The sequence below is a fragment of the Kutzneria kofuensis genome (assembly GCF_014203355.1).
GTDB classification, from domain to species: Bacteria; Actinomycetota; Actinomycetes; order Mycobacteriales; family Pseudonocardiaceae; genus Kutzneria; species Kutzneria kofuensis.
Window position 1 is genome coordinate 2,574,642 of the sequence record NZ_JACHIR010000001.1, and the last position, 56,566, is coordinate 2,631,207.

Here is a 56,566-nt window from a genome sequence, read left to right on the forward strand (position 1 = left end):
TGATCTCGTCGAAGTCCGCCACCCGGGCAGCCTAGGCCCGTGACCGCCGGATGTGCAGGTAGCTCCACTGCCGGCCTACGGCCGGATGGGCGACACTCGTGCCATGGCACGGCTACGGGGGTTGGGGCTGGTTGCGCTGGCGGCGCTCGGCCCGGTCCTGGCCGTGCTCGACCTCGTGGCCCTGCTGTTCGGCGTGACTCCGCTGGTGCTGCGGATCCGGCGGATGCCGGTGATGGCCCGCAGGCTGGCCGGCGAGTGGTGTGGCGTGCCGATCGCGGAGCCGTATCAGCCGGCACCGCCGCCGCCTCGGCCGCGGCCCGACGGCATGTACGAGGTGCGGAGGCGGCTGTACCGCCATCCGCACATGCCCGCGTACCGGCAGCGTGCCCACTGGCTGGCCTCGGACGGGGCGACCTGGCTGGATCTGTTGTGGCTGGTGGCCAACCCGGTCGCCGGCACGGTGCTGGGGCTGGCGGCGGTGGTCGTCGGGCAACGGGGGCTGCGCTGGCACGGGCGGTGGACGCGAGCACTGCTCGGGGCGCGCCGGCCGTGGCCGAACTGGGTGAAGGACCGGGTCGTCCTGGTCCTGGACGGCGCGCAACTGGCCGTGCAGTCGCTGGCCGGCCTGCTGCTGGCGGCGTTGCAACTGGTCACGGCGGCGCTGGCGCTGGCCGGTGTCACCTGGCCGTTGATCGTGCTGATCGAGAACTCCCGCGGCTTCACCAACTACTACCGGCGGCGGGTCGGTGGCATCGACGAGCCGTACCGACCGGCCCCGCCCGTGCCGCGGCCGGAGCCGGACGGGCGGTACCGGGTCGGCCGGCGGATGTTCCGGTCGCCGACGGTCCCGGTGCGGCTGGCGCGGCTGTACTGGCTTACCGGGGATCCGGCCTCCGGCCGGGACTTCCTGTGGATGCTGCTGAACCCACTGGTCGCCGTGACTCTGTTGGCGGCGCCGTGCGCCGCCCTGTTGGTGGGCTTCGCCCAAGTGACCACGGTGGTCACGTACCTGTGGCGCCACAACCAACCGTGGTGGCAGCTGCCGGCCGGCGCGGCGGCGGTGGCGGTGGCGCTGGTCCTGGCCCCGACGTTGCGTCGATGGCACGACCGCTGGACGCCGGTGCTGCTCGCCCCGACCAAGGCCGCCCGGCTGGCGCAGCGGGTGGAGCGGCTGACCGAGACCCGGGCCGACGCCGTCGACACCCAGGCCGCCGAGCTGCGCCGGATCGAGCGGGACCTGCACGACGGCGCGCAGGGCCGGCTGGTCGCGATGGGCATGGCGCTGCGCACCGTGGAGCGGCTGCTGGACGTGGATCCGAAGACGGCCCGCCGGCTGATCGTGGAGGTGCGGGAGAACACGGCGACCGCGCTGAACGAGATCCGCGAGCTGGTGCACGGCATCCACCCGCCGGTGCTGGCCGAACGCGGCCTCGCGGACGCGATCCGGGTGGTGGCGCTGGACTGCCCGCTGGACGTGGAGGTGGCCGCCGACCTGCCCGGACGGCTCGACCCACCGGTCGAGTCGGCCGCCTACTTCGCCGTGCGGGAGCTGCTGACCAACGCCGCCAAGCACTCCGGTGCGTCGAATGTCCGGGTCGACGTGCACCACGCCGACGAGTTGCTGCGCATCCACGTGCACGACGACGGTCACGGCGGCGCGGACCCGGCCGGCGGCACCGGGCTGCTGGGCATCCGGCGCCGGCTCGGTACCTTCGACGGCGTCCTGGACGTGCACAGCCCCGTCGGCGGCCCAACCACACTGACGCTGGAGATCCCGTGCGTGTTGTCATCGCGGAGGACGTCTACCTCCTCCGAGCCGGGCTGACCCGGCTGCTGGAGGCGTACGACTTCGAGGTGGTCGCCGCCGTCGAATCCGGGCCGGAGCTGCTGGCGGCGCTGATCGAGCACAATCCGGACGTGGCCGTGGTCGACGTGCGGCTGCCGCCGACGTTCACCGACGAGGGGCTCCGCGCCGCCATCGCGGCCCGTCGGACCCATCCCGGGTTGCCGGTCGTCGTCCTGTCCCAGCACGTCCAGCAGCTCTACGCCCGTGAACTGCTGGCTGACGGCGGCGCCGGCGTCGGCTACCTGCTCAAGGACCGCGTGTTCAACGACGAGCAGTTCGTGGACGCCCTGCGGCGGGTCGCCGCCGGTGGCACCGCGATGGACCCCGACGTGGTGGCGAAGCTGATCAGCGGCACGCCGCCGCTGGCCACGCTCAGCCCGCGGGAACGCGAGGTGCTGGAGCTGATGGCGCAGGGGCGGTCCAACGCCGCCATCGGGCAGCGGCTGCACCTGTCCGACAGCGCCGTGAGCAAGCACATCGCCTCGATCTTCGGCAAGCTCGGGCTGGCCGCGTCCGACGACGACAACCGGCGGGTACTAGCCGTTCTCGCACACATCACGGGCAATTCGTCACACAACCACCCCTGACCCCCTAGATTGCCTACGATCGACGGGTGAAGTTGCTCGCGGTCAGCGACCTGCACGTCGCGTACGAGGAGAACCGGACGATCACCGAGGGGCTGCGCCCCGAGTCGGACGACGACTGGCTGATCGTCGCCGGCGACGTGGGCGAGATGTCCTCGGACATCGAGTGGGCGCTGGGCCTGCTGCGGGAGCGCTTCGCCAAGGTGATCTGGGTGCCCGGCAACCACGAGCTGTGGACGCCGAAGGACGACCCGGTGCAGCTGCGGGGCGTCGAGCGCTACGACTACCTCGTGGAGATGTGCCGGCGGCTCGACGTCGTGACGCCCGAGGACGACTACCCGATCTGGGACGGCGAGGGCGGTCCGGCGGTGATCGCGCCGCTGTTCCTGCTCTACGACTACACGTTCCGTCCCGAGGGCACCCATAACAAGGAAGAGGCGCTGGCCAAGGCGCACGAGGCCGGCGTCGTCTGCACCGACGAGTACTTCCTGTTCCCCGACCCGTATCCCAGCCGCGAGGCCTGGTGCGAGGCGCGGGTCGAGCTGACCGAGAAGCGGCTGTCGGCGCTGCCGCCGGACCTGCCGACCGTGCTGATCAACCACTGGCCGATGGTGCGGGAGCCCACGCGGGTCATGTACTACCCCGAGTTCGCGCAGTGGTGCGGCACCGTGCTCACCGCCGACTGGCACACCCGGTTCCGCTCCGCCTGTTCGGTGTACGGGCATCTGCACATTCCCCGCACCACTCACTACGACGACGTGCGGTTCGAGGAGGTTTCCGTGGGCTATCCGCGGGAGTGGAAGAAGTGGGGGCGCTCCGAGGGGTGGCTGCGCCAGATCCTGCCGGTGAAGCCGTGATCGAGGAGCTGCTGCCTTCTTCGGTGGCCTACGCCGAGGCGTTCGACGACCACTCCGCCGTGGAGCTCTTCCCCGAGGAGGAGGCCGTCATCGCCCGCGCCGTCGACAAGCGGCGCCGGGAGTTCTCCACCGTCCGGTACTGCGCCCGCCAGGCCATGAAGTCCCTCGGCCTGCCCGAAAGCCCTGTGCTGCCGGGGGAACGGGGCGCTCCACAGTGGCCGGACGGGGTCGTCGGCAGCATGACCCACTGTCTTGGCTACCGCGCGGCCGCTTTGGCGTGGGGCAGGGACATCGTCACCATCGGCATCGACGCCGAGCCCGACGAGCCCCTGCCCGAGGGAGTCCTCGACGCCATCGCGCTGCCGTCCGAGCGGTCGGTTCACGGCCGGCTTCTGTTCAGCGCCAAGGAAAGCGTGTACAAGGCCTGGTTCCCGCTCGCCCGGACATTCCTCGACTTCTCCGAGGCCGAACTGTCCTTCGGCGACGGCGTGTTCTCCGCCCGGATCCTCGTTCCCGGCCCCGTCAGCGGCTTCTCCGGCCGCTGGCTCATCCGCGACGGCTTCGTGCTGACCTCCATCGTGGTCCCCGTTGCCTGACATCGCTTGGCGCGCGGCGGTTTCCGCCCTCGGCGGCACGCCCGTCGACACCGACATCGTCGCGCGCTACAGCGAGCCCCACCGCCGCTACCACGACCTCCGCCACGTCCGCTCCGTCGTCCGCGACGCCGTCACGCTGGTTCCCTTGTCCTCGCCGGAAAAGGCCGTGTTGATCCTCGCCGCCTGCGCCCACGACGTCGTCTACGACGCCGTCCCCGGCACCGACGAGCACCGCAGCGCCGACTGGGCCCGTACCTGGCTCACCCGCTCCGGCTTGGAGTCCGCCGCCTCCCGCGTCTCCGACCTCGTGCTCATGACCATCAAGCACGCCGCCGACCCTACGGATCACGTCGCCTGCGCCCTGCTGGACGCCGACCTCGCCATCCTCGGCTCCCCCGCTGCCGACTACGACGCCTACGCCTCGGCCGTGCGCCAGGAGTACTCCGCCGTCCCCGACGACTCCTGGCGCACCGGCCGCTCCCGCGTCCTGCACTCCCTACTCGATCGGGACCGCCTGTTCCTCACCCCCGCCGGCCGCGACCGCTGGGAGGCCGCGGCGCGGCGGAACCTCGCCCGTGAGCTGGAGTCGCTGCGTCAGTAGAGGTTGTTGGCGTAGGTGGGGCCGTAGTAGCGCTCCAGCTCGGCCAAGGGGTCCTCGGGGCGTTCGAGGGCCTTGGCGATGGCGGGGCGGGAGGCTACGGAGTCGGGGTCCCAGGTCTCCGGTCGCCAGAGGGCGGAGCGGAGGAAGGCCTTGGCGCAGTGGTGGAAGACCTCGTCGATGTCGACGAGCATGACGATCTTGGGGCGGTGGCCCTTGACGACCATCTGGTCGAAGAAGGGGGCATCGGAGAGGAGGCGGGCGCGGCCGTTGATGCGGAGGGTGTCGCCGCGGCCGGGGAGGAGGTAGAGCAGGCCGACATGGGGGTTGGAGAGGATGTTGCGCCAACCGTCGACGCGGCGGTTTCCGGGGCGGTCGGGAACGGCGATGGTGCGGTCGTCGAGGACGAGGGTGAAGCCGGGGGGATCACCCTTCGGTGAGACGTCGCAGCTGCCGTCGGCGGCGCTGGTGGCGATGAGGCAGAAAGGCGAGGCGGCAAGCCACTGCCGGTCCAGCTCGTGCAGCGCAGGCCGCACCTTCTCGGCGACCCGTTTGACGGGCTCACCGACAAGCTCGCTGAGCTCGTCAACCGATGTGATCTCGCGCAAGGTCTCCCCCCTCGTCGACGGACGATCCGCGGTCGACATTACGCGTCCTGGCGTACGGAAGGCTGCCCGCACAACGGGATCGCATCGACCACGGAGATGGCACGATCGGTCACTCTGCGAGCACGTCGCCGAAAAGGGCGCGGTTTGCGGGATTCGGCGTACCCGGTACGCGAAACTTGACCGCGCGGCCGACCGCAACCATCTACCCTTGCGGACCGGAACAGGCATAGTTGAGCCGGTCAGCACCCACCCCAGGGGGACGTCAGCACCGTGAACCGCACGTTCCAGGTCGACCTGCGCGGCGTCGTGGACCTGCTCAGCCATCACCTGTACGCGAGTCCCCGGGTCTACCTGCGCGAGCTGCTGCAGAACGCGGTGGACGCGGTGACGGCGCGGCAAGCGGGTGTCCCGGACGCGCCGGCGGAGATCCGCGTGGTCACCGGGCCGGCGGCGGTCACCGTGACGGACACCGGGATCGGGTTGACCGAGGCGCAGGTGCACGAGCTGCTGGCGACCATCGGCCGCAGTTCCAAGCGGGACGAGCTGGGCTTCGCGCGCCACGAGTTCCTCGGCCAGTTCGGCATCGGCCTGCTGTCGGCGTTCCTCGGCGCGGACGAAGTCAAGGTGACGACGCGGGCCGAGGGCGCGCCGGCGGTGCTGTGGACGGGGCGGGCCGACGGCACGTACGACATCAAGCCGGCGCAGCGCGACGAGGTCGGCACGACGGTGGAGCTGACCGCCCGCCCCGGCGCGGAGCAGTGGTTCGAGCCGCCGACGGTCGTCGAGCTGGCCCGCCTGTACGGATCGATGCTGCCGGTGCCGGTCACGGTGGACGGCGCGCCGGTCAGCGGCGCCGGCACGCCGTGGCGGGACGACGACCGCGAGCCGGGCCAGCGACGGGCGGACCTGGTCGGCTACGCGCAGGAGACACTGGGCTTCACCCCGTTCGACGTGATCGACCTGGCGGTGCCGGAGGCAGGCCTGACCGGCGTCGCCTACGTGTTGCCGTTCCCGGCGAACCCGGCCGAGCACGCCGGCCACCGCGTCTACCTGAAGGGCATGCTGCTCACCGAGAGCGCGCAGGGGCTGCTGCCGGACTGGGCGTTCTTCGCCCGCTGCGTGGTCGACGCGGGCGAGCTGCGGCCGACCGCGAGCCGCGAGGCGCTGTACGCGGACAACCTGCTCGACACGACCAGGCAGGCGCTGGGCGACCAGCTGCGCGGCTGGCTGGTCGGGCTGGCCCGCGCCGACCAGGCCCGGCTGCACAAGTTCCTCGGCGTGCACCACCTGGGCGTGAAGGCCCTGGCCCTGCACGACGACGACATGCTGCGGCTGGTCGAGCAGTGGTGGCCGATGGAGACCAACGTCGGCCGGATGACGCTGGCGGACTTCCGCGCCCAGCACGGCGAGATCCGCTACTGCGCCACCGCCGACGACTTCCGGCAGCTGGCCGGCGTGGCCGCGGCCCAGGACATCGCGCTGGTCAACGGCGGTTACACGTACGACGCGGAGATCATCGAACGGCTGCCGGCGATCGAGCCGGGGCTGACCGTCTCCCGGCTGGACCCGACCGACCTGGCGACCCGGTTCGACGCAGTGCCACCGGCGACCGAGCTGGCACTGCGGCCGTTCCTGGCCGCGGCGCAGCGGGCGATGGACCGGCTGGGCTGCGAGGTGGTGCTGCGCTCCTACGAGCCGGCGTCGCTGCCGGTGCTGTTCCTGGTCGACCGGTCCGCGGCGTTCCAGGCCGAGCTGCGGGCCACCAAGCAGCGGGTGGACGAGCTGTGGGCGGGCGTGCTGTCGGCGTTCGACAAGCCCGCCGACGACCGGCCGCAGCTGGTGCTCAACCACCGCAACCCGCTGGTCCGGCGGGTGTGCGGGCTGACCGACCCGAACCTGGTGGGGCTGTCGGTGGAGGCGCTGTACGGGCAGGCGCTGCTGCTGGGCTACCACCCGATCCGGCCGGCCGACGCGGCGCTGCTCAACCGGTCCTTCCTCGGCCTGCTGGACCAGGCCGTGCCGACCGAGGGGAACCTGTGAGCGAGCTTGCGAGCGAACCACCGAGCACTGCGCCCTTGGCCGCAGACCCTCCGAGCGCTAGCGAGGAGGGTCTGTGAGCCAATCCGAGGAGGAGCTGGCCGACAGACTCGACCAGGTCGCCCGCATGCCGTACGGGCGGGGCCAGGTGGCGGCGATCGAGGAGCTGCTGCGGCACGTGGACGCCAGCGGCAGCGACAACCTCAAGTACGTCACCCGGCTGCTGGCCACCACCGCGTACCAGTACGGCGGCGAGCCGGCGAAGGCGTTCGTCACCTTCTCCTGGTGCCTGGCCGCCTACGACCGCGGCGAGGGCGACCCGGCGCAGGACCACCATCTGTTCTGGTACTTCAAGTGGATGGTCAGCTCGCTGACCATGTTCCCGGAGGTGCCGCTGGACCGGACGTACGGCGTGCTCGACGACATGGAGCGCCGCTACCGGCTGGCCGGGCACACGCTGAACCCCGTGCACCAGCACCGCCGCCTGGTCGCGCAGCACATCGGCGACCGGGAGACCGCGGCCGAGCAGTACCGGCTGTGGTGCGCCACGCCGCGCGGCGCGATGGCCGACTGCATCGGCTGCGAGCCGACCGCGAAGGTGGCGTACCTGGCCTGGGAGGGCCGGCACGAGGACGCGGTCGCGCTGGCGCTGCCGGTGCTGGACGGCCAGATGACGTGCATCGAGCAGCCGCACAGCATCCTCACCGAGCTGCTGGTGCCGTACCTGCGCACGGGTCGGCTGACTGAGGCCGCCGACGCGCACCGCACCGCGTACCGGGCGATCCAGAGCAACCGGGCCGAGCTGTCCTCGGTCGCCGACCACGTGGGCTTCTGCACCCGCACCGGCAACCACGCGCGGGCGCTGGAGCTGGTGGAGCGGCACTTGGGCTGGCTGGAGGAGCCGCCGACCCCGTTCGCGGACATGCGGTTCAGTGCCATGGCTGCCGGGGCGTTGGACCGCATCGTCGCCGCAGGCCACTCAGGTTTGACCGTACGGCGAGGGTCTGACGAAGTCGGCGTGGCGGCGCTGCGTGACGAGCTGACCGAGCGGGCGCTGGCGCTGGCGGCCCGGTTCGACGCCCGCAACGGCACCGACGAGGTGGGCCGGCTGACCGCCGAGGCGATCGCCGCCGAGCCGCTGGTCGACCACCTGCCGCTGTCCGGTCCGGCCCGCAAGGCGGCCGCCCGGCCCGCGCCGGAGCCACCTGAGGTGGAGCTGCCGGAGTCGCCCGGGGAGCTGGCCGAGCTGGCCGAGGCGCAGTGGGCGCGGGCGGACATCGCCGAGGCGCTGGCCACCTGGGAGCGGTTCGACCAGGTGTGTGCCGAGCCCGAGGGCGTGCTGCTGGCCCGGCGGTTGAACGCGCTGGGCGCGGTGCAGGCCGGGCAGGACCCCGAGCTGGCCGAGCAGACCTGGCGGCGGGCGGCCGAGCTGTGCGCCGAGGCCGGCGACGAGGCGCGCCGGCAGTCGCTGCTGGGCCGGGTGGCGATGCTGTACTGCCTCACCGAACGCGGCGAGCAGGGCTATCCGCTGCTGGTCGAGACGTGCGCGGAGATCGGCCGGGTCGGCGACGCGGACCGCCGGCTCGCGGCCCAGCTGCGGCTGGTCGCCGGGCTGCAGGCGCTGCACCGGCACGACGAGGCCGACGAGGTGCTGGCCGGGTTGGACCCGCTGGTCGCCGAGTCGGGCAAGCCGGACCTCGCCGCCCAGGTCGCGTTCGAACGGGCCCAGCGCAGCGGGTCCGTCGAGGACGCGGAGCGGGCGGTGGAGTTGTGGCGCGCGGTCGGGCCGTGCAACGCGCTGAGCCGGGCCGTCGTGGTCGCGGGCAATGCCTACGCCCGGACCGGCGACCTCGCGCGGGCGTACCAGGTGATGGCGGACGCCGTCACCGCGACCGATCCGCACCTGCGGGGCCGAGCCGCGCACCAGCGCGGGCGCATGGCCCTCGACCTGGACCGGGCGAAGGACGCCTACGAGTCGCTGGTCGACGCCATCGCCGCCCTGACCGCGGGCGAGGAGCGGGTCGGCGTCGCGTACGCGCAGGTCGACCTGGCCGCCGCCTGCCTGGGCCTGGACCGGCCCGGCGAGCTGGCCGACTGCGTCGAGGACGCGCTGCCGGTGCTGCTACGGGTCGGCGACGCCGACGAGACCGCCCGGGCCCGCTTCCTGCTGTCCAAGGCGTACCGGGCGCTCGGCCGCGGCGTGCAGGCCCTTGAGCTGCTGGACCAGGTCGCCGACCACTGCCGCGAGGGCGGCAACCCCGCCGGCACCGGACAGATGCTGTCGGCGTCCGCCGAGATCCTGGACTCGCTGGACCGCGACGCCGAGGCCGCGCAGCGGTTCGCCGAGGCCGCCGAGGCGTATCACGAGGCCGAGCTGCCGATCGACGAGCTGTCCTGCCGGCGGCAGTGCGCCACGTCGTGGCTGTGGGGTGGTGAGCACGAGTTGGCCGTCGAGGCCCTGGGGGCAGCCGACGTGCTGGCCGCCGAGCTCGGCGAGGCCGAGCCGGCGCTGGTGTGGGAGCAGGCGATGCTCGGCTACGACGGGGCCCGGGTGCTGGCCAACACCGAGCGGTTCGGGGAGGCGCTGGTCCGGGTCGCGCCGTGCGCCGAACGGTTCCGGCGGCTGCAGGCGTACACCGAGGCCGCGATGGCGGAGGCGCTGCGCGGACGGCTGCTGGTCGATCTGGACCGGCTGCCCGAGGCGGAGCAGGTTCTCACGGGAGCGTTGGCGGCCCTGCCGGCGGAGTTGCACGGGCCGAGGCAGCAGCTGGCGGCTTTGTTGGAACGGATCAGGAGTTAGGGAGGCCACGGGTCCGATCAGGGGGAGGGGACCCGTGGCGAGACTGTGATGGGGTGCGCGACACGCGCGGTGTGATTGCGACGCGGCGGATCCGTCCTGGTGCGGACGACCAGGGCGGACCCGCCGCGCCGCGGGTCCGTCGGCGCGCCGTAGCGGGGCCGGCGGCCGACAAGCCCTCCGGACCCACCGGCTCGTACCGGCTGCGCGGCCGGTGGGTCGTCGTCTCCCCCCAGTGCGGGCGCCAGTCCGGAGACTTCCCACCACTGAGGAGACCCCTCTGCCCCTCAGTGACGAACGGGGGTCGTCACCGCTGGAACCTCATCCCCGAAACGCCCCGCCTTCCCCAACGAGGACCTTTCGGAAACGCACCCGGACGAGCATGTCAGCCGGCGGCGGGGGGCGAACCCCTGTGCGTGGTTCCGGTCCGTAAAATGCCTGCTCAGATGGGGAAGATGGTTTTCCGGTCCGGACGGGGCGGCCGGCAGAGACGACTACGGACGGGCCGCGACACATGAGCAGTTCGGGACCGGTGCTGGGGCCTCGCGGGCAGTTCGCGGAGCGGTTCGCGCTGCTGTACGCGGAGGCCGGCGAGCCGCCGCTGAAGCGGGTCACCGAGTCGGTGGCGCGCGCCCGGAAGGTGGACGAGCGGGGCCGCCCGGTCCGGGTGCCGGCGCAGCGGGTGAGCGACTGGCGGCGCGGCCGGAACGTGCCGGCGCGGTTCTCGGCGCTGGCGGCCGTGCTGGAGGTGTTGGTCGGCGAGGCGCGCAAGCTGCGGGCGACGCCGGTCGTGGAGGGCCTGTACGACCTGACGGACTGGCGCCGGCTGTGGGAGCAGGCGCTGGCGAGCCCGGTGACCTCGGACGCCGAGGACCAGCCGGAGCAGCAACAGCCGTCCGAGGATGTCGGCGCCTGCCCGTACCGGGGTCTGGCGGTGTTCCGGCAGGAGGACGCGGGCTGGTTCTACGGCCGGGAGCGGAGCACGGCGTCGCTGGTGTCCCGGCTGGCGTCGGCGGTGCGGACCGGCGGCATCGTGATGCTGGTCGGCGCGTCGGGCGCGGGCAAGTCGTCGCTGATGCGGGCCGGGCTGGGGCCGGCGGTGCAGGAGGGCGCGCTCGGCCCCGGCGCGTGGCCGACGGTGGTGCTGACCCCGACCGTGGATCCGCTGAAGGAGCTGGTCCGGCTGGTGCCGGAGCTGGCCGAGGCGGTGGACGACGGGCTGGCCGAGTTCGACGAGGACAAGTTCACGGCCCAGGTCCGCGAGGCGATGGCGTCCTACGGCGAGCGGGTCGCCGGCCCGGGCGCGCGCCCGGTGCTGATGGTCGACCAGTTCGAGGAGACGTTCACCCTCTCGGACGACGAGGCGCGGCGCGGGCTGTTCGTGGCGGCGCTGCACGCCGCGTGCACGGGCGAGGGCCAGGCGCTGGTGGTGCTGGGCGTGCGGGCCGACTTCTACGGCCGCTGCCTGGACTACCGGGAGCTGGCCGAGGCGCTGCAGGACCGGCAGATGGTGCTGGGCGCGATGACGGTCGCCGAGCTGCGGGAGGCGGTGGCGCGGCCGGCCCGTGCGGTGGGCCTGCAGCTGGAGTCGGGCCTGGTCGACCTGATGCTGTCGGACCTGGGCGTGAACACGTCCCGCAACGGCCAGGGCAGCTACGACGCGGGGGCGCTGCCGCTGTTGTCGCACGCGCTGCTGGCCACCTGGCAGCGCCGGCAGGCCGGCCGGATGACCGTGGCCGGCTACCGCGCGGCCGGCGGCATCCAGGGGGCGGTCGCCGCGACGGCCGAGCGGGCCTGGGCCGACCTGGACGCGGCCGGTCAGGCGGCGGCCCGGCCGGTGCTGCTGCGGCTGGTCCGCGTGGGCGAGGACACCCAGGACACGCGCCGCCGGTCCAGCCGGCAGGAGCTGCTGGAGCAGGCGGTCAACCCGGCGGCCGCGGCCGAGGCCCTGGAGGTGCTGGCCCGGGCGCGGCTGATCACACTGGACGCCGGCATCGTGGAGATCACCCACGAGGCGCTGCTGCAGGCGTGGCCGCGGCTGCGCGGCTGGATCGACCGGGACCGCGCCGGCAACCTGCTGCGGCAGCGGCTGGAGGAGGACGCCGAGAGCTGGGAGGCCGAGCACCGGGACTCCTCTCTGCTGTACCGGGGCGGCCGGTTGGAGGCGGCCCAGCAGTGGGCCCGATCGGCCGACCCGGGTGCGCTGACCACCGTGGCCAAGGCGTTCCTCGACGACGCGATCCGGCACCGCCGCCGGGCGACCTGGCTGCGCCGGTCCGGGGTGGCGGCGGCCGCGGTGCTGGTGACGATCGCCGTGGTCGCCGCGACGCTGGCCTTCAACCAGCGGGACGACGCGCTGTACACGGGCGTGCTCGCGGCGGCGGACAACGCCATGACCACCGACCCGTCCCTGGCCGCGCAGCTGGCGCTGGTGGCGCACCGGATGCGGCCGGACGACCCGGCCGCGTCCTCGCGGGTGCTGTCCTCGGCCTCGGCGCCGCTGGCCACCGTGCTCGACGGGCACACCGGCGCCGTGTACCTGACCACGTTCAGCCCGAACGGCACGCTGCTGGCCACCGCCAGCTACGACAACACGGTCCGGCTGTGGGACGTGCGCGACCGGCAGCGGCCGGTGCCGATCGGCAAGCCGATCACCGGCTTCGGCAGCTGGGTCAGCTCGGCGGTGTTCAGCCCCGACGGCAGGACGCTGGCCGCGGCCGGCGACGACCATCTGGTGCGGCTGTACGACATCGCCGACCCCGCGCACCCCCGGCTCATCGGCGCGCCGCTCAACCAGGACACCGGCACCATCTACCTGATCGCCTTCAGCCCGGACGGCAAGACCCTGGCCGCCGCGTGCGAGCACCAGAAGGCTCAGCTGTGGGACGTCCACGACATCGAACACCCGACGCCGCTGGCCGCGCTGACCGGGCACACCAACCCGGTGCGGTCGATCGCGTTCAGCCCGAACGGCCGCTACCTGGCCGCCGGCGGCGACGACCGGACCGTGCTGTTGTACGACGTGTCGAACCCGCGGGTGCCGGTCCAGGTCGGGGTCCCGCTGGGCGGCTACAAGGACACCGTGCACTCGGTGGCGTTCAGCCCGGACGGCTCGATGCTGGCCAGCGGCAGCGGGGACGGCTCGGTCCGGTTGTGGGACGTGCGCGACCCCGCGTCGGCCCCGGAGATCGGGCTGCCGCTGAGCGGGCTGAGCCCGCAGTGGTCGGTGGCGTTCACGCCGGACGGCCGGATCCTCGGCTCGGCCGGCCAGGACGGCTCGGTCCGGTTGTGGAACCTGGCCAACCCGGCGCAGCCGGGCCTGATCGGGCAGCCGCTGACCGGCAACGACCTGTACGCGCTCGGTTTCAGCCCGGACGGCCGGACCCTGGCCACCGGTGGCGGCGACACCGAGGTGCGGCTGTGGACCATGCCGTCCCCGCTGGGCATCGGGCAGGCCGGCTCGATGGAGCCGCCCACCCCGCGACCGGACGGCAAGGTGGTGGCGACCGGGGCCGCCGACGGCTCGGTGCGGCTGTGGGACACCTCCGACCCGACGCAGCTGCGCCAGGTCGGCTCGATCACCGGGTTGGAGGGCGTCAGCCAGGTGGAGTTCACGCCGAACGGCCGGGTGCTGGTCGTCACCGGCGGCAACAAGGGGATCCGGCTCTACGACGTGTCCGACCCGGCGCACCCTCGGCAGCTGGGGCCGCCGATCCCGCTGGAGACCCGCTACTCGTCGATGCTGGCGATCAGCCCGGACGGCCGGTTCATGGCCACCGACCGGGACGACCACAGCGCCCAGCTCTACGACATCGCCGATCCCGCGCACCCGAAGCCGCTGGGCCGGCCGGTGATCAAGCACGGGGACCGGCCCAGCGACTACATCTACGACGCCGTGTTCACGCCGGACGGCAAGACGTTGATCACCGCCAGCGCCACCAACACCGTGCGGCTGTGGGACATCTCCGACCCGGCCGACCCCAAGCCGCTCGGCGAGCCGCTGACCGGGCACGACGACGCCGTCAAGGTGCTGGCGCTCTCAGGCGACGGGCGAACCCTGGCCACCGCCGGCGACGACGACTTCGTGCTGCTGTGGGACATCAGTGACCCCGCGCGACCGCGCCAGCTCGGCCGGCTCACCGGCTACGCCAAGGGCATTCAGACGGTGGAGTTCAGCGCCGACGGCAAGGCCGTGATCACCGGCAACCCGGACCAGGGCGTGCGGATGTGGGACGTGTCCGACCCGGCCAAGCCGGTGGCCATGGGTTTGTCGGTGGTGCAGCGCAACCTGGCCAGCGACGCCGCCGCGTACCTGCCCGGCACCGACTACATCGTCTACACCACCAACTCGGACTCGGCGGTGCGGACCATGGACCTGGACGTGGACCACGCCGTCGACCGGATCTGCTCGGCCACCCGCAACGTGCTCACCCAGTCCGTCTGGAACCTGCACCTCCCCCAGCTCCCCTACGACCCACCCTGCAAGTGAACCCCCGCGAGTCACGCTCTCAGGCACACCGAATGTAAGTCTGCGGCACCCCCGATCGGGTGTGCGCGAAACCTACATTCGGTGTGCTCCAGAGCGTGACTCGCCGGGGGTTCGGTAGTGGAGGGCGGCGTGGCGCTGGGCGGTGATGCGTTGGGCGATCAGCACGTCGGCGTCGGCGAACAGGGCCTGCCAGTTCGGCAGCCGGGTGGTCTGGCCGGCGTGCTGGCGGGCCAGCCAGGTGGCGGCCGGCGTGAGGTAGCCGGGGGCCAGGTCGGCGACGGCGACGAGGAGGGCGACGTCCTCCGACCGCGGGGACGCGGCCCAGCCGCCGAGCGCCCGCACGGCGACGGTCCGCAGGGTCAGACCGGCGGGGTGGATGGGCACGCCGCCGTGGTCGACGAAGTACTGGGTCAGCGCCCCACGCTCGACCCGGCCGGCGGCGAGGTCCAGTTGCACGGACCGCCGGCTGCCGTCGGACAGCAGGTCGTCGCCCTGGCCGGCGACCCAATGGATGTCGGGGTGTTGGGCGAAGGCATCGATGGCGACGGCGAGTCCGTGCGGCAGCAGTAGGTCGTCGGAGTCGAGCACGTGCACCAGCTCGCCGCCGGCCCGGGCCAGCGCCAGGTTCCTCGTCACGGCGACACCGAGCGGCTCGCCGTTGGCCCCGTAGCGCGCGAACGGGAAGCCGTCGACGAGGTCGCGCAGCGCCGGTGAGGGGCCGTCCTCCTGGACGATCCACTCCAGCTCCCAGCCGGCCGGAAGCTCCTGCGCGGCAACGGATTTCCCCGCCTCGACCAGCAGCTCCGCCCGGTCGGCCAGCACCGGCGTGAGCACGGACACCAGCGGCATCAGGCGCCCAACTCCAGGCCGAGCTCGCGCAGCGCCGCCAGGCGCTGGCGGACCATGGTCATCGACTCCTCGCGCAGCGTCCGCCAGCCGTGCTCGCCGGTGGTCTGCGAGGCGTGCCACCGGTGTAGCCACGTCACTTCCGGCGTGATGTAGCCGGGCGTCAACTCGGCCAGCGCGACGAACAGGGCGCTGTCCTCGGATCGCGGATTCGCGCCCCAGCCGCCGAGCGCGCGGACGGTCCGGGTGCGCATGGTCAGCCCGGCGCAGTGGATCGGCGGCTCGCCGCGCTCGGCGGTGAACTCGTTGATCTTGCCGGCCTCGACGTAGCCGGCCGGGTACTCCAGCGCGAACGACTTGCGGGTGTCGTCGGGCAGCAGGTCGTCGGCCTGCGCGGCGACCCAGTGCACTGCGGGATGCGCCCGGAACGCTTCCAGCGCAACAGAAAGAGCGTCGGGCAGCAGCTCGTCGTCGGAGTCGAGCACGTGCACCAGCTCACCGTCGACCCGGGTCAGCGCGAGGTTGCGGGTGGTGGCGATGCCGAGCTGCTCGCCGTGCGCGGCGTGCCGGGCGAACGGGAACCGCTCCACCACACCGGCCAGCGACGGCTCGGGGCCGTCCTCCTGGACCACCCACTCCAGCCGCCACCCGTCGGGAAGCCGTTGCGCGGCAACGCTTTCCCCGGCCCGGGCGAGCAGGTCGGCCCGGCCGGCGTGGGCCGCGGTCAGCACGGACAGCAGTGGCATCAGTTCGTCCCCATCCGCAGCCCCAGTGCCCTGGCGGCGGCAAGTCGTTGGTGGATCATCAGGTACGACTCGGCGTGCAGCGTGCCCCAGCCGGGTTGCCGCACCGTCTGCCCGTCGTGGCAGCGGTAGACCCAACTCGGTGTGGCATCGACATATCCGGGCGTCAGCTCGGAGATCGCCGCCACGAGTTCGATGTCCTCGGCCCGCGGGTTGGCACACCAGCCGCCGACGGCCCGCACGGTCGCGGTCCGCGCGGTCAGGCCGGCGCAGTGGATCGGCGAGCGCCGGTGCTCCCGCACGTACGCGCCGATCGCGCCGGGGCCGTGCAACCCCTCGGGCAGCAACTGGAAGTACACCGCGTCGGCCATCCGGGGGCGGCCGGCCACCCAGTGGATCTCCGGATACGCGGCGAACCTCGCCAGAGCGCCGGCCAGGGCACCGGGCAGGAGCAGGTCATCGGAGTCGAGCACGCGGACGAGTTCGCCGCGAACCCTTGCCAGCGCCAGGTTTCTCGTCACCGCAACGCCCAACTGCTCGCCGTTGGCCTGGTATTCGGCGGCCGGCACGGCGTCGGCGAGGCCGGGGTTCGAACCGTCCTCCTGGACGACCCACTCCAGCTCCCAGCCGGGCGGAAGCTCCTGCGCCGCAACGGATGCGCCGGCGGCGGCCAGCACCTCGGCGCGGTCGCCGTGCACGGCCGTGAGCACGGACAGCAGCGGCATCAGACCCACGCCTTGAGTCGGCGCATCGACTCGATGCGCTGCCGGATCACCGTCCAGCAGGCGGGATCCAGGTCCGGCCAGTCGTCGGCGCGGGTCATCTGCCCGGGATGCTGCCGGTACAGCCAGGTGACCTCGGGCGTGTGGAAGCCGGCGGCGATCTCGGCGACGGCCACCACCAGCGCCATGTCCTCGGCCCGTGGCAGCGCCGCCCAGCCGCCGACCGCGCGGGCGAGGTCGGTGCGCAGCGTCAGGCCGGCCGGGTGGAACGGGCCGCGGCCGTGTTCGAGCAGGTAGTCGTTGACCGCGCCGGCCTCGACCCGGCCGGTCGGCGAGATCGGCTCGAAGCTCACCCGGCGGCCGTCCGGCATCAGGTTGTCGGCCTGGCCCGCGACCCAGCCGATGTCGGGGTGCCGATCGAACGCGTCGATCACCGTGGCCAGACCGCCGGGCGCCAGCAGGTCGTCCGAGTCAAGGACGTGAACCAGGTCGCCGCGGGCCCGGGACAGCGCCAGGTTCCGGGTGTCGGCCACCCCCATCCGGACCCCGAGCGCCCGGTGGGACGCCGCCGGAAAACCGGCCGCGACCTGCGCCAACACCGGCTCCGGGCCGTCCTCCTCGATGATCCACTCCAGCTCCCAGCCGGCCGGCAGGACCTGCGCGGCCAGGCTCTCGCCGGTGGCCGGCAGCAGCGCGGCGCGGTCGGCGTGCGCGGCGGTCAGCACCGAGACCAGAGGCATGACCGTGAACGTACTGGAGAGTCCCGTCGAATCATGCCCAGGGTGACCAACAGCCCACGTAGAGTCCCCGCCATGCGTCTTCTCTCGAGACTGGGCGGCCTACCGGTGGTCGTCGGGGTGCTCACCGCTATCAGCGCGCTGCAGCTCGCGCTGATCACGATCGGCAACATCACGGACTACGACACGAACTACGCGTTCGTGCAGCACGTGTTCGCGATGGACACCACGTTCAAGTCGCCCCACCTGATGTGGCGGGCCATCACCAGCCCCGGCCTGGTGACCGCGGCCTACGTGCTGATCATCATCTGGGAGGGGCTGGCCGCGATCGCGCTGATCGCCGCCGTCGTCGCCTGGATCCGGGGCAGCGCGCTGGCCGCGCGGCTGTCCTCGCTGGGCTGGCTGATGGAGGCGATGCTGTTCGGCGGCGGCTTCATCGCCATCGGCGGCGAGTACTTCCAGATGTGGCAGTCCTCGAAGTGGAACGGCCTCACCGCCGCGCTGCAGAACGTGATCATCGCCTCCGTCGGCCTGATCCTCACCCACCTCGCCGCGTCACGCCGAGAGCGCGCACGGGACCTCGAGGTAGACCACGGTCGGGCCGCCTAGCGGGCTCGTCACCAACACCGTTCCGTCGAACGCGGCCAGCCGGCGCTCCAGCCCGTGCAGGCCGCCACCCGGCTCGACGCTGGCGCCGCCACGCCCGTCGTCGCCGACGACGGCGACAAGTTTCCCGTCCGAATAGGACAGCCGCAGCCAGACGTGGTCCGCCGCCCCGTGCTTGGCCGAGTTGGTCAGCGCCTCGGCGATCGCGAAGTACACCGCCGACTCCACCGGCTCCGGCGGCCGGCCCGGCAGGTCGATGGCGACCTGCACCGGCACCACCTGGGCCAGCGCCAGCGCCTGCAACGCCCCCTCCAGACCCCGGTCGGCCAGCACCGGCGGCAGAATCCCCCGCACCAGCCCGCGCAGCTCGGCCAGCGCGCTGTTGGTGGACTCCCGGGCCTCGGCCAGCAACTGCTTGGCCGCCTCCGGGTTGTCGTCCACCGTCTCCTCGGCCATGCCCAGGCTCATGCCCAACGCCACCAGCCGCGCCTGCGCCCCGTCGTGCAGGTCCCGCTCGATCCGCCGCAGCTCGGCGGCGTGCGAGTCGACGGACACCGCCCGCGACTCCGACAGCTGCGCCACCCGCGTGGTCAGCTGCGTGTTGGCCACCGCCGTCTCGGTCGGCCCGAGCAGGCCGGCGATCACCGTGGCGTTCAGCCACATCAGCCGGGGCGACACCCACACCCAGAAGATCAGCTCGGCCACGCCGAACGGGACCATCCACAGGCTCTCGGCCTCGCTGCGCACCTCCAGCGCGCCGATCGAGGTGATGCTGACCCCGGGCGGCACGAACAGGCCGTACCAGAGCGGCATCGTCACCCAGAACAGGCCGCCGAGCAGCAGCGCCACCACCAGGATGTTGGTGAGCAGGCCGACGAGCACGTTGGCCAGCAGCCAGGACAGGTCCCGCCAGGTGGCCGGGTCGCCGGCCGCGATGCGGAACCGCGCCACCCAGTTGTCCTCGGGCCGGATCGGCCGGTACGGGCGCGGCACCTCGCGGCCGAGCAGGCTGCCCGCGATCGACCGGTGCAGGTCGGCGAACCGGCGGCACAGCGCCACGGCGGCGATCACCGCCGGCACGCCGACCCAGATCGGGATCAGCGCCGTGGCGACGATCACGAAGACCAGCACCGGGATGCCCAGCAGGCTGGCCACGGCCAGGCCGAGGGCCACCGGCACGAGCCGCAGTCGCGTGGTCATACGGGAGACCAGGGTGATCTGTGGGGCCACAACAGCCATTCTCCCTACGCTCGACCGGTGGAAAGCCGCTTTGCGGCAAGTCGGGCCGGGTCCGGCCAGCGCACGTCGTGGGCCCAGCCGAGCTTCTCGAAGATCCAGATGACCCGGGCGCTGGGGTCGACCTGGCCGGGCAGCGCGCCGTGGCGGGCGCAGGTGGGGTCACTGTGGTGCAGGTTGTGCCAGGACTCCCCCATGCTCAGCACGGCCAGCCAGCCCACGTTGCGGGACTTGTCCCGGACCTCGAACTCCTCGTCGCCGAAGGTGTGGCAGATCGAGTTGATCGACCACGTGACGTGGTGCAGCAGCGCGATGCGGACCAGGGAGCCCCAGAAGAACGCCGTCACCGCGCCCTGCCACGACATGCTCCACAACCCGCCGACCAGCGCCGGCGCCAGCAGCGACACCGCGACCAGCGATTCGAAGCGCCGATGCACCGTCCGGATCGCCGGATCGGCCAGCAGGTCGGGGCAGAACCGCTCGGCCGAGGTTCGCTCACGGTCGAACAGCCAGCCGACGTGCGCGTAGGCCAGGCCCTTGGCCAGCGCCTTCCAGTCCGAGCCGAACCGCCACGGCGAGTGCGGGTCGCCGGCCCGGTCGGCGTACTTGTGGTGCCGGCGGTGCGTGGCGACCCAGTCGATCACGCCCATCTCCAGCGCCAGGCTGCCGGCCACGGCCAGGGCCACCCGCAGCGCGGGCCCGGCGCGGAACGAGCCGTGCGTGAACAGCCGGTGGAATCCGACCGTCACGCCGAATCCGGACACGAAGTAGAACACCAACATGATCACCACGTCGTGCCAGCCGAGGCCCCAGCCCCAGGCCAGCGGCACGGCGGCGAGCAGGGCGAGGAACGGCACCACGACGAACACGGCCAGCAGCACCTGTTCCAGGGCGCCCTTCGGCTCGGGATCGATGTCGGGCCTGGCCAGCGTGGTGGACACGCACACCTCCGGGGGGTTCGAACGTGTCCCAAACACTGCCGGGTGGGGAAGCGCAGGTCAGGATGCCTGGACTCCGAAGTGATGGTGGGCTTAGACCTACTGTCGAATCCCGCACCGACCAACCCGCCACGGGTGATTGGACTGCTCGCACATGACCGCTGAAACCTCGCTGCCCGTCCAGGTCGTCGACACCATGGAGCACCTCGACGGCCGCCACGCCGGCTACCGGCGCGCGCACGCCCGCGGCGCGTGCTTCACGGCCACGTTCACGCCGACCGGCGACGCCGCGAAGTACACGACCGCCGCTCACCTGTCCGGCGAGCCCGTGTCGGCCACGGTGCGCTTCTCCAACGGCAGCGGCAATCCGGCCATGCCGGACAACCAGCCGGGCGGGCGGGGCATGGCCGTCAAGTTCCAGCTGCCCGACGGCACGGCGACCGACCTGATCGGGGTGAACCTTCCTCGGTTCCTGGTCGCGACCCCGGAGCAGTTCCTGGACCTGGTGCGCGCGCTGGCCGCCGACAAGGACGCCGGCAAGGGCGACCAGGCGCACCTGCAGGCCTTCCTGGCGCAGAACCCCGGCTCGGTGCCGGCGTTCCAGGCGCTGGGCGCGATGGGCGTGCCGGCCAGCTTCGGCACCACCGGCTACCAGGCGCTGCACGCGTTCATCTGGGTCAACGCCGACGGCGACCGGCAGGCCGTGCGCTACCGCTGGGCGCCGGACCTGGGCGAGCAGAACCTGGACGCCGACCAGATCGCCGACCAGGAGGAGCAGTTCCTCATCGGCGAGTTCGTGGAGCGCCTCAAGGGCGGCCCCGTGACCTTCACCCTGCACGTCACGCTGGCCGACCCGAGCGACCCCACCGACGACGCCACCCGGGTGTGGCCGGCCGACCGGCCGGAGATCGTGGTCGGGCAGCTGGCCATCACCGGTGAGGTCGACGACCAGGACCACTGGGCGGCCCAGATCTTCGACCCCACCAACGTGACGCCGGGTGTCGAGCTGTCCGACGACCCGCTGCCCCGGCTGCGCAACGCCGCGTACTCGGTGTCGTACGACCGCCGCAGCCACGGCCGGTGAGTTCCAGCCGTTGACTGTGCTCATGCCGCGCGTTCCGGGCGGCAACGATGTCATCGACGTGGTTGCTGCCCGGGCCGGCCCAAGCGGATTCGTCCCGCCGACACTGCGCTGTCCGCGTATGCGACACCGAACATCGCCGTGTTGGCGACTCCCCAGTCCAGCGCTCCCACCGCCAGGCGGTGCATCTGCCCTCCCGCATCGGACATCAGTCCGAACAGGACGATGAACAGCAGCGGGAACGCGAAGGTGAAGAACAGCGCGATCCTGTTGCGCACCATGGACAGCAGGTACGCGCCCGCGGCCGCGGTCATGACGCCACCAACGCCAGGTAGGCGTCTTCCAGGCTGGTCGCACCGGTCCGCTCACGGAGCCCGGCCGGTGTGTCCACCGCGACGATCCGTCCACTCTGGATAATCGCCACCCGGTCGCACAGCGACTCGGCCTCGTCGGCGCCGGAGAGGGAAACCCGGTGCAGGGCGGCGACCCGCCGGAGGTGCTCCAGGGCCGTGTGCCGAGTGAAGAACGCGGCGGACTGGGTCTGAATGCCCATGCGTGCCAACAGGTCCAGATCGCGCGGCCACGGTTGCCTGCCGAACACGCGGACCGTGCCGGAGTCGGCCGGGCGCAGGCCCTCGACGATCTCCACCAGCGTCGACTTGCCGGCCCCGTTCGGGCCGAGCACGCCGAAGAACTCCCCCTCGCCGACCGACAGCGTGACGCCGTCGACGGCCTGTCTCGGCCCGTAGCGCTGGCGCAGGTTCTCGATCTCGATGATCACGGCGGTTCCCCCTTGGGTCCCAGCAGGGCCCGCAGGCCCTCGGTGTACGCCTCGAACGCCCGCCGGCCCGCCGTCGTCAGGGCGACGTAGGTGACGGGCGTGCGGCGCTCGTGGGTCTTGCTGATCTCCACGTACCCGGCGTCCTCCAGCTTGCGGAGGTGCGTGGACAGGTTGCCGGCGGTCATGTCCAGAAGTTGTTGCAGCCGCGGGAAGGTCAGCCGGTCGCCGGGCGCGAGGGTGGACAGCGCCACCATCACGCGCAGCCGCGCCTGGGCGTGGATGACCGGGTCGAGCTCCGGCCACGACTCGGTCATCGGGGACGCCGGATCGCGTGGTACGCGGCCAGCACCAGCATGCCGCCGCCACCGGCGAAGGCCAGCACCAGGAAGTTGCCCGGCACGCCGGCGAGCACGCTGCCGGCGGCCGAGACCAGCATCCAGACGCCGAGCGCGTACTGCGGCACGTCCCGCCACAGCATCCCGCCGGCCAGGTACATCAGCCCGACCACCGCCAGCGAGCTGGCCGTCCACATCAGACTGGTGACGTCCCAGGACGTCATCAGTTCCCGCTGCAGCGCGGACTGCACGACGGCGTTGGCCGCGAATGCCACCCCCCACGCCGTGCCGTACATGGCGCCGATCGTGCGGGACGGGCCCCGCATCCCCCTCGAGGCCCGCACCCCCTGCACGATCGGCAACACGAGGGCGATCGCGCCGAGCACCCCGAGCACCACGCCGGCCACCGCCGCCGGCACGACGCCGTGCAGCGCCAGATACCAGCCGCCGAAGCCGAGCAGGTACGCCAGTCCCCAGGCGAACATGATGAGTTCCGGCTTGACCCCGCGCCGCTTGCGCAGTTCCGCGCGCTGCCCCTCGATCAGCGCCAGCGATTCCGCCGGCGAGAGCTCGCCTTCCGCGTCCATCCGCCCACCCCTCACGATCCCCGAGCAACTTTGTAACACAAAGTACCTCACCCCGCAAAGAGCACATGTCGTGGGTTACCCTGTGATCACGCTGGGTCACCCGCGCGCGAGGGGGGAGCACCGCATGACGGACCTGCCGCTGATCTCCGGGCCCGACTTCCCGATCGGCATCTACTGGCCCCCGCCGCCGGAGGAGACCACCGCCCAGCGCTACCAGGAGATCGCCGCCGCCGGCTTCACCTTCGTGATCACGGGCAACTACCTGGGCGACGGCAACATCATCGGCTGGGCGCTCAAGCTGGCCGACGCGGTCGGGCTGAAGGTGCTGGTGTTCGAGGACACCCAACTGCTCAACCTCACCCGCTTCTTCGACATCAACGACGACCGGTCCGTCCCGATGACGATCACCATGGCCGACGGCGCCGAACTGGTCCGGCGGGTGGAGGCCGCCTACGGCGGGCACGCCTCGCTGGCCGGCTACAACCTCTTCGACGAGCCGGACTACAACAAGTTCGACACCGTCGGCAAGGCGTTCCAGCTGGTGCGGCAGAACGCGCCGGGCCGGCTCCCCTACGCCAACCTGCTGCCCGACCTCGGCCGAGCGCCGGGCGACTACCCGAACTACATCGAGCGGTACTGCCAGGTCGTGCAGCCGGCCCTGCTCTCGTTCGACCGCTACCCGCTGACCTCGGCGCCCGGCTCGTTCGACGCCAACTACTTCACCAACTGGGTCGACATCCGCGAGGCCGGCCTGCGGCACAACCTGCCGACGTGGACCTACATCCAGGCGGTCGGCACCAACTGGTACCGGGCGCCGAGCAACGCCGAGATGCTCTGGCTGATCAACGTCAGCCTGGCCTACGGCTGCAAGGGAATCCAGTACTTCACCTACTGGCAGCCGGATCCGGCCCGGCGCGAGGACTTCTCGCCGGCGCTGATGGACCTGTCCGGCCGGCAGACCACCCGCTACCAGGGCGCGAAGACGATCAACACGACCTGGCTGCGCCAGGTCGGCCGGGAGCTCAAGCCGCTGGTGTCGGAACGGGTCATGCACTACGACGACCCGGACGACCCGCCGCGGGTGACCACCTTCAGCCCGGACGCCTACGTCTCGGCGGTGTCCGGTGATCCGGTGATCCTCGGGCAGTTCACCTCGGGCGGCCCGGGGCGCTGGCTGCTGGTGACCAACCGGTCCTTCACCGGGCCCAGCACCACCTCGATCTGGTTCGGGTCCGCGGTGTCGTCGGTGACGCTGTTCGACCCGGGCACGCAGACCTACCGGCCGGTGAGCGATCCCTCGTCGGTCACGGTGATGCTGCCGACCGGCGGCGCGGCGCTGTACCGCCTCCAGTAGCCGGGTTCCGGTAGCCCACGGGGGATCGCCTCGACGCTGGGAGCGAGCGCCGAGTACGGTCGACAGCGGCCTTCCACCCCGTGAGAGGTGTGTCGACAATGGCGGACGAGCCCCGGCGCAGCGTCGTGCGCAGGCTGCTCAGCGTCCTGGCCACCTTCGACGCCGCCACGCCCACCCTGTCGCTCACCGAGATCGCCGCCCGCACCGAGCTGCCGCTGCCCACCGCGCACCGGTTCCTGGCCGAGCTGACCACCGGCGGATGGCTGGAACGGTTGCCCGACGGGCGATACCGGGTGGGGTTGCGGCTGTGGAAGCTCGGCACGCTCGCGCCGAGCCACCGCAACCTCCGCGAGCTCGCGTTGCCGTACATGCAGGACCTGCACGACGCCACCCGGGAGACCATCCAGCTCGCCGTGCTCGACGGGCGGACCGCGCTGTGCGTGGAGAACATCAACGGCAGTCGATCGGCGCCGGCGAAGACCCGCATCGGCGGCCGATTACCGTTACACGCCACCGGTGTCGGCAAGGTGCTGCTCGCCGCCGCCGGGCCGGAGCTGCTGGCCTCGTTGGCGGAGAAGGGATTCCGCCGGTTCACCCGGTACACCATCGTCGAGCCCGGGCGGCTGACCCGGACGTTGGAGACGGTGCGGGACGAGCAGGTGGCCTTCTCCCGTGAGGAGATGACGCTGGGCGCCTGCTCGGTCGCCTCGCCCGTGACCAGCGAATCCGGCGAGGTGGTGGCCGCGCTGTCGATCGTCGCGCACTCGTCGGTGGACGTCGACCGGCTCGCCTTCGCCCTGCGGACCGCGGCCAGCGGCATCTCCCGGCAGACCCGGCTGCTCTAAAGCGCTTCGCGGCGCAGTGCACCCAGCGCGGTGTGCAGGTAGTAGGCCCAGTAGCCGAGGTTGGTGCCGTAGCGGGCCCGGAGTTTCCCGTTGTCGTAGCCGGGGCCGTAGACCTGGGCGGTGGCGTCGGCGAAGGACGGCAGCTCCAGCGGCACGTGGTCCATGCGGCCGAGGCCGCGCAGCAGGATGGCGGCGGCGGAGAACTCGCCGACGCCCTTGATCGCCCGCAGCGCGCGGGTCGCCTGCGCGTAGCCGGCGGTGCGGAGGTAGTCCTCGCCGATGTCGAGCAGCCCGGCGACGAGGTTGACGAGGTAGCCGGCCTTCCGCTCGTTGTGAACGATGGCGTTCCAGTCGGCGACGCCGAGCGCCCGCAGGTCGGTGAGCTCGGGGAAGGCCCGGAACTCGAGACCGTCGTGGCGGATGGCGCGACCGAACTCCTCGGTGATCCGGCGCTTGCGGGCGACGGAGACGGTGCGCGGCGACCGCTGGGTGAGCACGGCCCAGACGCCGATCTCGGCGATGGTGAGGAACCGGACCTGGTGCAGCCCGCGCAGCGCGTGCACGAGCCGGGCGTAGTCGGGGTGGTCGCCGGCGGCCTGCGCGTAGAACTCGGTGAGGTCGTCGGACAGGCTGAGGTAGCCGTCGATCTTGTCGAGCACCTTGCGGCGACGGGCGTCGTCGATCGGGCGGTCGGAGAACAGCTCGTAGGCGACGCCGTCCGCGCTGGGCGAGACGTGGAAGACGAACGCCTGCCCGTCGACGGCGATGGCCTTGGTGATGGTCTCGTCGGTCATCACCTGGTCACCGCGGCAGGCGCCGAAGTTGCGCAGGAAGCGGATCGAGGTCCGCAGGTCGAAGGGCTGGCTGGCGGTGAGGGTTCCGGTGGTCATGGACAGGACGCTACGAGCCATATAGGTCAGATCCTGTCCCATATAGTCGGCGGCATGCCGGACATGCCCGCGAGACTGCTCAGGCTGCTGTCACTGCTCCAGACGCCCCGGGAGTGGCCGGGCAGCGAGCTGGCGGAGCGGCTGGGTGTCAGTCCCCGGACGATCCGGCGCGACATCGAGCGGCTGCGCGAACTGGACTATCCGGTACAGGCGTCGATGGGCGCGGAGGGCGGCTACCGGTTGGCGGCGGGCCAGGCGATGCCGCCGCTGCTGCTGGACGACGAGGAGGCGGTGGCGATCGCCGTCGGCCTGCGGGCGGCGGCCGGGCACGCGGTGGACGGCATCGAGGAGGCGTCGGTGCGGGCGCTGGCCAAGCTGTCCCAGGTACTGCCATCCCGGCTGCGGCACCGGGTCGGCGCGTTGAGCCTGGCCACGGAGGCGTTGCTGAGCGGCGACGGGCCGACGGTCGACCCGGACGACCTGGCGGCGATCTCGTCGGCCGTAGCCAGCGGCGAGCGGCTGCGGTTCCGCTACGCGAAGGCGGACGGCTCGCAGGAGTCCGGCCGGCACGTGGAGCCGCACCGGCTCGTGGCCACGCAACGAAAGTGGTACCTGGTGGCGTGGGACCTCGACCGGGCGGACTGGCGGATCTTCCGGGTCGACCGGATGAGCGAGCCGCGGCAGACCGGTGCCCGCGCGACGCCACACGAACTGCCGGCCGAGGACGCGGCAGCCTACGTGTCGAGCACGTTGTTCGGCCGCTCCCCCACCTACGACGCGGTGATCACGTTGCACGCTCCGATCGACGAGGTGCGTCGGCGGATGGGCGGTGCCAAGGCGGACCTCGTCGCACTGGACGAGAGCAGGTGCCGACTTCGTGCCCGGTCCGACTCGGTGCGCTGGATCGCGTTCCGGGTGATCACGCTGGACTGCGACTTCACCGTCGAGCAGCCGCCCGAGCTGGCGGCCTACCTGCGCACGCTGAGCGCCCGGGTCGCCCGCGCGGCCGGCACTTAGGGCGACATTCGGACAAAGTCCCGGGCCAGGGCCGACGGAGGCGTTGACCGAATCGGTTCAGGTTGCGAGGATGGCGCCTGCCTCCGCCAGAGTGACGCTTCCGGAGGTGTACCCATGATCCGGTTCCCAGCGCTGCTGGGCTCGGTGGCACTGGCCGTGACCTGCCTCGCCGCGCCGGCGGCACAGGCGGCGACGGACGGGCCGGCGGTGACGGTCGCCCAGGCCGCGAGCGGCCATGTCGGCCAGGAGTTCGCCGGCTTCAGCTACGAGAAGGACCGCGTCGGCGCGGGCATGTTCGACGCGGCGGACACCGACCTGGTGCGGCTGTTCCGGCTGCTCGGGCCGAGCTCGCTGCGCATCGGCGGCAACCTGGTCGACATGACGCCCTGGAACCCCGCCGGGGCGGGCGGCTCGCCCACCGAGGTGGCGCCGGCCGACGTGGTCAAGCTGGCCGGGTTCGCCCGGGCCACCGGGTGGAAGGTGATCTACGGCCTCAACCTGAAGACCAACACGGCGGAGAGCGCGGCCGACGAGGCGGCGTTCGCGGCCAGGACGCTGGGCCGCAGCCTGGAGGCGTTCGAGATCGGCAACGAGCCGAACTTCTACCGCACCGAGGCCGCCTACGAGGCGTCGTACGAGTCGTACGTGGCGGCGATCAAGGCGAAGGTGCCGAACGCCGTCTTCGAGGGGCCGGGCGTGACCAACGGCCAGAACGCGTGGCTGGCGCCGTTCACCGCCAAGGAGAAGTCGAACGGCCTGCGCATCCTGTCCATGCACAGCTACATCGGCGACCAGACCACCGGCACCATCCCCGGCATGCTCGCCTCCAACGGCAAGGGCTACGAGGAGAAGGACGAGACGGCGCTGCAGACCACCAAGGCGGCCGACGACATCCCGCAGTGGCGGATGAGCGAGGCCAACTCCTACTACCACGGCGGCACCGCCGGCGTGAGCAACGTGCAGGCGGCGTCGCTGTGGTCGCTGGACTTCATGTACGGCATCGCCGCGCACAACGGTGACGGTGTGAACTTCCACGGCGGCACCTCGACGCAGTGGCCGCTGAACTACTCGCCGATCAAGTACGACGGCTTGAAGCCGGTCGGCGTGCAGGGCGTGTTCTACGGCGAGCTGCTGTGGACGCTGGCCGGCACCGGCGCGCTGCACGCCGCGACCGTCACCGGGGCAAGCGACGTGACGGCGTGGGGCATCGGCAACAACGTCATCGTCAACAACAAGGGCACCTCGGCGCAGACCCTCACCGTGAACCTGCGCTCGGCGGCGGTGCTGGGTACCGAGTATGTGCTGACCGCGCCGTCGCTGGACTCGACGGCGATCACCATCGCCGGCTCGGGCGTGGACGCGAAGGGCTCGTTCCACCCGGCGCCGAAGCTGGTGCGGGTGCACGGCCACACGGCCACCATCACCGTGCCGGCCGGCAGCGCCGCGCTGCTGAAGACCCGCTGATTGCTGCCACATGCGCTTCCCACTTGCGTTTGAGTGACAAGTGGGAAGCGCATGTGGTGAAAGGGGGCGTCAGCTGACGCGGGCGGTGGGGCGGAGGGTGAGCTCGGGGCCGGTCCAGCGGGCGCGGAACATGCGGTCGCCGGAGACGACGACCACCGCACCGGCGTAGTTCTCCAGCGCAACCTCCAGCTCCTCCGCCAGCGTCGGCGGCAGCTGGTCAGTCGGCTCGTCCAGCAGTAGAACGTCCACTTCGGACACCAGTAGTCGGGCCAGGTCCAGTCGCCGGAGTTGGCCGGCGGACAGCGCGCCGACGGGCCTCTGCAGGTCTTCCTCAGCGAACAGACCCAGCGCCAGCAGCCGTTCGGCGTGTTCGTCGAAGGTGCCGGGGCGGCCGCGGGCAAACGTCGCCAACAGGCTTCGCTGCGGCGTCCGGGCAACGCTTTCCCGTGGTAGGTACCCAATCCGTCCACTACGAACGATGGAGCCGGTGTCGGGACGGCGCTGCCCGGCGAGCACCGAGAGCAGCGTGGACCCGCCGGGGCCGGAGACAAGGAGCCGGGATCCGGCGGCGACGGCCAGCTCGCCGATGTCGAGTTCGCCCCGCACGGCAATGCCGTTGGCGGCAAGCACAGTCCCGCACGCGGCGCCGGCGTCGAACCGGAGCGGGTCGGGCGGCCGTGGCACGGGATCGGCCCACAGGTCATCCGCGCCGCGCTCGATGGCCGTGACCCAGGCGAGGTACTCCCGCTCCCATCGCTTGCGGGCCGACCACTTCTCCGCCAGGTAGCCGGCATAGCCGTTGCCGTAGCGGGTGATCATGCGCCCATCGGCCTCGATCACGGTGGTGGCAACGCGATCCAGGAGCAGACGGTCGTGCGTCGCCATCACCAGCGGGCCGCGATGGGCGAGCAACCGTTCCACGTCGAGGTTCGTGGGTTCGTCGAGCACCAGCAACTCCGGATCGCCGGCGAGCTGCCGGAGCACCGCGGATCGGTTCTCGCCGACGACGCCGACGCGCTCGCCGGGTCGAAAGGACAGTGTTGACATGTGACACCTACCGCGAGGAAAGCATGCGGACATGCCCGCCGGGCGATCAGCGCCTCGGACACGGGCCTGGAGCAGAACGGTGTCAGCTCAACATGATGCGACGAGGGTGGCAGCGGGTCCGCGCCGGCGTCAACGGATTATCCGAGATCCTCCAGCCGGCGTCGGAGGTGCTCGGCGGTCGGCTCGTTGAGCCCGCTGGCCAAAGCCCGCTCGTACGCGGCGCGGGCAGAGTCCTTGTCGCCCAGGCGGTTCAGCAGCTCGGCCCGGCTGGCATGCCACCAGGGGTACGCCTCCAGGTCCGGAATCGCGTCCACCAGGGCCAGACCGGCGGCGGCGCCGTCGCGCTCGGCGACGGCGACAGCTCGGTTGAGCCGGACCACGGGCGTGTCGTGCACGGTCAGCAGCACGTCGTACCAGGAGACGACAGCGTCCCAGTTGGTCTCCGCGTACGACAGGGACAGCGCGTGACAGGCGGCGATCGCGGCCTGCACGGCGTAACGGTCGGGGCGATCGGGGCTGCGCCGCAGGGCCACGCCGACCAGCTCGACGCCCTCCTTGATCGCGCGAGCGTCCCACAGCGACCGATCCTGGTCGGCGAGCAGCACCGGCGCGCCGTCGATCACCCGCGCCGCGCGGCGGGATTCCTGCAGCAGCATCAGCGCCAGCAGGCCCAGCACCGTCGGCTCGTCGGGCATCAGCTCGGCCAGCACCCGGCCCAGCCGCACGGCCTCCGCCGCGAGCCCGGACCGGCTGATGTCGGCGTACCCCTCGTTGAAGATCAGGTACACCGTCGTGGCCACGCCGGCGAGCCGGTCCGGTAGCTCCTCGGCCGCCGGCACCCGGTACGGGATGCCCGCCTTGGCGATCTTCTGCTTGGCCCGGGTCAGCCGCTTGGCCATGGTCGCCTCGGGCACCATCAGCCCGCGCGCCACCTCGGCCGTGGACAGCCCGGCCAGGGTGCGCAGCGCCAGCGCCACCTGCGCGTCCAGCGACAGGAACGGGTGGCAGCAGGTGAACACCAGCCGCAGCAGGTCGTCCCGGACCACCTCCGGCGGCTCGTCGGCGGGATCCACCAGGTCCATCGCCGCGGCCTCCTTGCCGGCCCGCCGGCCCTCGCGGCGGATGTGGTCGATGGCCTGCCGCTTGGCCGCGACCAGCAGCCACGCCCGCGGGTTGTCGGGCACGCCGTCACGCGGCCACGTCTCCAGCGCCCGCACCACCGCGTCCTGGGTGGCGTCCTCGGCCAGGTCGACGCTGCCGGTGACGCGGATCAGCGTGGCCAGCACGCGGGCACGTTCCTCACGCACCAGCCGCGCGACCGCGTCACCGGCGTCCGTCATGCGAACTGGACCACCGGGCGGATCTCGATGGCGCCGCCGTTCCACGCCGCCGGGATCTGCGCCGCGGTCTTCACCGCTTCCTCCAGGTCAGCGCATTCCAGCAGGTAGTAGCCGGTCAGCGCCTCCTTCGTCTCCGCGTACGGGCCGTCCGTGGTCAGCACGTCGCCGCCCTTGCCGCCGGTCACCCGCACAGTGGTGGCGGTCGACGTCGGGTACAGCGCGTTGCCGCCGCGGATCACCGCGGCCGCCGCCCGGCCGAACTCGCTGTACTCCTCGTTCATCTCGACGGGCGCGGACTGGTGCCAGTCCATGTCCTTGTTGTAGATCAGGGCGAGATAGGTGGTCATGGCTGCTCCCGAGTGGTGCGGGCCGGCTCTTTCCGCCGACCGACACCCTAGGGACGAACAGCCGGGCCCGCAGATGGACACCGGCCGGAAATTTCTTCCGAGGGGCTCCTGGTCAGCGCCGGTGTCGCGGCGTCAGCCGCACCCCCGGCAACGGCGGGGCCGGGATGCGGGCGCCGTCGTGGCCGTGGACCACGCCGAACCGGTCCCCGTCCTCCCACTCCGCCCTGGCCGCGGCGATGTCGTCGTGGCTGCGACCCACGAAGTTCCACCACATCACCAGGTCGTCCTCGTACGGCGTGCCGCCGAGCAGGATGGCCCGGGCGCCGCGATCACTCGTCACGGTGACATGGTCGCGGTTGGTGCCGAGGTAGAGCATCGGCCCGGACGGCAGCTCGTGCCCGAGGGCCGACAGCGACCCCTCGACGACCACCAGCGCATGCTCGAAGTCGGGCCGCAGCGGCACGGTGGCGGCGTCGCCGGGAGCGAGGGAGAAGTCGGCCCCGACCAGGGGGCTGTAGGTGGTGGCGGGGGACGTCACGTCGCCGATGGAGCCGATGAACACCCGCGCCCGCAGCCCGTGGTCGGCGAAGACCGGCAGGTCGGCGTGCTGTTCGAAGGCCGGGGCGACGCTGTCGGCCGAGGCGGGCAGCGCCAGCCAGAGCTGGAGGCCGTCGAGCAGCGGCCGGTCGCCGAGGGAGAACTCGGAGTGCGAGATGCCGCGGCCGGCGGTCATCAGGTTGAGCTGCCCGGGCTTGATCACGACGTCGCTGCCGAGGCTGTCGCGGTGCCGGACCTCGCCGGCGAACGGCCAGGTGACGGTCTGCAGGCCGGTGTGCGGATGGGGCAGGACGGTCATGTCGTCGTACTGCGGCCCGAACCGGTCGAGGAAGCACCAGGCGCCGACGGTGGGCAGCGTCCGGTGCGGCAGCAGCCGGTCCACCTTGATCGCCCGCACGCCGCCGAGCGGCACGGCCCGTGCCTCCAGCAACCGGACGTCGTCGACGGCGACGCCCTCGGCGTCGAGGGAGGGATTCGTGCATTGGTTGCTCATCGCCGGGCCCCTGTCGGAAGTACGCTGACCCCCACTATGACAGGGCCCGTCTGGATCCCGAGCCAGCCTGTCGTCGACGGTTGCAACGTCGAACGCTACCGGCAGTGGCTGACCGCGCACGATGGGCCGGACCTCCCCGACTACGCGGCGTTGCACGCCTGGTCGGTGGCGGAGCCGGCGCAGTTCTGGGGCTCCCTGTGGGAGTACTTCGACATCCTGGCCACGCCGCACGACGAGGTGCTGGCGTCGGCGGAGATGCCCGGCGCACAGTGGTTCACCGGGGCCACCCTGAACTACGTCGACCAGGTGTTCCGGCACGTCCGGGACGGCATCGCGGTGATCGACGAGCCGGAGCCGGGCACCGACGGTCGGCGGATCAGCTGGACGGAGCTGCGCCGCCAGGTCGCGGCCGTCGCGAACACGTTGCGCCGGCTTGGCGTCGGCAGGGGTGACCGCGTGGTCGGCTACCTGCCCAACATCGCCGAGGCGGTGGTGGCGTTCCTGGCCACGGCCGGCCTCGGCGCGATCTGGTCCTCGTGCGGGCAGGACTACTCCGCGCCGGCGGCGGTGGCCCGGCTCGGCCAGTTGGCGCCGAAGGTGCTGATCACCGCCGACGGCTACCGGTACAACGGCCGGGAACAGGACCGCCGCGAGGCGATCTCCTTGCTACGCCAAGAGATCCCGTCACTGGAAGCGACGATCGTGGTGCCCCGGCTCGGGCTCGACGGGCTGCCGGGGACGATCCCGTGGTCGGCGGACGGCGACCATGAGCTGACCACCGTGCTGGTGCCGTTCGACCACCCGCTGTGGGTGCTGTTCTCCTCCGGCACCACCGGCAAGCCCAAGGGCATCGTGCACGGCCACGGCGGCGTGGTGATCGAACACGTCAAGCAGCTGTCGCTGCACCTGGACCTGAAGCCGGCCGACACCTTCTTCTGGTACACGTCGCCGAGCTGGATGATGTGGAACTTCCAGGTGGCGGGCCTGCTGGTCGGCGCGACGATCGTCTGCCACGACGGCAATCCCGGCTACCCGGCGCCCGGCGCGCTGTGGGATCTGGCCGCACGGCTGGACGTCACGGTGCTCGGCACCAGCCCGGCGTACCTACAGGCGTCGGAGAAGGCGGGCGTGCATCCGTCACTACCCACGCTGCGGACGTTGGGCGCCACCGGGTCCGTGGTGCCGCCGGCCGCTTACCGTTGGGTGGCAACGGAATTGGGTGAGCACATCGCGCTGGCGTCCACCAGCGGCGGCACCGACGTGGTCAGCGCCTTCGCCGGCGCGGTGCCGACGGCGCCGATCTGGGTCGGCGAGATGTCCGCGCCGTGCCTGGGCGTCGCCCTGGAGGCGTGGGACGCCGACGGCCGCAGCGTGATCGACGAGGTCGGGGAACTCGTTGTCACCAAACCGATGCCGTCGATGCCACTGTCCTTCTGGGACGATCCCGACGATCTCAGGTACCGCGATGCCTACTTCTCCGTCTACCCGGGGGTGTGGCGCCACGGCGACTGGATCACGATCACCGGTCGCGGCACGGTGATCGTGCACGGCCGATCCGACTCCACCTTGAACCGCAACGGGATCCGGATGGGCAGCGCGGACATCTACGCCGTCGTGGAGAAGCTGCCGGAGGTCGTGGAGTCGCTGGTGATCGGCGCCGAGCAACCGGACGGCGGCTACTGGATGCCGCTGTTCGTCGTGCTTGCGGACGGAACCGAGCTCACCGACGAGCTGCAGGACCGGATCCGCGACGCCATCCGCAGGGACGCCTCGCCACGGCACGTGCCGGACGACATCATCGCCGTGCCGGGGATTCCGCACACCCGAACCGGCAAGAAGCTGGAGGTGCCGGTGAAGCGGCTCCTCCAGGGCCACGAAGCCGCCGATGTCGTGGATCCGCAGTCGGTCGACGACGCCGGCCTGCTCGACGTCTTCGCGGAGCTCAGTTCACGCAGGTCACGCCGGTAGCGGTGATCGGCTGCTGGGTCGTGCTGGTCGTGGTGGTTCCCGACACGATCGGCGACTTGCGGCTGCCGTCGCCGGCCGCCTTGCCGGTCGGCGAGGACGGCGGCGTCGTGGTGGCCGAGGACGGCGTGGCCGGCCCGTCGCCGAACTTCGCCGCCACGAACTCCTTGACCTGCACGGGATCCACCTGCACGGCGTCGCCGTCGGCCGGCGTCCAGTAGGTGATGTTCACGATCGGGATGGTGTCGAACGTGATGTTGCCGCCGGAGATGCCCTGCACCTGCTGGGCGAACTGCAACAGGTCCCAGCCCTGGTCCAGCACGATGGAGTTCTGCACGGCGTCGATGATCGCGTTGAGCTTGCTGGGGCTGGTCAGCGTGCCCACCGACAGCAGCTGGTGCACCGCCGAGGCCAGGAACGACTGCTGCCGGCGCTCGCGGTCGATGTCGCCGTTGTCCAGGCCGTGCCGCTGGCGCACGAACTGCAGCGCCTGCACGCCGGACAGGGTCTGCTGGCCGGCCGGGAACACCGCGCCGGAGTACTGGCTGTCGTTGACGGCGTGGTTCAGGCACACCGGCACGCCGCCCAGCGCCTGGCTGATCAGGTCGAAGCCGTACAGGTTGATCTCGGCGTAGTGGTCGATGGTGACGCCGGTGAAGTTCTCCACCGTCTGGATCAGCGTCTTGCGGCCCTCGGTCTGCGAGCCGTTGTGGTTGTTCATGCCGATCGAGTACGCCGAATTGATCTTGTGCTTGCCGTAGCCGCCGGCGATGTCCACGTACGAGTCGCGCGGGATGGAGATGGCCGAGGCCTTGCCGCCGTCACCCGGCACGTGCACCACGATCAGCGTGTCGGTGTTCAGGTAGCCGTCGTCCGGGCCGGCGTGCAGCGAGGCCAGCACGTCCGGCGGCAACGGGTTGCCGTGCACGTCGGTGCGGCTGTCGATGCCGACCAGCAGGAAGTTGGTGTCCTGGCCGTCCCGGTGCTGGATGGTGTCCACCGCCGCCGGCGGCGTGTGGTGCTGGATGACGTCGTCGGTGGTGAGGTGCGTCTGCGCCTGGTTGAGCAGGCTCCAGCCGTAGCCGGACAGGCCGATGACCGCGACCGAGGCCAGCGCGACCACGGCTCTCCCGGTGATCACGGCGGGTCTTCCTGCGCGCACGATTCCTCCCCGACTTCGAACTCCCCCACCCGGCAGACGCCGAACCGCCCGTTCCGGTTGCCTGTGTCCTGGCCTACACCCCGGCCGGGACGCAACCCCGGCCACACCCGGGGCGTCTCTACCCTGAACCGGACGACGGGGAGAGGGAGCATGGACGACGAGACGACGACCGCGCGCCGCCCGTGGGGGCTGCCCTGGTGGGCCGCCATCCTGCTGCCGCTGGTGACCACCGCGGCCGGCGCCTACGCCGACCTCACCTTCAACCATAGCCTCGGCGTGCCGTTCCAGGCCGCTTATGCGGGCGGTTGTGTGCTGTCCGTGCTGCTGGTGCGGCGGCGCAACCTGTTCGGCCCGATGGTGCAGCCGCCGCTGATCCTGCTGTTCGCCGCCCCGCCCGTGGCGCTGGCGCTGAGCGGGCACAGCCTCGGCTCCGGGTTGGTCAGCCAGGCCCTGACCATCGGCACGCCGCTCGTGGACAACTTCATGGTGCAGGCCGGTGTGACGATTGCCACCATCGTGCTGGGCCTGATCCGGATGATCCTCACCCGCCGCCGCCCGGCCGCCCCGGAACCCGAGTCCTCAGAGCCGGATGCCGAGCCGGCCGCCGCCTGACTCTCGAAGCCGTGAACGGGGCTTTCCCACATTCGGAGTGTAGGAAAGCCCCGTTCACAGCTTCCGGCGTGCGTCAGCAGGTGAGGTTGCCGCCGGGCGAGACGCCCAGCAGCGAGGCGTACTGCTGGTACAGGTTGACCCGGTCCTGCATCTCGGCGGTGTTGTGGCCGTCACACTCCAGGCCGCCGTTGATGGCCCGGATCGTGGCGCCGAAGCCCATCCCGTTGACCATCGCGTCGTGCGAGGCGGTGCTGGTCGCGCCGGTGCCGGTGAACCAGTACCAGAGGCCGGTCTCCCAGGCCACGTCCGCCCGCTGCTCCACCAGGTACGGGTTGTTCAGCAGGTCCAGGCCGAGGTACTGGCCCGCGGAGTAGTAGTTGAAGTTCCAGCTGAGCTGGATCGGGCCGCGGCCGTAGTAGGCGTAGGTGCCGGCCGGGCAGCCGTAGGACTTGCTGGTGTCGCAGTAGTTGCCCGACTTGTCGATCTCGGTGACGTACACCAGGTGGCCGGTCTCGTGACTGACGTTGGCCAGGAAGGCCGCGGCCTCCTGCTTCTTCACCGTGTCGCTGCCGGTGTTGGCGAACGCCGGGAACTTGGCGATCGCGGCGGTCAGGCCGGCGTAGGTGTAGAAGGCGTTGCGGCTCGGGAACATCTGGTTGAACTGGGCTTCGCTCACCACGAACCCGCCGGTGCCACCACCGCCGCCACCACCGCCGCCGCCGCCGCCGGTGCAGGAGAACGGCGACCAGTACCAGGTGCTGATGGTCGGGTCGTAGCCCGGGTTGTCGTGCGTGGCCTGGTAGTACTGGCCGTTAGCCGGGTAGCGCACGATCGCGCCGGTCGTGTAGTTGGTGCCGGCGACCCAGTCGGGGTAGTTGCAGGTGGTTCCGCCGCCACCGCCGCCCGAGCCGCCGGTGCAGGCGCCCTGGTCGGCCCAGACGCCGGAGCCGCCGGTGCTCGGCGCCTCACCCTGGGTCCACCACTTGGCCTGCCAGTTGTGTCCGTTGTACGAGGCGGACATGCCGCCGGTGTAGACCTGTGAAGCGCTGTACGCGGCGGCGCAGGTGGCCGCGTTCGCGGTGGCAGGGGCCACGACCGCGACCGTCGCGGCCACGGCGAAGGCAGCCAGTCCCGCCAGCATTCGTCGTAACGACAAGCCGATCACTCCTCGACGCGCAGGGGTGCGTTGGCCCGAGGAAAACCAGGGCGCGGCGGGAGTGGCGGCTGCACCGACGCCTGTCCTCTGTGGGCCAGACCACTCAATCGGATTGGTCTATACCAGTCAAGAGTGTGAACGTCGAGTTGGGCCATCCGGCCTGGCTGGTTCGTCTTAATGGCCGGTCAGCGGGCGGTTCGGCCGCGCAATAGGGAGGCCAGCGCGGCAACGGCGGCCATGATCGCGGCCGCGCCGAACACGGTGACGAGTCCCTGGTGGAACGGGCCGGACACCAGCTCCGGGAAGAACTTCGTGCCGGTCAGGGCGGTCACGTGGTCCGGCGGCAACGTCTTCAGCACGCCGCTGGGCTCGAGCAGGTGCGCGATCGGGCTGTCGCCGAGGAACGCCGCGAACAGCGTGCTCACCGGCGGCAGCGACGCCACGGACTGCGCGGTCGCCGCCGGCACGCCCTGCGCCTGCAGGCCGGCGCTGAGCGTGGTCGGCAGCGAGGTCGCGAGGCCGACGATCATCAGCGAGAAGAACACCCCAATGGACAACGAGGTGCCGGAGTTCTGGAAGGTGGACCGCATACCGGAGGCGACGCCGCGATCGGCCGCCGGCACCGAGCCCATGATCGCCGACGTGTTCGGGGCGGAGAACATGCCCTGCCCGACACCGCTGACGAACAGCAGCAGCGCGAACAACGGGTAGGAGAAGTTCACCGGCAGCGCCAGCAGGCCGAGGAACGCCAGCACCACAAGGACAAGGCCGCCGGTGGCGAACAACCGCGCGCCGAACCGGTCGGACAGGAAGCCGGCGATCGGGCCCGCCACAAGGAAACCGAACGTGAGCGGCAGCATGTAGATGCCGGCCCACAGCGGCGTGTTCTCGAAGTCGTAGCCGTGCAAGGGAAGCCAGATGCCCTGCAGCCAGATGATCAGCATGAACTGCATGCCGCCGCGGGCCACGGCGGTGAGCAGTGCGGCGATGTTGCCGGCGGCGAAGGCGCGGATCCGGAACAGGCCGAGGCGGAACATCGGCTGCCGGATCCGGGTCTCGGCCACGCAGAAGGCCACCAGCAGCGCGATGCCCAGCGCCAGTCCACTCAGGACGAGCGGACTGGTCCAGCCGGTCGGATGCCCGCCGTACGGCTGGATTCCGTACGTGATCGCGGCCAGCAGCGCGCCGGTGCCGGCGGTGAACGTGAGCGTGCCGACCCAGTCGATGCGGGCCGGCCGCGGCGAGCCGATCTCGCGCAGGCTGCGGTAGGACCAGAGGGTGCCGAGCACGCCGATCGGCACGCTCACCCAGAACACCGCGTGCCAGTCGATCACGGCGAGGAAGCCGCCGGCCAGCAGGCCGATGAACTGCCCGGCCAGCGCGGTGATCTGGTTGATGCCCAAGGCGGTTCCGCGCTGGTTGGCGGGAAACGCGTCGGTGATGATCGCCGCCGAGTTGCCGGTCAGCATCGCGCCGCCGAACGCCTGCACGACACGCCAGCCGATCAGCCACAGCGCGCCGGCGCCGCCCATGAACGGATCGAGCGACAGCGCGATGGAGGCGGCGGCGAAGATGGCGAAGCCGGCGTTGTACATCCGGACCCGGCCGAACATGTCGCCGAGCCGGCCCAGCGCCACCACGAGCACGGCGGACACCAGCAGGTAGCCGAGGATCATCCACAGCAGGTAGCTGATGTTGCCCGGCGCCAACGGATCCAGCCCGATGCCGCGGAAGATGGCCGGCAGCGAGATGATCACGATCGAGCCGTCGACGGTGGCGATGAACACACCGAGAGTGGTGTTGGACAACGCGATCCACTTGTAGCGCCCGCCGACCGCGGGCGCCTGCTCGACCGCCGTCACAACCGCTCCGCCAGCCGGTCGAGCAGCGGCAGCACGGCGAGCAGCCTGCGCCGCTCCACCGCGGAGAACTCCTCGGCGAGCGCCCGGGTCAGCCGCTCGGCGCTGGCGGATCGCCGCTCCGACAACATCTTCCGGCCCGCCGGCGTGACGGACATCAGCACCTTGCGGCCGTCGACGGCGTCCGCGTCGCGGCGGACGAGACCGCGACCCTCCAGTTCGGACAGTGTGACGCCCATGGCCTGCGGGCGGATCCGCTCCAGCTCGGCCAGCACACCGGGGGTGTTCGGGCCGTCCCGGTCCAACCGGGCCAGCACGGACACCTCGGACAGGGTCACGTCGCCCACCTCGTGGGCCTGCCGCAGCCGGCGCGCGATCCGGCCGACGGCGACCCGCAGGTCTGCGCCGGCCCGGACCAGCTCCGGGGACAGCTCCTCCACCTCAGCCACGACTAGTAACGTTAGGTTTATTAGCCTGCGATAACAAGCTGCACTTCACGTGACCGACCGACCACTCTGCGCAATCAAGAATTCTCGGGATTTACGCGACCGAAAAGCTGTCCGGAATCACAGCCCTAATTCCTGAATCTGCCCGAATTCGACCCCGGAACGAATCGTCGCACCCGAACGGGCGGAACCGGTTGCACAGAGTGCAACCCTCACCCTCGGTAGCATTACTACTCCGTTCGTGTGCATCACTGAAACGCTCTTGAGTCCGTGCGGGGGCCGGGCTAGCTTCCGAACTGGCCACGGGCCGGAAAAAATGCGGGGACCGAAGATGAAAGCATTCCTGCCCGATTGGGCAGCACGGCACTGAACAATCGCGACCGTCGCTTACTTTCGATGAGCGAGCGCGCATCCTGACAACGTTGTCGCGGCTATTCACCGATGCCGCGCGGATTGGGGGACGCATGCGATCGGGGACCGCATGAGCGGGCCGCCAGCCGGCTTCCGCTGGTACTGGTTCAGCCAGACCGCCAGCTTCGTGGGGGACCGTCTCACCGGGTTCACCGCGCCCAGCATCGCCATCCTGGTGCTGCACGCCTCCAGCGCCGAGGTGGGTGTGCTGTCCGCGACCGGCTGGCTCGCCTACCCCGCCTTCGGCATGCTCGCCGGCGGCCTGCTCGCCCACGTGCGCAAGCGTCCCGTGCTGGTGGTCGGCGAACTCACCCGGCTGCTGGCCTTCGTCACCGTCGGCGTGCTCGCGGTGCTCGGCCACATCAGCGTCGCCGGCCTGATCGTCGCCGTCGCGATCGCCGGCGTGGCCACCGTGTTCGGCGACGTCGCCGGCCAGACCTATCTGCCGACGCTGGTCGAGCCCCGCTCGCTGTTCCCCGCGAACGCCCGCGTCCAGAGCTCCGACAGCCTGTCCAAGCTGGTCGGGCCGGCGCTGGCCGGCGTGATCATCGGCGTCGTCGGCCCGTTCGCCGCGCTCGCCGCGAACGGGCTGCCCTTCGCGCTGTCCGCCTTCGGCCAGTCCCGGGTGCGGACGCTGGAACCGAAGCCGTTGCCGCAGCGTCGTGACCCCGTGCTGGTGCGGATCCGAGACGGCCTCACCCAGGTCCGACACATCCCGATGCTGCGGCAGATCGTGCAGGGCTCGGTCATCCGCGCCTTCGGCATCGGCGTCGTGGACACGGTGTTGCTGCTGTTCGCGTACCGGGCGCTGGGACTGTCCAGTGTGGGCGGTGGCCTGCTGCTGGCCGCCGGGTCGCTGGGCGGGCTGACCGGCGCTTTCCTGGCCGCGCGGCTGGCGGCGCGGTTCGGCGTGCGGCGGATGATGCTGCTGTCCGGACTCGAAGGCGCCTCCTGGCTGGCACTGCCGCTGTGCCTGTTCGTCGCGCCGGTCGCCGTGCTGGTGGCGGTCCGCGTGTTCTCATCCGTGTGGCTGCCCGTATGGGCCGTTCTCACCACGGGGGTGCGGCAGTCGCTGGCGCCGCCCGGGCACGAGAGCACTGTGCACGCCACCGCCCGCACGTTGGTCTCGTCCGCCACCCCGGCCGGCTCACTCATCGGTGGGCTCGCGGCCGGCGCCGCCACCGGCTGGCTCGGCGTCACGCACGGGCTGGTGCTCGTGCTCACCGCCGGCGGCCTGATCGCCGGCTGCAGCGTGCTGTTCGTCCGCCGAGCAAGCCGAAGTCTCGTCCAGCCCGAACTGGTCGCCGCCTGATTGGGGAAACCGTGCATCCGCTGACCACACGACGGATCAACGCCAAAGAGTTCGCCGACATCAAGCACACCGTCGCGATCCGCTCCCGCGCCCGGCGCAACCTGCTGGCCGACCCCGGGTACGCGGCGCCGCTGCCGCAGGAGGTCAGCCTGCAGCTGACCTATCGCTGCAACCTGCGCTGCAGCCACTGCTACCAGTGGAACGAGCAGGGCTTCTTCCGCGACTTCAGCCCGCAGCGGCAGAAGACCGAGCTGGACATCGAGATCGTGGAGAGCGTGCTGCGCACCACCGCGCCCACCCGCTCCAAGCTGTTCCTGTGGGGCGGCGAGCCGTTGATGCACACCAGGTTCGGCGAGGTCGCGGCGCTGCTGGAGCGCTACCCCCGCACGGTCAACATGTGCACCAACGGGTTGCTGTTCAAGCGCAAGCTCGACGACCTGCTGCGCATCGGCGAGAACCTGAACCTGCTGGTCAGCCTGGACGGGCTCGGCGAGGACCATGAGGCGCTGCGTGGCAAGGGCACGTTCAAGCGCACCATGGACAACATCCGGATGATGCTGGACCTCAAGCGCTCCGGCGATTTCGACGGCGAGCTGTCACTGTCGTGCATGGTCTCGCACGTCACCGTGGGCAAGATGTACGAGTTCATGGAGTGGGCCGAGGAACTCGGCGTCAACACGGTCTACTTCCAGTTCCCCTGGTACATCAGCCCCGAGGTGGCGGCGCAGATGGACGAGGTGTACGAGAAGTCGTTCTCCTGGCTCAAGCCCGACACCGGCACCAAGCAGCCGACCTGGCATTCGTACACCTATCAGCTGCCGGCCGAGCAGCTGCCGGTGCTGCGCGAGTCGATGGCCCGGCTGGCGTCGCGGGCGTGGCGGGTTCGGGTGCGCTACCAGCCGCAGCTGGAGGCCGACGAGGTCGAGGACTTCATCCTCGGCACGTCCCGGCCGGCGCAGCGGCGGTCGAAGTGCCTGGCCGTGTCCAACCGGATGGAGGTGCACGCCGACGGCAACGTCAGCTCGTGCAAGTTCTTCCCGGAGTTCGTGGTCGGCAACCTCTACGACACCGAGATGACCGAGCTGTGGCAGAGCACGGCGTTCCGCGAGGTGCGGTCGATCCTGTCGGCCAACGGCATGATGCCGGTCTGTTCGAAGTGCATTCTTCTCTACCTGAACGGAGTGTGAGTCATGGACGACGTCGAGGACAAGGTGCGGGCGGTGCTGGTCGGCGTGCTGTCCAACGGGGTCAGCGCCGACGAGATCGGCCGTGACGCCGACCTGGTCGACGAGTACGGCCTGGACTCACTGCAGATGATCTCGTTCCTGCTGGGCATCGAGGACACCTTCGACCTGGAGCTGGACTACGAGAACCTGGAGCTGGACCATCTCCGGTCGGTGGCGCAGTTCGCGTCCTACGTCAGGGCATTGGCGCCGGCGGCGTGACAGCGGTTCATCTGGGGACCTTCGACGCGGAGCGCTGGTGGCGGCCGCCGGACCTGGCCACGCTGCCGGCCGCCGGTGGCGGCGACGCGGCCGGGTCGATGGACGAGCTGCTGGCGGGTTTCTGCTCGCCCGGGGATCTTCTGGTGACGCGGCGGCCGGTGGCGCCGGTGCTCGTCGACGGGTTGGCCGCGGTCGGGATCACGTTCTCGGGGCACTCGATTGAGGCTTCCGAGACCGTAGAAAGCGCTCTCCTCGCCGACTCGGCTTCCCAGGACCTGCTGCGCCGTCACCCGGAGTTCCACCCGTATGCGGTCCTGCCCGACACTGTCCGTCTCGATTGGACAGACGAGCTGCCGGCGGCTTCCGCTGTCGCGGAGGTGAACTCCAAGTCCTGGTCCAACAGTCTTGCCTTGGAGCTGGGGCTGCCGGGCACCGGAACCGTGGTCCGGTCCGTCGACGAGCTCACCGCGGCCGTGGACGGGACCGTCGTGGTGAAGGACCCGTACGGGGTGTCCGGGCGGGCGATGCTGGAGGTCGCCACCCCCGGTGTCCTCCGCGCTGTCGTTCGCACGCTGTCACGGCGGAACCGCCCGATCGAACTGCTGGTGCAGCCCAAGTTCGAGAAACGGCTGGACTTTTCCGGCCACTTGGCGGTGTTCCGTGACGGCAGCTGGGAGTTCCTCGGTGTGCAGGCGATGAACAACCGGGGTTTCCGGCACATCGGCTCCGCGCCGGCCTCCGGCGAGCTGCTGGACCTGGTGGAGCGCACCGGCTACGTCGATGTGCTGGGCTCGGTCGCGAAGGCGGTGTCGGCGGCCGGCTACTGGGGGCCGGTCGGCGTCGACTCGATGGTGCTGGCCGACGGGACCGTGGTGCCGATCCTGGAGATCAATGCCCGCCGGTCGCTGGGGTTGCTCTCGCTGCGGCTGGAGCGGCGCATGCCCGGATTCCGGTTGTGGCAGCTGGAACTCCGCATCCCGGAGGGGCGGGGCATCGACGACGTGGTCGCCGCGCTGCCGGGCGTCGGTTCCGAGGTGGTCGTGCTCAGCGGCAGCGGGTTGGCCCCGCCGGGCGGACGGGTGTACTTGGGGTTGGTGTGCCCGTCCGCCGAGGTGCCGCGGCTGCAGGACGAAGTGGTGGTCGCGCTGGCTGCCGCCGGGCTGGCGCCGAAGGGAGTCGTGGATGCCGCTTGACATCGGGTTGATCGGCGCGACCGCGATCGCGGAGAAGGCGGTGCTGCGGCCGGGCTCGGCGTACGACGACGTCTCCGCGCGGGCGGTGGCGGCGAGCGATCCGGTGCGGGCCAAGGAGTTCGCCGACCGCAACGGCATCGCCCGCGTGCACGGCTCGTACGCGGACCTGGTCGCGGACCCGGACATCAACACCGTCTACGTGTCGCTGCACAACTCCGCGCACCGGGACTGGGTCGTCGCCGCGGCGGAGGCGGGCAAGCACGTGGTCGTGGAGAAGCCGCTGTGCCTGTCGGCGGCCGAGGTTACGGAGATCGTCAAGGCGGCGGTCGGGGTGCATGTGATCGAGGCCGTGCCGACGATCGGTCATCCCTGGCAGGCCGCCGTCCGGGAGATGATCACCGACGGGCGATTCGGGCCGCTGACGGGAATCCGCACCGAGATCCGATTCGGCGTGCCCGCGCCGGGCAGCTACCGGGAACGGCCGGAGCTCGGCGGCGGCATCTTCCTGGACAGCGCCAGCTACTGGCTGCAGGCCGTGCAGGCGACGGTTGGTCTGGATGGCGCGGTCGGCGCCGGCCACTCGGCGTTCGACGGGCCCAATGGCGTCGACCGGTCCTTCGATGCCACGCTGACCTGGCCGGATGCCACCGCCGAGCTGCACTGCGAGGTTGGCGACCGGCACGTCGCCAACCACGAGTTCACCTTCGCCGAGGCGTCGGTCAGGATCCGCAACTTCCTGCTGCCGGCCGCCGGGGCGATGCCGCTCAACCTCGTCATCCGGCGGGCCAACGGCCTGAAAACCGTGGAAGCGTTCCCACCGGTGTGCTACTACGACCTCCAACTGGCCCGCGTGCGTGACATCGTGGCCTCCGGCGGCAGCGAACTCGCCGCCGCCGTCGACCGCATCACGCTGATGGCCGCCATCCATCGGCAGGCCAGGGAGGCATCGTGACCAGCATCAACAGCTATCAGCGGCACGTGGACGACGAGCAGCTCACCGGCGTGCTAGCGGCCGCCGGGATCGAGCCGAACCGGCTCGCCAGCCGGGTGGAGCTGGGCGAGGCCAGCTACAACACGGCCTACCGGATCCGGCTGACCGACGGCTCCGGGCTGGTGTTGAAGGTCGCGCCCGACCCGTCGATGCCGGGCCTGTCGTACGAGCGCGACCTGATGCGGACCGAGACCCTGTTCTACCGCACCGCTTCCGGGGCTTTGCCGGTGCCGGAGGTGGTGCACGCCGACTTCTCCCGCGCACTGATCGACAGCGACTTCCTGCTGATGACGGAGTTGCCCGGCGGCAACTGGTACGCCCTGCGCGACTCGCTCGCCCACCCCGACCGGGACCGGCTGCGCCGGGATCTGGGCGGGTTGGTCGCCGGCCTGCACCGGATCACCGGGCCCGAATTCGGTTATCCGCACGGGACGACGTCGCCGAGCTGGCGGACGGCGTTCCTCGGCATGCTGGACGCGCTGCTGGAGGACGCCCTGCGCTGGCAGACCCCACTGCCCCGCTCGGTGACGCAGATCCGCCAGCTGATCGGCGCAAACGCGTACGTGCTGGACGACGTGACAACGCCGGTGCTGGTGCACTTCGACCTGTGGCCGGGCAACATCCTGCTCCACAATGGCCAGATCACCGGCATCGTCGACGGCGAGCGGGCGTTCTGGGGCGATCCACTGGCCGAGATGGTGTCGCTGGCGTTGTTCGGCACCATCGAGGACGACACCGCGTTCCTGGAGGGCTACGGCGACATCGAGTTCGACGACAGCGCGCGGCGGCGGCTCGCCCTGTACCGGGCGTACCTGTACCTGATCATGCTCGTCGAGGGCGATCCGCGCGGGTACTCGGGGCCGGACCGGGAGTCCCTGGTGAAGCTGACGTCTCTCCAGCTACGCAAGGCGCTGACGGAGTTACAGCCATGATCGAGATCCTCACCTCGGGTGTCGCCCTCGGCGTGCACGTGCCGGGCCTGCTGCTGGCGGACCGGTTGCGGGAGAAGGGAGTCCCGGTCGGCGTCAGCGTGCTGGAACGGCTGCTGCCGGAGCGCAAGCTGGCCACCACCGCCGGCATGAAGTGGGCTTTCCACCGGGACTTCCGGGTCGCGCTCGCCGGGCAGAAGATGGCCGGCTCCCCGGCGGACTCGGTGGACCCGGCGGCGGTCGAGGCGCTGTTCGCCGACTGGCGGACCCGGGGCGTGGACCGGGTCGTGGTGTTCTCCGGCTTCTGGCTGCCCGTTCTCGCCGGTTATGACTGCGCGATCGACGTGTGCCACGTGGATTCCGTGGCATCACCGTCATTCACCAAGACAGTCACCGATCTTGACGTTCGGCACGTGTGGCTGGCGGACGCCGACGCCGGCACCATCCCGTGCAGCATCCCGGTCAGCCACGCGGATCCGGTGCCGTGGGCGGACCGCTCGCCGAGGGTGTTCCTGCACGGCGGCGGCTGGGGCATGGGCACCTATCGGGAACGCATCGGCGAGTTGCTGGAACACGGCCTGCAGCTGGACGTCATCGCGTACGAGGGTCGGGACGTGACGGCCGAGGGCGTGCGGTACTTCATGGTCGATCCGGACTGGCATCCCTGGCTGGACAACGGATATCCGCCGTTCGGCGAGGTCGGCACGGGCTTCACGCGCGGCGTCGGCCATCACGGGTCGTTCGACCTGACCAGAACTGCCCTGGCGACAGTGAGCAAGCCGGGCGGCGGCACGCTGCTCGACTCGCTGTGGTCGGCGACGCCGGCCGTGCTGCTGGAACCGTTCGGCGCGCACGAGCAACGCAACGCCGACCTGTGGTGCGACCTCGGCTTCGGCATCCCGTTCGACACCTGGCGTGAGTCCGGCTTCGACCCGGAGTTGTTGCGCCCCTTGCACGAGGCGCTGCTCAAGGCCGATGTTCCCGACTACGCCGAGGAGTTGGCGAATCGATGACGACCGTGGAGACGACCTGGCCGCTGTCCATCTGGCAGCGGCAGTGCATGGGCCTCGAACGCGCGCACCCCGGTTCGTTCACCGACCCGCTCTACACCATCAGCGCGATCGTCGAGCTGCGCGGACCGATGGATCTCGCGGTATTGCAACGCGCCGTCAACGAGCTGATCCGGCGGCACGAGATCCTGCGCACCCGGTTCGTCGAGGACGCCCAGGTCGTGGCCCCACGGGCCGAGGCCGAGATCGTGGTCCTCGACGAGGTCGACGTGCACTTCCCGGTGTACGCCGACAGTCCGACGCCGCTGGCGGTGACAGTGTCCCGCCGCGACCCCGACGAGCACCTGCTTTCCTTTCACCTGCAACACCTTGCCTGCGATCCGGTCACGCTGTGGTCGGCGCTGGCCGAACTGGGCGCGTTGTACCACGCCGAGCTCGGCGGTCCGGCTGTTCCGCCGCCCAGCGCGCAGTTCGGCGAGTACGTCACGTTCGAACGGGAACAGCAGCGGGCCGACGAGGTCGCCGCCCGCGCGTGGTGGGAAAGTGCCTTGGGTGGCAAGGCTTTCGCCCGAGTGGCTGCGGACGACGACGCACCGCCGTTCGAGTACCGTGACGATCTGCTGTCCGCCGAGGAGTTCACCACACTGGCGAAGTTCGGCCGTGCGCACCGTGGCACCGTCTTGACCACGCTGGCCACCGCCCTCGCCTGCGCCATGGGCCCGCACGTCAGCGGCGGCGATCTGTTGTTCTCCACCATCTTCCGCAAGCGTGACCGTCCACAGTGGCAGCGGATGCTGGGGCCATGCTTCGCCGTCACCCTCTTCCCGGTGCCCGCGCCGCCGGGCCGGCTCACCTCCGACTACTCTCGCGCCGTGCGCGATGTCCTGCTGCGGTGCCAGCGGTACAACCGGTTCGACCTGCTGGAACTGCACGCCCTCATCCCGGACTTCGTCCCCGCGCTCAACCACTTCATCGAGTTCCTGCCCGCCGACCGGCCGACCGGCATCGCGTTCGGGCCGGTGACCGGCCACGTGGTGACCGCCGCGGGTCCGCCGACGGACACCCCGTTCGGCCTCGACCTCCGCACCCGGGACACGCCGACCGGCGTTGTCGTCGGGCACATCAGCGGTTGCGGCGGCGGCTGGCGTGAATCGACCGTCCGGCAGCTGTGGCGGGATGTCGCCGCCCAGCTCAGGGATGCGTGAACGGCGTGGTCGTGGCCAGTTGCACGAAGCCGAGCCGTTGCAGGATCGGGCTGCTGTCGTCGGAGGCATCCACCTGGAGGTAACGGAATCCCTTCGCCCTGGCCAGCTTCGCCCGGTGGGCCACCAACGCCTTGAACAGGCCGCGGCCGCGCCACGCCGGCAGCGTACCGCCGCCCCACAGGCTGGCGAAGTCCGTGCCGTGATGGAACTCCACACGTGCGCCGGACACCGGCGCCCCGTCGGCCACCACCACGAAGCCGATCTGATTCACCCTGTCCGCCAACAGTTTCCGCCCGACCGCCGAGTGGTCGCCGTCGAACACCTCGTTGTGCACCTTGACGAACATCTCGGCCGTCTCCTCGTCCGCCACCGGCACGATCTCCGCTCCCGGTGGCAGTGCGGCGTCCGTCGGCAGCTCATCGATCACCGCCACCAGCAGCGCCTCCGTCGGCTCCGCCGTGAATCCCGCCGCCCGCAACCGATCCGCCAGATCCGCCGGCTTGTCGTACGAGTAGTGCTTCCACTCCCAGGCCCGCCCCAACTCCGCGAACCTCTTCACGTGCGCCGCGATCGCCTCGTCCGCCGTGCTCTCGTCCAGGTCGCTCGCGACCACTCCCGCCCAGCCGTCCTCGATCAGCACCTCACCGTCGGCCCTGCGGATCTGCCGTTCGAACTCGGCCAGCACGTAGTCTCGGTCCACCGCCGTAGTATGCCGACATGGCCGATCTCAAGCCGCCGCGATTTGCCCTGGGCGAACGCGAGACGCTGCTCGCGCTTCTGCAGTACCAGCGGGACAGCCTCGTGCGCAAGGTCGCCCAGCTGCCTGCCGACGCCGAGCGCCTCCGCCTCGTGCCCTCCGAGACCACCCTGCTCTGGCTCGTCGAACACCTGGCCTGGGCCGAGCTGCTCTGGGTCTCCCACCGCTTCGCCGGCCGCCCGCTCCCCGCCTCCACCCCCTACGACTCCCTCCCCGCCGCCCTCGCCGCGTACCAGCAGGCGTGGACCACCGTCGACGAGATCATCGTCGCCTCCGACCTCGACGACCTCTGCCTGCTCACCGACGAGCCCGTCAACCTCCGCTGGGTGCTGGCCCACCTGCTCCAGGAGACCGCCAGGCATGCCGGCCACGCCGACATCCTCCGCGAGTTGATCGACGGCCGGACCGGTCGTTAGTCCCTGGGCCGTTCGTCGATGACGCGCTTGAGCTTGCCCACCGACCGCTCCAACGTCTCCGGGTCGACGACCTCGACCGCGACGGTCACGCCGACGCCGTCCTTGACTCGCCCGACGATTTCCGCGGCGGCCGTGGTCCGGTCCTCGGCCGCCGCGTCGGGACGGGCCTCGACGACAACGGTGAGGTGGTCCATGCGATCGCGGCGGCTGAGCCGGAGCTGGAAGTGCGGCGACAGGCCGGCGGTGCCGAGCACGATCTCCTCGATCTGCGTGGGGAAAACGTTCACCCCACGCAGGATGATCATGTCGTCGCTGCGGCCGGTGACCTTGTCCATCCGCCGGAACGCGGGGCGCGCGGTGCCGGGGCGCAGGGCGGTGAGGTCGCGGGTGCGGTAGCGGATGATCGGCAGGGCCTGCTTGGTCAACGAGGTGAACAGCAGCTCGCCGGTTTCGCCGTCGGGCAGGACGTTGCCGAAGACGGGGTCGATCACCTCGGGCAGGAAGTGGTCCTCCCAGATGTGCAGGCCGTCCTTGGTCTCCACACATTCCTGCGCGACGCCGGGGCCCATCACCTCGGACAACCCGTAGATGTCGACGGCGTGCAGCCCGGCCCGTTCCTCGATCTCGGCGCGCATCTTCTCGGTCCACGGCTCGGCGCCGAAGATGCCGACCCGCAGCGAACTGGTCGCGGGATCGATGCCCTGCCGCTCGAACTCGTCCAGCAGGGTCAGCATGTACGTCGGCGTGACCATGATGATCTCGGGCCGGAAGTCGGTGATGATCTGCACCTGGCGCGCGGTCATCCCGCCGGAGGCGGGAATCACCGTGCAGCCCAGCTTCTCGGCGCCGTAGTGCGCGCCGAGGCCACCGGTGAACAGGCCGTAGCCGTACGCGACGTGCACCTTGTGCCCGGGGCGGCCGCCGGCGGCGAAGATGGAGCGGGCCATCACCGTGGCCCAGGTGTCGATGTCCTCGGCCGTGTAGCCGACGACGGTCGGCTTGCCGGTGGTGCCGCTGGAGGCGTGGATGCGCCGGACCTGCTCCTGCGGCACGGCGAACATGCCGAACGGGTAGTTGTCGCGCAGGTCGTGCTTGGTGGTGACGGGAAAACCGGCCAGGTCCGCCAGTTCGCGGCAGTCCTCCGGCCGGACGCCGGCCTCGTCGAACTTCTTGCGGTAGAAGGGGACGTTCTCGTAGGCGTGCTTGAGCGTCCACTGTAGACGGCCGATCTGGAGCTGCTTCAACTCGTCGGTGGACAGCCGCTCGACGGCCGTCAGCTCGCTCGCGACCGGCGCCGCGTCCCATCCTGCCGTCATCACCGACTCCACTGTTACCGACCGAACGGACGGTTAAGAATGTGCCGCCGTCGTGGCCTTGTCAAGGATCCGGGCACGGCGTCGCGCGCTGTCCTAGACTGGTTGTGAGGGGGTGGCTACAGGGCGAGAGGACAAAGGTGCCGCGAGCAACGATTCGCGATGTCGCACGCGCGGCGGGCGTCTCGGTCTCCACGGTGTCGAGGGTGTTCACCCGACCGGAGCTGTTCCGCGACGAGACGCGGCTGAAAGTGCACGCCGCGGCCGAACAGTTGAACTACTCCCCCAACCGCACGGCGGCCTCGCTCAGCACGGGGCGTACCGCGAACATCGGGCTGGTGGTGCCGAACCTGGCCAACCCGCTGTTCCCGGAGATGATCAAGGCGGCCCAGCACGGCGCCCGCGACCACGGCCTGGCCGCGCTGCTCGCGGACAGCGACGACAGCGCCGCCGACGAGGAGAAACTGGTGCACGCCCTGGCCAAGGACGTGGACGGCCTCGTGCTGTTCTCCTCGCTGCTGTCCGACGAGCAGATCGCGTCGGTGGACTCGCTGCGGCCGCTGGTGTTCGTCAACCGGCACGTGCCCGGGCACCGCAGCGTGCTGGTGGACGCGCCGCACGCGATGTCGCTGCTCACGCAGTACCTGGCCAACCTCGGGCACACCGCCGCGACCTACTACCCGGGCCCGGACAACTCCTGGGTGGCGCACGACCGGTTGGCCGCGCTGCACAAGGCCGCCTCGGGGGCGGGCATCGACCTGTCGATCGCGCCGATGGGGCCGGCGTCGTTCGAGAGCGGCAGCGCCGTCGCGGACGAACTCGTCCGCAAGCCCTTACCCACGGCCGTGCTGTGCTTCAACGACCAGATGGCGATGGGCGTTGTCGCCCGGCTGCTGCAACTGGGCGTGCGGATTCCGGAGCAGACCAGCGTGACCGGCTGGGGTGGCACCAAGGTGGGCGCCTACTCCACGCCGGCTTTGACCACCATCGCCGCGCCGCTGGCCGACCTCGGGACCACCGCCGTCGCCGAGCTTCTGCTGGCCCAGAACGACGAACCCGGAGCCGACCCCGCTCCCGTCACCCTGGAGGCGACCCTGCTGGCGCGGGCCACCACCGGCCGCGCCCGCGACTGAGTCCTATTCGGACAGTTTGGTGGGCTTGGGCGCGTCCGGGTACACCAGGCGCGCCACGATCGGCGGCACCACCAGCAGCAGGAGCCCGTAGTAGTTGACGCTGGGCACGATCAGCTCCAGCAGGAAGGCGGCGGCCAGCGCGACGGTGGTGCCGATCGTGTTGAACAGCCAGCGGTCCGTGATGACCGAGCCCTCCTTGCGCAGCTCCCGGTCGGACCGCACGAGCACCGTCAGCACGGACACGCAGGCGCTGTTCACCACGATCGTGCCGATGTAGAGCAGGCAGGTGAACTGGTCGGTGCTGAAGCCGCCGACCATCTGCGTGGCGAACGGCATCAGGACGACCGTCAGCAGCCACACCATGTTGGTCAGGAAGAGCACGGTGCTGTAGGCGCGGACCTGCTCGAACAGCCGGTGGTGGCTGATCCACTGCCGGGCGATCACCGCGAAGCTGAGCAGGAAGCTCCAGATCTGGGCCTGGTTGCGGGTGATCGCCTCGATCGGCTCGCCGTGCGCGGCGACCACCTCGGGCACGATCTCGGTGAGCGGCAGCACCAGCAGCGTCAGCGCGATGGCGACCACCGCGTCGGTGAAGAACACCAGGCGTTCGGGCGACTTCTCGGTCATCGGTTCCCTCGGCGAGTGACAGGATCGGAACAAGCATTCCGCACGGTCGCCCGGACGGACCAGCCAGGTAGCCTAGCCGCACCCCCGGTGCCTCCCCTTTGGAGCACCTGAGTGGCTCACTTGCCCGCAGCCTTCAGAGCACGTGAGTGGCTCACTTACCCTCCGCCCTCACGCGCACGTGAGTGGCTCACTTGCCCTCGGGAGCCAACTGAGCCACTCACGTACCCCGGCCGGGCGGCGCCGGCGTTCAGGAGTGGTCGTCGGTGAAACGGCCGGCCGCGACGGTGGCCAGTTCGGTCCGGTTTCCTATGCCCAGCTTGGTGAAGATGTGCGACAAGTGCGTCTTGACCGTCCCCCGGCTCATGAACAGCTTGGCGCCGATCTCCGGATTGTTCAGGCCGGCCACGGCGAGCTTGGCGACGCTGAGTTCGGTGGGAGTCAGGGCGTTCCAGCCCGAAGAGGGGCGGTTGCGCGCGCCGCGGGTCCGGCGGACGTACTCGACGGCCTCGTCGAGTGACATGAGGGCGTCCTTGGTGGCGTGAGCCGGAACCGGGGCGCGCCTGGGGTAGCCCATGTGTTCGCGGGCGGCAGTGGCAGCGGCGAGGACGTGGTCGGCGCCGGTGAGGGCGCCGATGGCGTCGAGGCTGTCGACACAGCCGAGGCGAAGCCCGTGCTCGACGCGGATGGCGAGGGCCTGGTGGTGCAGGTCGAGGTCGCCGCGAAGGCGGCCTTGCTGCTCGTAAGCGTCAGCAAGGACGCGATGCATGCGCAGCTCGCCGGCCATGCTGACGGCACGGTCGAGCAGGGCGGAGGCCTCGTCACAGCGGTCGAGGCCGATGAGCGCGGCCGCGAGCGGAGGCAGCGACTGGACGGCGATGCAGGTGACGCGTTCGGTCGGCAGGGTGGCCTCGCGCAGCCAACGCTCGGCCTCGGCGAACTCGTGGCGGGCGAGGTGCAGGCTGCCCAGCGCGGATGCCATGCCCGGCACGAAAACCGGCACCTCGGCGCTGCGGACGAGGTTGATCACCGGCTCCATCAGCCGCAGGCCGGCCTCGGTGTCGCCGGTGACGCTGTGCACGGTCGCCAGCATGCTGCGCGTGGTGCCGACCCGGTTGTAGTCGCCGAGCGGCTCGGCGATCTTGACGGCTTCCTCGGCGAGGTCGCGGGCCAGCCCGAGATCACCCGTCACCAGGGCACTGGACGCCCGGAAGCACAGCGCGGTCGCGGCCACGCCACGGTCGCCGCGCCGGAGCAGCTCGGCGACCGAGGTCGCGAGCAGCGGCACGGCCCGCTCGTGGTCGTCCCGCAGGTGCAGCACAATGCCTTGCAGCGCAAAGGCGGAGTCGCGCACGAACTCGTCGCCGGAAGCCTCCGCCGAGGCGAGCGCCTCCAGGCTCTGCCGCCACGCGCCGTCCAGATCGGCGAACAGCCGGCCGACCGCCTGCAGCACCAGCGGCAGGCCGCGGTCACGCTCGTCGGCGGCGAACTTCAAGGCCCGCTCCAACGCGTCGGCGCCCAGGTCGACGGGCCCGGCGACGTCCGCGACCAACGCGATGCCGGTGAGCAACCGGGACTGCAGCGGCGAGGTGTCCTCCGGGGCTCGGTCCACGGCCCGCCGCAGGTACTCGATGCCCTCGTGGCCGGGGCCGTGCAGGTGCCACAACCAGGGCAGGCCCGCCGCGAGCCGACGGCCCTTCGCCGGGTCCCCGGCGGTCAGGCCACGGTCCAGGGCGGCCCGCAGGTTGCCGTGCTCAGCCTGCATCCGGATCCGCCAGGAATCCTTGTCCGGCGAGGAATCCCGTTCCACGTAAGCGAGGAAGTAGTCGAGGTGACGATCTTTGACCGCCTCCTCCTCGCCGGCCTCGCGGAGCCGCGACAAGGCGTACTCGCGGATCGTCTCCAGCAGGCGGTAGCGGCCGTCCTCGGCGACGACGAGCGACTTGTCGACAAGTCCAGCCAGCGTCACCAGCACGTCCTGGTCGCAGACGGCGCGGGCGGCGTCGAGGGTGAAGCCGCCGTGGAAGACCGCGAGCCGCCGGAAGACCGTGCGCTCGGTGTCGTCGAGGAGGTCGTGACTCCACTGCACCGAGGCCGCAAGCGTTTGCTGCCGGCTCGCCACGCCCCGCGGACCCCGCGTGAGCAGGGAAAACCGGTCGTCGAGGCCGGCCTCGATCTGCTGTGGGGTGAGCGTGCGCAGCCAGGCCGCCGCCAGCTCCAGGGCCAGCGGCATGCCGTCGAGGCGTTCGCACATCGACGCCACGGCGGCGCGGCTCGCCTCGTCCAGCTCGAATCCCGGCACGACCAGTCGGGCCCGCTCCACGAACAGCGCCAGCGCCTCGTCGGTGGCGATCGGCGGGACTCGCCAGACGGCCTCGCCGGGGATGCCCAGCGGCTCGCGGCTGGTCGCCAGCACCGTCACCTCGGGGCAGGTGCGGAGGAGTTCGGCCGCCAGGTCCGCGACGCCGTCCAGCACCTGCTCGCAGTTGTCCAGGCAGAGCAGCAGACGGCTGGTGCGCAGCTGCGGGGCCAGCCGGCCGGAGCCCACCAGCGCGCCGACCGCGTCCGCCACCGCGTCGGCGACCAGCGCCGGGTCGGTGATCTCAGCCAGGTCCACCCACCAGGCGCCCTGCGGCCAGTACTCGGAGTGGTTGGCCGCCAGCTGAGCCGCCAGCCGGGTCTTGCCGCTGCCACCCGGGCCCGCCAGCGTGACCAGGCGCTCGCCGAGCAGCAACGTGCGCAGCGCCGACAGCTCCGCCTGCCGGCCGACGAAGGTCGTGAACTGCACCGGCAGGTTGTTCGGCACCTGGTCCAGCGACCGCGGCGGCCGGTCGTCGCCGATCGCGTACAGCCGGATCGGCGACATCAGGTCGCGCAGCCGGTGCACGCCCAGGTCGTAGAGGCCGGCCGGGAGCTCGGCGGCGGTGGTCGCGGACAGTAGGGTCTGGCCGCCGTTCGCGATCTCGCACAGGTGCCGGGCCCGGCGGGCGGTGGGCTCGCTGTCGTCGCCGGTGTGCAGGGCGATGCGCAGCCGCCCGGCCTGTGGGTCGTCGGCGAAGGACTGCCGGAGGTCCTCGGCCGCTTTGAGCGCCTCCTCGGGTGACGCGAAGGCGGCCTTGGTCGCGTCCAGCAGCAGCTCCAAGCGTCTTCGTGACGCCTGCGCGGGGTCGTTCGGCCCGACCGCGCCCAGCGGGTCGAGGCCGGCGGCCAAGAACGTCACGGACATGCCTGGTCATCCTGCCAGGCGCGAACACATCGGCCACCCCGGTCGGCCATCTCGGCCACCTGGCAGATCTATCGGCCACCGCCGGACGCGAGGCTTTGACCAGCAACGCACCACCGAGTCAGGGAGCACGAGATGTCCGAGGTCATCGCCAACATGTCCATGTCGCTCGACGGCTTCGTCGCCGACACCGACGACGGCATCGAGCAGGTCTTCGGCTGGTACGGCAGCGGTGACGTGGCCGTGCCGACGGCCGTCGAGTGGGCCACCTTCCGCACCTCCGAGGCCAGCGCCGCCGTGCTGCGGCACGGGCAGGCCACCATCGGCGCGCTGATCGGCGGCCGCCGGCTGTTCGACCTGGCCAACGGCTGGAACGGCACGCACCCGATGGGGGTGCCGGTGTTCATCGTGACCCACACCGAGCCGACCGACTGGGCCCACCCCGAGGCCCCGTTCACCTTCGTCACCGACGGCATCGAGAGCGCCGTCGCGCAGGCCAAGGCCGCCGCCGGCGACAAGAACGTCGCCGTCGCCAGCCCCACCATCGTGCGGCAGTGCCTGGACGCCGGGCTGCTCGACGCCGTGCAGGTCGACCTGGTGCCCGTGCTGCTGGGCAAGGGCATCCCGTTCTTCGGCGAGCTGGCCAAGGCCCCGGTGCGGCTGGACGGCCCGACCGTCGTGGAGGGCGAGGGCGTCACCCACCTCACCTACCGGGTCCACCGCTGACCTGAGTGGCTCATTTGGCTCCGGGGGCCAAATGAGCCACTCACGTGGGGCAGGAGCCGGGGCAGGGGCGCAAGGGGTATCGCGTCACCTCTTCCGGCACCGCCAGGTCCTCGGCGGCGTAGATCGCTTGAACGGCAGCGGGGTCGTCGGTTCCGCACGCGTCCGCGATCCGGTCCATGAGCTCGTCGAAGTCATCGCCGGTGCGCCCCTGATACGAGTCCTCCATGCGTCCCCATTCGTCCCAGGGGAGGGTCTCGATCTTGAGCATCGACGCCAGGTCGCGCATCAGGTTGCCGCGG

At 71.2% G+C, this 56,566-nt stretch carries 53 protein-coding genes (2 of these 53 only partly in view); 27 read left to right on the plus strand and 26 right to left on the minus strand.

What is annotated here, in order from left to right; all coding sequences use genetic code 11:
- A protein-coding gene (locus tag BJ998_RS11910; RefSeq protein ID WP_184861158.1) for an SMI1/KNR4 family protein crosses the window boundary here: on the minus strand, window positions 1–22 show its 5' end (the start). 455 nt of this gene lie to the left of the window's left edge; the window shows 22 of its 477 coding nt (coding positions 1–22); its start codon is at window positions 20–22; its stop codon lies off the left edge, out of view.
- A gap of 81 nt (window positions 23–103) precedes the next feature.
- On the opposite strand from BJ998_RS11910, the gene BJ998_RS48580 reads away from it, so the two are divergent.
- Genes BJ998_RS48580 through BJ998_RS11935 form a run of 5 tightly spaced genes read left to right on the plus strand, consistent with a single transcriptional unit; the run spans window position 104 to window position 4,484 of the window.
- A complete protein-coding gene (locus BJ998_RS48580; RefSeq protein ID WP_184861160.1) occupies window positions 104–1,825 on the plus strand; it encodes a sensor histidine kinase in 1,722 nt (573 codons plus the stop codon).
- Entirely contained in the window at window positions 1,777–2,433 is a 657-nt protein-coding gene (locus BJ998_RS47360) for a response regulator transcription factor (RefSeq protein WP_184861162.1), read from the plus strand. Before BJ998_RS48580 ends, BJ998_RS47360 begins: the two co-directional genes overlap by 49 nt.
- Before the next feature lie 26 nt (window positions 2,434–2,459).
- Window positions 2,460–3,287: a metallophosphoesterase family protein gene (locus BJ998_RS11925; protein WP_312890062.1), complete on the plus strand. Its 828-nt coding sequence runs from the start codon at window positions 2,460–2,462 to the stop codon at window positions 3,285–3,287.
- The gene (locus tag BJ998_RS11930) at window positions 3,284–3,883 is read left to right on the plus strand and encodes a 4'-phosphopantetheinyl transferase family protein (RefSeq protein WP_184861164.1); all 600 of its coding nucleotides are present in this window, start codon (window positions 3,284–3,286) and stop codon (window positions 3,881–3,883) included. Before BJ998_RS11925 ends, BJ998_RS11930 begins: the two co-directional genes overlap by 4 nt.
- Complete coding sequence (locus BJ998_RS11935; protein WP_221337975.1) at window positions 3,876–4,484, plus strand: HD domain-containing protein; 609 nt, start codon at window positions 3,876–3,878, stop codon at window positions 4,482–4,484. Before BJ998_RS11930 ends, BJ998_RS11935 begins: the two co-directional genes overlap by 8 nt.
- Here BJ998_RS11935 and BJ998_RS11940 read toward each other — a convergent pair.
- Entirely contained in the window at window positions 4,478–5,128 is a 651-nt protein-coding gene (locus BJ998_RS11940; RefSeq protein WP_184861166.1) for a pyridoxamine 5'-phosphate oxidase family protein, read from the minus strand. The genes BJ998_RS11935 and BJ998_RS11940 overlap by 7 nt on opposite strands.
- 231 nt (window positions 5,129–5,359) lie before the next feature.
- Between BJ998_RS11940 and BJ998_RS11945 the strand changes: the two genes are divergently transcribed.
- The 3 genes from BJ998_RS11945 (at window position 5,360) to BJ998_RS11955 (ending at window position 14,412) form a co-directional block, all read left to right on the plus strand.
- On the plus strand, window positions 5,360–7,129 hold the full coding sequence (locus BJ998_RS11945) for an HSP90 family protein (RefSeq protein WP_184861168.1): 1,770 nt from the start codon (window positions 5,360–5,362) through the stop codon (window positions 7,127–7,129).
- Between the two features lie 73 nt (window positions 7,130–7,202).
- Window positions 7,203–9,926, plus strand: coding sequence for a hypothetical protein (locus tag BJ998_RS11950; RefSeq protein ID WP_184861170.1), 2,724 nt, complete (start codon window positions 7,203–7,205; stop codon window positions 9,924–9,926).
- 511 nt (window positions 9,927–10,437) lie between these two features.
- The gene (locus BJ998_RS11955; protein WP_184861172.1) at window positions 10,438–14,412 is read left to right on the plus strand and encodes an nSTAND1 domain-containing NTPase; all 3,975 of its coding nucleotides are present in this window, start codon (window positions 10,438–10,440) and stop codon (window positions 14,410–14,412) included.
- A gap of 72 nt (window positions 14,413–14,484) precedes the next feature.
- On the opposite strand, the gene BJ998_RS11960 is transcribed toward BJ998_RS11955, so the two are convergent.
- From BJ998_RS11960 to BJ998_RS11975, 4 genes are read right to left on the minus strand one after another with little or no spacing between them, the layout of a single operon-like run.
- On the minus strand, window positions 14,485–15,261 hold the full coding sequence (locus BJ998_RS11960; protein ID WP_184861174.1) for a glycosyltransferase family 2 protein: 777 nt from the start codon (window positions 15,259–15,261) through the stop codon (window positions 14,485–14,487).
- Window positions 15,261–16,004 (minus strand): glycosyltransferase family 2 protein, encoded by a 744-nt coding sequence (locus BJ998_RS11965; RefSeq protein WP_184861176.1) that lies wholly within the window; start codon window positions 16,002–16,004, stop codon window positions 15,261–15,263. The genes BJ998_RS11960 and BJ998_RS11965 overlap by 1 nt, the downstream gene beginning before the upstream one ends.
- Entirely contained in the window at window positions 16,004–16,726 is a 723-nt protein-coding gene (locus BJ998_RS11970; RefSeq protein ID WP_184861178.1) for a glycosyltransferase, read from the minus strand. Before BJ998_RS11970 ends, BJ998_RS11965 begins: the two co-directional genes overlap by 1 nt.
- Window positions 16,726–17,463 (minus strand): glycosyltransferase, encoded by a 738-nt coding sequence (locus BJ998_RS11975; protein WP_184861180.1) that lies wholly within the window; start codon window positions 17,461–17,463, stop codon window positions 16,726–16,728. The genes BJ998_RS11970 and BJ998_RS11975 overlap by 1 nt, the downstream gene beginning before the upstream one ends.
- Before the next feature lie 72 nt (window positions 17,464–17,535).
- Between BJ998_RS11975 and BJ998_RS11980 the strand changes: the two genes are divergently transcribed.
- Window positions 17,536–18,069, plus strand: coding sequence for a DUF2165 domain-containing protein (locus BJ998_RS11980; protein WP_184861181.1), 534 nt, complete (start codon window positions 17,536–17,538; stop codon window positions 18,067–18,069).
- On the opposite strand, the gene BJ998_RS11985 is transcribed toward BJ998_RS11980, so the two are convergent.
- Both BJ998_RS11985 and BJ998_RS11990 read right to left on the minus strand, forming a co-directional pair.
- On the minus strand, window positions 18,016–19,305 hold the full coding sequence (locus BJ998_RS11985) for a sensor histidine kinase (protein WP_221337976.1): 1,290 nt from the start codon (window positions 19,303–19,305) through the stop codon (window positions 18,016–18,018). The genes BJ998_RS11980 and BJ998_RS11985 overlap by 54 nt on opposite strands.
- Before the next feature lie 5 nt (window positions 19,306–19,310).
- On the minus strand, window positions 19,311–20,243 hold the full coding sequence (locus tag BJ998_RS11990) for an acyl-CoA desaturase (protein ID WP_312890063.1): 933 nt from the start codon (window positions 20,241–20,243) through the stop codon (window positions 19,311–19,313).
- Window positions 20,244–20,394: 151 nt separating this feature from the next.
- Between BJ998_RS11990 and BJ998_RS11995 the strand changes: the two genes are divergently transcribed.
- Complete coding sequence (locus BJ998_RS11995) at window positions 20,395–21,324, plus strand: catalase family peroxidase (RefSeq protein ID WP_184861185.1); 930 nt, start codon at window positions 20,395–20,397, stop codon at window positions 21,322–21,324.
- A gap of 50 nt (window positions 21,325–21,374) precedes the next feature.
- Here BJ998_RS11995 and BJ998_RS12000 read toward each other — a convergent pair whose 3' ends face one another.
- The 4 genes from BJ998_RS12000 to BJ998_RS12015 are packed head-to-tail and all read right to left on the minus strand — an operon-like array spanning window position 21,375 to window position 23,024.
- Window positions 21,375–21,635 carry a hypothetical protein gene (locus BJ998_RS12000; RefSeq protein WP_184861187.1) on the minus strand — a complete coding sequence of 87 codons (261 nt, stop codon included), beginning with the start codon at window positions 21,633–21,635 and terminating at the stop codon, window positions 21,375–21,377.
- Complete coding sequence (locus BJ998_RS12005; RefSeq protein WP_184861189.1) at window positions 21,632–22,102, minus strand: ATP-binding cassette domain-containing protein; 471 nt, start codon at window positions 22,100–22,102, stop codon at window positions 21,632–21,634. The genes BJ998_RS12000 and BJ998_RS12005 overlap by 4 nt, the downstream gene beginning before the upstream one ends.
- Window positions 22,099–22,416 (minus strand): transcriptional regulator, encoded by a 318-nt coding sequence (locus tag BJ998_RS12010; protein WP_184861191.1) that lies wholly within the window; start codon window positions 22,414–22,416, stop codon window positions 22,099–22,101. The genes BJ998_RS12005 and BJ998_RS12010 overlap by 4 nt, the downstream gene beginning before the upstream one ends.
- Complete coding sequence (locus tag BJ998_RS12015) at window positions 22,413–23,024, minus strand: hypothetical protein (RefSeq protein WP_184861193.1); 612 nt, start codon at window positions 23,022–23,024, stop codon at window positions 22,413–22,415. Before BJ998_RS12015 ends, BJ998_RS12010 begins: the two co-directional genes overlap by 4 nt.
- Window positions 23,025–23,148: 124 nt before the next feature.
- Between BJ998_RS12015 and BJ998_RS12020 the strand changes: the two genes are divergently transcribed.
- Both BJ998_RS12020 and BJ998_RS12025 read left to right on the plus strand, forming a co-directional pair.
- Window positions 23,149–24,378 carry a hypothetical protein gene (locus BJ998_RS12020; protein WP_184861195.1) on the plus strand — a complete coding sequence of 410 codons (1,230 nt, stop codon included), beginning with the start codon at window positions 23,149–23,151 and terminating at the stop codon, window positions 24,376–24,378.
- 98 nt (window positions 24,379–24,476) lie between these two features.
- Window positions 24,477–25,223, plus strand: a complete 747-nt coding sequence (locus BJ998_RS12025; RefSeq protein WP_184861197.1) for an IclR family transcriptional regulator — start codon at window positions 24,477–24,479, stop codon at window positions 25,221–25,223.
- Here BJ998_RS12025 and BJ998_RS12030 read toward each other — a convergent pair.
- Window positions 25,220–26,113, minus strand: a complete 894-nt coding sequence (locus BJ998_RS12030) for a DNA-3-methyladenine glycosylase family protein (protein ID WP_184861198.1) — start codon at window positions 26,111–26,113, stop codon at window positions 25,220–25,222. The genes BJ998_RS12025 and BJ998_RS12030 overlap by 4 nt on opposite strands.
- Window positions 26,114–26,167: 54 nt before the next feature.
- Here BJ998_RS12030 and BJ998_RS12035 point away from each other — a divergent pair, with 54 nt between their 5' ends.
- Complete coding sequence (locus BJ998_RS12035) at window positions 26,168–27,130, plus strand: helix-turn-helix transcriptional regulator (RefSeq protein ID WP_184861200.1); 963 nt, start codon at window positions 26,168–26,170, stop codon at window positions 27,128–27,130.
- Between the two features lie 114 nt (window positions 27,131–27,244).
- Window positions 27,245–28,594, plus strand: coding sequence for a hypothetical protein (locus tag BJ998_RS12040; RefSeq protein ID WP_184861202.1), 1,350 nt, complete (start codon window positions 27,245–27,247; stop codon window positions 28,592–28,594).
- A 69-nt stretch (window positions 28,595–28,663) separates the two neighbouring features.
- Here the strand turns inward: BJ998_RS12040 and BJ998_RS12045 are convergent, their stop codons facing one another.
- From BJ998_RS12045 to BJ998_RS12060, 4 genes are all read right to left on the minus strand, one after another.
- Window positions 28,664–29,641 carry an ATP-binding cassette domain-containing protein gene (locus BJ998_RS12045; protein WP_221337977.1) on the minus strand — a complete coding sequence of 326 codons (978 nt, stop codon included), beginning with the start codon at window positions 29,639–29,641 and terminating at the stop codon, window positions 28,664–28,666.
- 137 nt (window positions 29,642–29,778) lie between these two features.
- The gene (locus BJ998_RS12050; protein ID WP_184861206.1) at window positions 29,779–30,981 is read right to left on the minus strand and encodes an RNA polymerase sigma factor; all 1,203 of its coding nucleotides are present in this window, start codon (window positions 30,979–30,981) and stop codon (window positions 29,779–29,781) included.
- Window positions 30,978–31,328, minus strand: coding sequence for a YciI family protein (locus BJ998_RS12055; RefSeq protein WP_184861208.1), 351 nt, complete (start codon window positions 31,326–31,328; stop codon window positions 30,978–30,980). The genes BJ998_RS12050 and BJ998_RS12055 overlap by 4 nt, the downstream gene beginning before the upstream one ends.
- Before the next feature lie 112 nt (window positions 31,329–31,440).
- The gene (locus BJ998_RS12060; RefSeq protein WP_184861210.1) at window positions 31,441–32,379 is read right to left on the minus strand and encodes a pirin family protein; all 939 of its coding nucleotides are present in this window, start codon (window positions 32,377–32,379) and stop codon (window positions 31,441–31,443) included.
- A 36-nt stretch (window positions 32,380–32,415) separates the two neighbouring features.
- On the opposite strand from BJ998_RS12060, the gene BJ998_RS12065 reads away from it, so the two are divergent.
- Entirely contained in the window at window positions 32,416–34,347 is a 1,932-nt protein-coding gene (locus BJ998_RS12065; RefSeq protein WP_184861212.1) for an acetoacetate--CoA ligase, read from the plus strand.
- On the opposite strand, the gene BJ998_RS12070 is transcribed toward BJ998_RS12065, so the two are convergent.
- Window positions 34,322–35,506: an LCP family protein gene (locus BJ998_RS12070; RefSeq protein ID WP_312890064.1), complete on the minus strand. Its 1,185-nt coding sequence runs from the start codon at window positions 35,504–35,506 to the stop codon at window positions 34,322–34,324. The two genes, BJ998_RS12065 and BJ998_RS12070, sit on opposite strands and share 26 nt — an antisense overlap.
- A gap of 150 nt (window positions 35,507–35,656) precedes the next feature.
- Between BJ998_RS12070 and BJ998_RS12075 the strand changes: the two genes are divergently transcribed.
- Entirely contained in the window at window positions 35,657–36,118 is a 462-nt protein-coding gene (locus BJ998_RS12075) for a DUF6542 domain-containing protein (RefSeq protein ID WP_184869227.1), read from the plus strand.
- A gap of 73 nt (window positions 36,119–36,191) precedes the next feature.
- Here BJ998_RS12075 and BJ998_RS12080 read toward each other — a convergent pair whose 3' ends face one another.
- The 3 genes from BJ998_RS12080 to BJ998_RS12090 form a co-directional block, all read right to left on the minus strand.
- Window positions 36,192–37,274 carry a glycoside hydrolase family 19 protein gene (locus tag BJ998_RS12080; protein WP_246488570.1) on the minus strand — a complete coding sequence of 361 codons (1,083 nt, stop codon included), beginning with the start codon at window positions 37,272–37,274 and terminating at the stop codon, window positions 36,192–36,194.
- Between the two features lie 185 nt (window positions 37,275–37,459).
- Window positions 37,460–39,136: an MFS transporter gene (locus BJ998_RS12085; protein ID WP_184861215.1), complete on the minus strand. Its 1,677-nt coding sequence runs from the start codon at window positions 39,134–39,136 to the stop codon at window positions 37,460–37,462.
- Entirely contained in the window at window positions 39,133–39,582 is a 450-nt protein-coding gene (locus BJ998_RS12090) for a MarR family winged helix-turn-helix transcriptional regulator (RefSeq protein ID WP_312890065.1), read from the minus strand. Before BJ998_RS12090 ends, BJ998_RS12085 begins: the two co-directional genes overlap by 4 nt.
- A gap of 478 nt (window positions 39,583–40,060) precedes the next feature.
- On the opposite strand from BJ998_RS12090, the gene BJ998_RS12095 reads away from it, so the two are divergent.
- Genes BJ998_RS12095 through BJ998_RS12130 form a run of 8 tightly spaced genes read left to right on the plus strand, consistent with a single transcriptional unit; the run spans window position 40,061 to window position 48,075 of the window.
- Window positions 40,061–41,302, plus strand: coding sequence for an MFS transporter (locus tag BJ998_RS12095; protein WP_184861217.1), 1,242 nt, complete (start codon window positions 40,061–40,063; stop codon window positions 41,300–41,302).
- 11 nt (window positions 41,303–41,313) lie between these two features.
- Window positions 41,314–42,489 (plus strand): radical SAM protein, encoded by a 1,176-nt coding sequence (locus BJ998_RS12100; protein ID WP_184861219.1) that lies wholly within the window; start codon window positions 41,314–41,316, stop codon window positions 42,487–42,489.
- Window positions 42,490–42,492: 3 nt separating this feature from the next.
- Window positions 42,493–42,747: an acyl carrier protein gene (locus BJ998_RS12105; RefSeq protein ID WP_184861221.1), complete on the plus strand. Its 255-nt coding sequence runs from the start codon at window positions 42,493–42,495 to the stop codon at window positions 42,745–42,747.
- The gene (locus BJ998_RS12110) at window positions 42,744–43,940 is read left to right on the plus strand and encodes a hypothetical protein (RefSeq protein WP_184861223.1); all 1,197 of its coding nucleotides are present in this window, start codon (window positions 42,744–42,746) and stop codon (window positions 43,938–43,940) included. The genes BJ998_RS12105 and BJ998_RS12110 overlap by 4 nt, the downstream gene beginning before the upstream one ends.
- Window positions 43,930–44,892, plus strand: coding sequence for a Gfo/Idh/MocA family protein (locus BJ998_RS12115; protein ID WP_184861225.1), 963 nt, complete (start codon window positions 43,930–43,932; stop codon window positions 44,890–44,892). Before BJ998_RS12110 ends, BJ998_RS12115 begins: the two co-directional genes overlap by 11 nt.
- A complete protein-coding gene (locus BJ998_RS12120; RefSeq protein WP_312890066.1) occupies window positions 44,889–45,863 on the plus strand; it encodes a phosphotransferase family protein in 975 nt (324 codons plus the stop codon). Before BJ998_RS12115 ends, BJ998_RS12120 begins: the two co-directional genes overlap by 4 nt.
- Window positions 45,860–46,873, plus strand: a complete 1,014-nt coding sequence (locus tag BJ998_RS12125; RefSeq protein ID WP_184861227.1) for a glycosyltransferase family protein — start codon at window positions 45,860–45,862, stop codon at window positions 46,871–46,873. Before BJ998_RS12120 ends, BJ998_RS12125 begins: the two co-directional genes overlap by 4 nt.
- On the plus strand, window positions 46,870–48,075 hold the full coding sequence (locus tag BJ998_RS12130; RefSeq protein ID WP_184861229.1) for a condensation domain-containing protein: 1,206 nt from the start codon (window positions 46,870–46,872) through the stop codon (window positions 48,073–48,075). The genes BJ998_RS12125 and BJ998_RS12130 overlap by 4 nt, the downstream gene beginning before the upstream one ends.
- Here the strand turns inward: BJ998_RS12130 and BJ998_RS12135 are convergent.
- Window positions 48,062–48,775, minus strand: a complete 714-nt coding sequence (locus BJ998_RS12135) for a GNAT family N-acetyltransferase (protein ID WP_184861231.1) — start codon at window positions 48,773–48,775, stop codon at window positions 48,062–48,064. The two genes, BJ998_RS12130 and BJ998_RS12135, sit on opposite strands and share 14 nt — an antisense overlap.
- Before the next feature lie 17 nt (window positions 48,776–48,792).
- On the opposite strand from BJ998_RS12135, the gene BJ998_RS12140 reads away from it, so the two are divergent.
- Entirely contained in the window at window positions 48,793–49,248 is a 456-nt protein-coding gene (locus tag BJ998_RS12140; protein WP_184861233.1) for a mycothiol transferase, read from the plus strand.
- Here the strand turns inward: BJ998_RS12140 and paaK are convergent.
- Complete coding sequence (gene paaK / locus BJ998_RS12145) at window positions 49,245–50,564, minus strand: phenylacetate--CoA ligase PaaK (RefSeq protein ID WP_184861235.1); 1,320 nt, start codon at window positions 50,562–50,564, stop codon at window positions 49,245–49,247. The genes BJ998_RS12140 and paaK overlap by 4 nt on opposite strands.
- 137 nt (window positions 50,565–50,701) lie before the next feature.
- Between paaK and BJ998_RS12150 the strand changes: the two genes are divergently transcribed.
- Window positions 50,702–51,694, plus strand: coding sequence for a LacI family DNA-binding transcriptional regulator (locus BJ998_RS12150; protein ID WP_184861237.1), 993 nt, complete (start codon window positions 50,702–50,704; stop codon window positions 51,692–51,694).
- A 3-nt stretch (window positions 51,695–51,697) separates the two neighbouring features.
- On the opposite strand, the gene BJ998_RS12155 is transcribed toward BJ998_RS12150, so the two are convergent.
- Both BJ998_RS12155 and BJ998_RS48585 read right to left on the minus strand, forming a co-directional pair.
- On the minus strand, window positions 51,698–52,321 hold the full coding sequence (locus tag BJ998_RS12155) for a TMEM175 family protein (protein WP_184861239.1): 624 nt from the start codon (window positions 52,319–52,321) through the stop codon (window positions 51,698–51,700).
- Window positions 52,322–52,568: 247 nt separating this feature from the next.
- A complete protein-coding gene (locus tag BJ998_RS48585) occupies window positions 52,569–55,544 on the minus strand; it encodes a helix-turn-helix transcriptional regulator (protein ID WP_184861241.1) in 2,976 nt (991 codons plus the stop codon).
- A 132-nt stretch (window positions 55,545–55,676) separates the two neighbouring features.
- Between BJ998_RS48585 and BJ998_RS12165 the strand changes: the two genes are divergently transcribed.
- A complete protein-coding gene (locus BJ998_RS12165; protein ID WP_184861243.1) occupies window positions 55,677–56,267 on the plus strand; it encodes a dihydrofolate reductase family protein in 591 nt (196 codons plus the stop codon).
- A 40-nt stretch (window positions 56,268–56,307) separates the two neighbouring features.
- On the opposite strand, the gene BJ998_RS12170 is transcribed toward BJ998_RS12165, so the two are convergent.
- Window positions 56,308–56,566, minus strand: the final stretch of a protein-coding gene (locus BJ998_RS12170) for a transglutaminase-like domain-containing protein (protein ID WP_184861245.1). The gene runs 590 nt beyond the window's last position; the window shows 259 of its 849 coding nt (coding positions 591–849); its start codon lies beyond the right edge, outside the window; the stop codon is at window positions 56,308–56,310.

Coding starts and splice junctions, on each gene's coding strand:
- BJ998_RS48580 (WP_184861160.1), top strand. CDS start 104: ATGGCACGGCTACGGGGGTTGGGGCTGGTTGCGCTGGCGGCGCTCGGC.
- BJ998_RS11940 (WP_184861166.1), bottom strand. CDS start 5,128: ATGTCGACCGCGGATCGTCCGTCGACGAGGGGGGAGACCTTGCGCGAG.
- BJ998_RS11955 (WP_184861172.1), top strand. CDS start 10,438: ATGAGCAGTTCGGGACCGGTGCTGGGGCCTCGCGGGCAGTTCGCGGAG.
- BJ998_RS11960 (WP_184861174.1), bottom strand. CDS start 15,261: ATGCCGCTGGTGTCCGTGCTCACGCCGGTGCTGGCCGACCGGGCGGAG.
- BJ998_RS11965 (WP_184861176.1), bottom strand. CDS start 16,004: ATGCCACTGCTGTCCGTGCTGACCGCGGCCCACGCCGGCCGGGCCGAC.
- BJ998_RS11970 (WP_184861178.1), bottom strand. CDS start 16,726: ATGCCGCTGCTGTCCGTGCTCACGGCCGTGCACGGCGACCGCGCCGAG.
- BJ998_RS11975 (WP_184861180.1), bottom strand. CDS start 17,463: ATGCCTCTGGTCTCGGTGCTGACCGCCGCGCACGCCGACCGCGCCGCG.
- BJ998_RS11980 (WP_184861181.1), top strand. CDS start 17,536: ATGCGTCTTCTCTCGAGACTGGGCGGCCTACCGGTGGTCGTCGGGGTG.
- BJ998_RS11985 (WP_221337976.1), bottom strand. CDS start 19,305: ATGGCTGTTGTGGCCCCACAGATCACCCTGGTCTCCCGTATGACCACG.
- BJ998_RS11995 (WP_184861185.1), top strand. CDS start 20,395: ATGACCGCTGAAACCTCGCTGCCCGTCCAGGTCGTCGACACCATGGAG.
- BJ998_RS12000 (WP_184861187.1), bottom strand. CDS start 21,635: ATGACCGCGGCCGCGGGCGCGTACCTGCTGTCCATGGTGCGCAACAGG.
- BJ998_RS12010 (WP_184861191.1), bottom strand. CDS start 22,416: ATGACCGAGTCGTGGCCGGAGCTCGACCCGGTCATCCACGCCCAGGCG.
- BJ998_RS12015 (WP_184861193.1), bottom strand. CDS start 23,024: ATGGACGCGGAAGGCGAGCTCTCGCCGGCGGAATCGCTGGCGCTGATC.
- BJ998_RS12020 (WP_184861195.1), top strand. CDS start 23,149: ATGACGGACCTGCCGCTGATCTCCGGGCCCGACTTCCCGATCGGCATC.
- BJ998_RS12025 (WP_184861197.1), top strand. CDS start 24,477: ATGGCGGACGAGCCCCGGCGCAGCGTCGTGCGCAGGCTGCTCAGCGTC.
- BJ998_RS12030 (WP_184861198.1), bottom strand. CDS start 26,113: ATGACCACCGGAACCCTCACCGCCAGCCAGCCCTTCGACCTGCGGACC.
- BJ998_RS12035 (WP_184861200.1), top strand. CDS start 26,168: ATGCCGGACATGCCCGCGAGACTGCTCAGGCTGCTGTCACTGCTCCAG.
- BJ998_RS12040 (WP_184861202.1), top strand. CDS start 27,245: ATGATCCGGTTCCCAGCGCTGCTGGGCTCGGTGGCACTGGCCGTGACC.
- BJ998_RS12045 (WP_221337977.1), bottom strand. CDS start 29,641: ATGTCAACACTGTCCTTTCGACCCGGCGAGCGCGTCGGCGTCGTCGGC.
- BJ998_RS12050 (WP_184861206.1), bottom strand. CDS start 30,981: ATGACGGACGCCGGTGACGCGGTCGCGCGGCTGGTGCGTGAGGAACGT.
- BJ998_RS12055 (WP_184861208.1), bottom strand. CDS start 31,328: ATGACCACCTATCTCGCCCTGATCTACAACAAGGACATGGACTGGCAC.
- BJ998_RS12060 (WP_184861210.1), bottom strand. CDS start 32,379: ATGAGCAACCAATGCACGAATCCCTCCCTCGACGCCGAGGGCGTCGCC.
- BJ998_RS12065 (WP_184861212.1), top strand. CDS start 32,416: ATGACAGGGCCCGTCTGGATCCCGAGCCAGCCTGTCGTCGACGGTTGC.
- BJ998_RS12075 (WP_184869227.1), top strand. CDS start 35,657: ATGGACGACGAGACGACGACCGCGCGCCGCCCGTGGGGGCTGCCCTGG.
- BJ998_RS12095 (WP_184861217.1), top strand. CDS start 40,061: ATGAGCGGGCCGCCAGCCGGCTTCCGCTGGTACTGGTTCAGCCAGACC.
- BJ998_RS12105 (WP_184861221.1), top strand. CDS start 42,493: ATGGACGACGTCGAGGACAAGGTGCGGGCGGTGCTGGTCGGCGTGCTG.
- BJ998_RS12115 (WP_184861225.1), top strand. CDS start 43,930: ATGCCGCTTGACATCGGGTTGATCGGCGCGACCGCGATCGCGGAGAAG.
- BJ998_RS12125 (WP_184861227.1), top strand. CDS start 45,860: ATGATCGAGATCCTCACCTCGGGTGTCGCCCTCGGCGTGCACGTGCCG.
- BJ998_RS12130 (WP_184861229.1), top strand. CDS start 46,870: ATGACGACCGTGGAGACGACCTGGCCGCTGTCCATCTGGCAGCGGCAG.
- BJ998_RS12140 (WP_184861233.1), top strand. CDS start 48,793: ATGGCCGATCTCAAGCCGCCGCGATTTGCCCTGGGCGAACGCGAGACG.
- paaK (WP_184861235.1), bottom strand. CDS start 50,564: ATGACGGCAGGATGGGACGCGGCGCCGGTCGCGAGCGAGCTGACGGCC.
- BJ998_RS12155 (WP_184861239.1), bottom strand. CDS start 52,321: ATGACCGAGAAGTCGCCCGAACGCCTGGTGTTCTTCACCGACGCGGTG.
- BJ998_RS48585 (WP_184861241.1), bottom strand. CDS start 55,544: ATGTCCGTGACGTTCTTGGCCGCCGGCCTCGACCCGCTGGGCGCGGTC.
- BJ998_RS12165 (WP_184861243.1), top strand. CDS start 55,677: ATGTCCGAGGTCATCGCCAACATGTCCATGTCGCTCGACGGCTTCGTC.